This is a genomic window from Ruegeria sp. CDSB029, assembly GCF_059611125.1.
This window is the reverse complement of the sequence record NZ_JBXWOX010000001.1, coordinates 286,660-343,062: the sequence shown is the minus strand read 5'-3', so window position 1 is coordinate 343,062 and position 56,403 is coordinate 286,660. Positions and strand designations below refer to the sequence as shown.

The following is a 56,403-nucleotide window of genomic DNA, read 5'->3' as shown; positions in this document are numbered from 1 at the left end:
TTCCACAATCGGTTGGACGAAATGGACGTGACCGAGGCCCTGTGGCTGGTTCCCTATTTCGGAGGGATCGGCTTGATCTCGTTCCTGGGACAGTTCGGGGAAGGTGCGCTTAAGCAAATCCCCTTTGGTTGGGATATTTTGCTGTGTGTTCTGTTTTCAATCGTCATTTTTGGTCTGGCGGTCCGATCCTCCCTGTCCGCCAAAAAGTTTCAGACTTACGTCGCCGAGGAAGAGGTTCTGGACCCGAAGAAACCCGTTATCGGCTTCTGAAAAAGAAAAAGGCGGGGAAAACCCCGCCTTTTCTTTGTCTATCGCCTATCGCTTAGTGCGTCGTGGCAGACGGGCTTGCGCTTTCAGTGGCCTTTGCAGCGGCTGCGGCAGCCTCTTCGGCAGCCTCATCCCACTCAATCGCTTCCGGCTCACGCACCAGCGCCAGTTTGAGAACTTCGGACACGTGCTCTACCGGAATGATCTTCAGACCTTCTTTCACGTTGTCCGGGATCTCAGCCAAGTCCTTTTCGTTCTCTTCCGGGATCAGGACCGTTTTGATGCCACCACGCAGGGCCGCCAGCAGTTTCTCTTTCAAACCACCAATCGGCATCGCATTACCACGTAACGAAACCTCACCTGTCATCGCGATGTCCTTGCGAACCGGAATACCGGTCAGCACGGATACGATCGAGGTCACCATGGCCAGACCAGCCGAAGGCCCGTCTTTCGGAGTCGCACCATCTGGCACGTGCACGTGGATATCTATCTTGTCGAACTTGGGTGGCTTCACCCCAATCTGAGGCGAAATTGACCGCACATAGGACGACGCCGCATCGATGGATTCCTTCATCACATCGCCCAGCTTGCCGGTGGTCTTCATCCGACCCTTGCCCGGCAGTTTCAGCGCCTCGATATGCAACAGATCACCACCGACCGATGTCCACGCCAGACCGGTGACAACACCAACCTGATCGTCCTGTTCGGCCAGGCCATAGCGGAACTTGGGCACGCCCAGGAACTCATCCAGATTGTCTGGCGTCACCGTTACAGATTCAGCCTCTTTCTTGATGATCTTGGTCAGCGACTTCCGCGCCACCTTGGCGATTTCACGTTCTAAGTTCCGAACGCCAGCTTCCCGCGTGTAAGTGCGGATGATCGAATGCAGCGCGTCATCGGTCAGTTCGAACTCCTTGGCCTTCAGGCCGTGGTTCTTCACCTGCTTGCTGATCAGATGCTGTTTGGCGATCTCACTTTTTTCGTCCTCGGTGTAACCGGCCAGCGGAATGATCTCCATCCGGTCCAGCAAAGGCCCAGGCATATTGTAGCTGTTGGATGTGGTCAGGAACATCACGTTGGACAGGTCGTATTCGACCTCAAGGTAGTGGTCCATGAATGTGCTGTTCTGCTCCGGGTCCAACACCTCGAGCATCGCCGAAGCCGGGTCACCACGGAAGTCCTGCCCCATCTTGTCGATCTCGTCGAGCAGGATGAGCGGGTTTGTGGTCTTCGCCTTTTTCAGCGCCTGGATGATCTTACCAGGCATCGAACCGATATAGGTCCGACGGTGGCCACGGATCTCGGACTCGTCACGCACACCGCCCAGCGAGATGCGAATGAACTCACGCCCCGTCGCACGTGCAACCGACTTACCAAGCGAGGTTTTACCCACACCCGGAGGGCCAACAAGGCACATAATCGGGCCCTTCAGCTTTTTCGAACGCTGCTGAACAGCCAGATATTCGACGATCCGTTCCTTGACCTTCTCAAGGCCATAGTGGTCGGCATCCAGAATGTCCTGCGCGCGGCCCAGATCCTTTTTGACGCGGGATTTCGTGCCCCACGGCAAGGCCAGAATCCAGTCCAGATAGTTGCGTACGACGGTGGCCTCAGCCGACATCGGGCTCATGTTACGCAGCTTTTTCAGCTCGCCTTCGGCCTTTTCACGGGCCTCTTTGGACAGCTTGGTCTCTTCGATTTTAGCTTCCAGTTCGGCAACTTCATTGCTGCCGTCTTCGCCATCGCCAAGTTCCTTCTGAATGGCCTTCATCTGCTCATTCAGATAGTACTCGCGCTGCGTCTTCTCCATCTGGGTTTTGACGCGGGTCTTGATCTTTTTCTCGACCTGCAGAACCGACATTTCGCCCTGCATCAGGCCATAGACCTTCTCAAGTCGCTCGCTGACGCTTAGGGTTTCCAGCAGGTCTTGCTTTTGTTCGACTTCAATCCCCAAATGACCCGACACAAGGTCAGCCAGCTTTGCCGGTTCGGTGGATTCTCCAACTGCGGTCAACGCTTCTTCGGGGATGTTTTTGCGCACTTTCGCGTAACGCTCGAATTCATCCGTAACCGTTCGCAGCAACGCTTCGGTCGTGGTTACGTCCCCCGGAATCTCGGTCAGATACTCGGCGCGAGCCTCAAAGAACTCTTCGTTTTCAAGGAATTCCGTGATCATCACGCGGGCTTGGCCCTCGACCAACACCTTCACTGTACCGTCCGGCAATTTCAGCAATTGCAGTACATTGGCCAGCACACCAGACCGGTAGATGCCGTCTTCGGTTGGGTCATCGTCGCTCGGGTCGATCTGGCTGGACAACAGAATCTGCTTGTCGTCCTGCATCACTTCTTCCAGCGCCCGGACGGATTTTTCCCGACCAACGAACAGCGGCACGATCATATGCGGGAAAACCACGATATCGCGCAGCGGCAGCACTGGGTATGATGAGTTCAGGGGCTCTTGCATGCTCTATCCTTATCATTGGCAAGACGGCTCTAGTCCCTCATCGAGGCAACACCTGTCCGTCTCCTGTACTTTAGAGTGAAGAAATGGTGCACATGGGCACACAATTCAACCTTCCCTTTTGACCATCACAATGACGCGAACCAGAAAGATCGGCAAGCCGATAACAGGACCACAGAAGCTAATTTCTGGGGCCGAGCTGGATAGAAGAGAAAACCTTGTCCGGCAATCTCTGTGGGAACCCAACCAAATATTCCGGCAACAAGTCATAAAACTGCCATTTTTCCGCTCAAAACAGTTTCCAAAATGGAACCAATAAATCGAACGTGGAGATCTCTGCCATGACAACGTCAAACCCCACAAGCGCCGCGGATATTGACTATGAAAAGTATTTGTCTGCCCGAGACTCTGATCATACCGCGTTGCTAACACACGCGGCAAAATCGTCCGGCCGGTCCCCAGTTCAGATTCAGCGCGAGTTTAACAAGATAGCCAAGTCGCACAGCAGATTGAACATGGCCGAATATGTGCGTAACGGGCTGCATCATTCTGATCGGTTCTCGGACGCCCAAAGATCCGAGTACATTTCAAACGATCTTCACTGGCCAATCACACATATATGCAACCACACTGGCTGGCAAAGCGCAGCTGAAGACAAAGTAGTAGCGACAACTCTGCTCAATGCTGTGGATGTGCCGGTCCCGGACATTGTGGGCGTAATCGACCAAACCTCACGTGTATTTCCAGGCATAAAAAAGATTTGCACTGCGGATGATCTACGCGAAACGGCACTGGATAATCTACATACGGGCCTGTTTGGGAAAATTACTGAAGGGATGGTCAGCTTTGGCGCATTCCGAATCCAGAACGCTGATAATGATACTTTAACATGCGCGGGGATGAACCCTGTACCATACGAAGAATTCTTGTCAGAAACCGTTGGGCAGAACTCGTATGTCTTGCAACCTTTGCTTCACAATCATTCAGCCCTCAGGCCGTATGCTTCTGCTCTGGCCACGATTAGAATGGTGAACCTGCTTCGCGAGGACGACGTTTTTTGTCCGATCGCAGTGATCAAGCTGCCCCAAAACGACAATATCGCTGATGCCTTTTGGCGCCCCGGTAATCTAGCTTGTGCGATTGACCCCGAGACTGGAAAAATCACTACCGTCACTCGGCGTGATGGCATGGAGGTTACCTTTCTGGAAGATCACCCCGAAACAGCCGGTTTGATGGGAATGCAATTGCCCTACTGGCAAGAATTGCGCGAGATAAACAGCCGTGCTGCCCGAACCTTTGCGCCGATACGTTATCAATCCACCGACATCGCAATTACTGAGTTAGGCCCCGTTGTTGTTGAATTGAATTACGGCGGCGGTTTCGACTTACCTCAATACGCGACTGGTCGCGGAATGCTTACAAAAGAAGTCCGGGATTTTTTTGAGAGCTTTGGTTATGACTTCGGTCAAGCGCCGAACAAAAAACGGCGTTCACTGCTTGGTTTTAGGCGTTAACAGTCTGTTTTGGGAAGGTGAGGAACCTTCCCGAACCTCGCCATGCCTAGACTGGTTCAATATCCCCCTGCGCACGCTGTGCGTGGAACTCGACCTGCCACGCATCGAATGTTCCGGCGGCGATGGCGTCGCGCATGCCCTGCATGATCTCTTGGAAATAGTGCAGATTATGCCAGGTCAGCAGCATACCCGAGATCATCTCGTTCGAGCGGAACACGTGGTGCAGATAGGCGCGGGAGTAGTTTGAACAGGCAGGACACGTACAGAGTTCATCCAACGGGCGCGGATCGTCGGAATGCCGGGCATTCTTGATGTTCACCACGCCGTAGCGCGTGAATAGCTGCCCTGTGCGCCCCGAGCGGGACGGCAGCACACAATCCATCATGTCAATGCCACGCGCAACGGCGCCGACGATATCATCCGGTTTTCCAACGCCCATCAGATAACGTGGTTTGTCGACCGGCAGCATGTCCGGCGCAAATTCCAGCACGTCGAACATCGCCTCTTGGCCTTCACCCACGGCAAGTCCACCGACGGCGTAGCCCTCAAAACCGATCTCTTTCAGCGCTTCGGCCGATTCCTCGCGGAAATCCTGCTCTAGTCCGCCCTGCTGAATGCCGAACAAGGCGTGACCCGGGCGATCCCCGAAAGCATCACGCGACCGCTCAGCCCACCGCATCGACAGGCGCATCGACTCGGCAATGCGATCCCGGTCAGCGGGCAACGCTGGGCATTCGTCGAAACACATAACGATGTCGGACCCCAACAGGCGCTGAATCTCCATCGACCGTTCAGGCGTCAATTCGTGGCGCGAACCGTCGATATGAGATTTGAAGGTCACGCCTTTTTCGGTCAGCTTGCGCAACCCGGCCAGCGACATGACTTGGAACCCACCGGAATCCGTCAGGATCGGCCGTTCCCAATTCATGAACTTGTGCAACCCGCCCAGACGGTCGATCCGCTCGGCTGTCGGGCGAAGCATAAGGTGATATGTGTTGCCCAACAGGATGTCCGCCCCTGTGGCGCGTACGCTTTCCGGCATCATCGCTTTGACTGTTGCCGCCGTGCCAACCGGCATAAAGGCCGGCGTGCGAACTTCCCCGCGCGGAGTGTTGATTACTCCGGTACGGGCCTTGCCGTCCGTGGCCTTCAGGTCAAAAGAGAAACGGTCTGTCATGTGAATGCCTCAGGGTCGCTGAACCGGGCAGCAATTGCCCGATCTTCGCTGGTATTGCAAGCCGTCAGGGCAAGGACGCAACGCGGTCAGTGAACAGGCTGACAACCCCTGCCCCATCCACATCCCGGCATACGCGCACCATTGGTCTATTGGCATCCGGTCGTGTTGCCCCGATTTGCGGACCATCTACCTCAACCTGAAGCCCGGTTTCGACTATCTCGAACAAGGGTTCGTGGGTACAGGCAATCACAGCCGTCGAGTCGTGCAGGCCGCACCCTTCCAATCCGCCGATATCCTTGTAGAACTTCAGATAAAATTTCGAGATGTCGCGCAGGAAACCGCCCATGTCAGCGGAACGCGCCGCCAATGCATCAAAATCCGCAGTCTCGTACAGAGTTTTTAGCGTGACATCCAAGCCGACCAGAACGGTATCTGGCGGAGACGCGAACACTGCATCCGCGGCCTGCGCATCGTGATAGATGTTGGCCTCGGCATGCTCTGTGATGTTCCCGGGGCAAAACACGGCACCGCCCATGATCACCAGTCGCTTGATGTTGCCTGCAAACTCTGGGTCCAACCGCATGGCATCGGCGACATTGGTCAACGGACCAATGGCGCAGACGACCAGCTCACCCTTGTGTTCCTGCGCCTGCTCGACAAGGAATTCGGCCGCCGTCAGGGGGTGATTTTCCCCAATTTGCGGGATGTCAGTCAAATCACCGAATCCTTCGGGGCCGTGCACGTGCTCGGACGGGTCGTATGTGGTCGCACCAACTGGAAGCGGCGCCCCCTCGGCTACTGGCGCGTCCAGTCCCAGTTTATGGAGCAAGAACCGCGCGTTGCGGCTGGATTGGTGCACATGCGTGTTGCCGAAAACCGTGGTCAGGCCGATCAGGTCTATTTCTGGTGCAGCGGCGGCATAGGCAATGGCCATCGCATCGTCGATGCCCGGATCTGTATCAATTATCAGTTTCATCCCCGCCCGATAGCGCAATCACAACCGGATGCAAAGCAGCCACATTCAAAATATTCCACGCCACATTGTGGTTTTCAGAGATTTGCATCTATCCCCATTCCCGCCATACCAGAGTTGAAAATGGGCGAGTCAATCCCCAAGTGTATACCATAGTACACAATAATAAAGAGGACAGATATGACCGAAGAACAGATCATTGGGTTGCTAACATCGAACATCATTTACCTGCTTGCGGCAGTTCTGATTGTCGTCGTTATTTTCAAAGGCATCAAAATTGTGCCTCAGTCCGAAAAGTACGTGGTTGAACGATTTGGCCGCCTGCACTCGGTGCTTGGCCCTGGAATAAACTTTATCGTTCCTTTTCTTGATGTTGCACGTCACAAGATATCCATTCTTGAACGCCAGCTACCGAATGCGACGCAAGACGCAATCACCAAGGACAACGTTCTGGTTCAGATCGATACTTCGGTGTTCTACCGCATTCTTGAACCGGAAAAGACCGTGTACCGTATCCGTGACGTCGACGGAGCGATTGCAACAACCGTTGCAGGTATCGTCCGTGCCGAAATCGGTAAAATGGATCTGGATGAGGTGCAGTCCAATCGCGCGCAACTAATTGAACGCATTCAGGAAAGCGTCGAAACTGCCGTTGACGACTGGGGGATCGAAGTCACCCGCGCCGAGATTCTGGACGTAAATCTGGATCAGGCCACACGCGATGCTATGTTGCAGCAGTTGAACGCGGAACGTGCCCGCCGCGCGCAGGTGACCGAGGCTGAAGGTCAGAAACGTTCCGTCGAATTGAATGCGGACGCGGAACTTTATGCGGCCGAGCAGACCGCAAAAGCCCGCCGTATTCAGGCCGAGGCTGAAGCTTATGCAACCGGCGTCGTCGCCAAGGCCATTCAGGACAATGGTATCGAGGCCGCCCAGTATCAGGTCGCATTGAAGCAAGTCGAAGCTCTGAACGCGCTGGGTAACGGCACTGGTTCGCAGACCATCGTGGTTCCCGCCAATGCGCTTGAGGCCTTTGGCGATGCCTTCAAGATGTTGAAAGGAGGAAAGTAATGGCTGACCCCATCTGGCTGACATGGTGGCTCTGGCTGGCCGGAGCGCTGGCTCTGGGCATACTTGAGATCGTCTTGCCGGGGTTCATCTTTCTTGGCTTTGCAATTGGCGCGGCGGTCACAGGGCTTTTGCTTGTGATCCCCAGTTTTGCCCCAAGCTTGGCAGTTCTGCTGTTGATCTTTGCGGCCCTATCGCTTGTGGCCTGGCTGATCCTGCGGCGCATGTTCGCCCTTCCCCATGGCCAGGTGAAAACCTTCCGCCACGATATCAACGATTGATCCAAATCGACGCAGCGTCCCGGGGGCCACACGGCACCACTGGACGCTGCCCCAGCCTTTCCCTATATAATTTCTCAGGTAACAGCCCCGAGGCACGAATGACCCATCCAAGTGAACAGTTCGAAGGTACGCCGCTGATCGCGCCTTCGACCATCGATCATCCACTCTACGATTCCGTGGTCGAGGCTTGCAGATCTGTCTTCGATCCCGAGATTCCGGTGAATATCTACGATCTGGGTCTGATCTATACGATCGATATCACCAAGGAAAACGCGGTGAAGGTCATCATGACACTGACCGCGCCCGGATGCCCGGTCGCCGGTGAAATGCCAGGCTGGATTGTCGAAGCCATCGAACCGGTCGCTGGCGTCAAAGAGGTTGACGTCGAGCTGACATGGGAGCCCCCCTGGGGCATGGAGATGATGTCAGACGAAGCACGTCTTGAACTGGGATTCATGTAGAATTTCGCTCAGCTTTACCAAGTAAAGCATTGAAGTATAACAAAAAGAGCTGTCTATGAACCGGAGCAGCCCTTTTTACATCAAAGGGCCCGGGCGGCCTATTTCACGCCGCAGGTCGATTTTATCTCGGCCGCACGATGATCCAGCTCTTTGACGTAATCGCCATTCAACATACTGAGCCTTTTTTGCTCGGTTCCCGTGACCAGTCCCAGCAATGCACCGGCAGGAGTGATCGCAATGATACTTTCTGCCTGCTGGTCTTCTGCGTGCTTTTTTTCTGCGGCGATGGCCCGAAGATCCCCCTCGGCTGTTGCGCAATTCACCGGATGTCGTGCGCCATCCGTTGTTGCATGCGCCAAGCCCGCGGTCAGAATGACTGCGACTACAGCTTGCATCGTAATGATTTTTCTGCGGAAATGCCCGATCTTCACCATCTTCATTCGCCCTTCGCTCAATTGTCCGGTCACAATCGTCAAGCTAAGGCGAAGACCGGGAGTGACGCAAGTTTGCTGTGGCAATTGGTCGTTTGGCCGCGTCACTGCCGGTAAAACTTAGGTCAGCAGGTCTGCTATGTCTTGAGCCTGACGCCTCTCGGCCCTAGATTGGGGATAACGTAGCGCAACGGAGACCACCATGTTTGGCATTCCCGGCAAACAGGCCGTGACAATGACGACCAAAGCGGCCGAGCAGATCGCGCGCCTGATGGCGACCGGCGGTCATGCCGGGTTGCGCATTGGCGTCAAAAAAGGCGGCTGCGCCGGCATGGAATACACCATGGACTACGTGGATGAGGCTGACACCAACGACGAAGTGGTCGAACAGGACGGTGCTCGCATCATGATCGCGCCAATGGCGCAGATGTTCTTGTTCGGAACTGAAATCGACTATGAGGTCTCGCTTCTGGAAGCCGGGTTCAAGTTCCGCAACCCGAATGTTGTGGACGCTTGCGGTTGCGGCGAATCCATCAAATTTGACGAGACGCTTTCCACACAAAACTAAGTCGCCTGCAGGTGCAGATAGGTTTCGTTGTAGCGCCGTGTAAGATGGTCACCTGCGCTGATCGTTTTGCCTGAGCCTGGCGGAGCAACGTTGGTGTCGTAGGACGGGTTAAAGAACAGTGGGACCGAAATGCGTTCCTGCGTCCCGCCTATGACGCGGTGCTCGGTGGCTTTGACTTTTCCGGCGGTCCAGAATTCCAGCATCTCTCCAAAGTTGATGATGAATGTACCAGGCGCCGCAGAGACAGGTTGCCAGCTGCTATCCGGCATGCGGACCTCAAGCCCTGAGACCCCGTCCGTGGCCAGCAATGTCAGACACCCATAGTCAGTGTGCGCCCCGATGCCAAAATCCCGATCACCTGCCCATGCCGGACGTTCTGGATAGTAGTTCCCGCGCAACAGGGCCATTGGCGTGTCAAAGGCACGATCAAAACTGAGTTCATCCCGGCCCAAAGCGCCCGCAATGGCCCGAAGAACGCGCATCGCCACATTGCAGGCGTCGCTGTAGTAAGCTCTGATAATATTTTGGAAATCCACGGGATTATTCGGCCACAAGTTCGGTGCATAAACACTGAGCCCTTTTCCGGCATAAGAATTTCCCGCAGGCAATTCGAAACCACAGTCGAACACTTCCTTGAAATCCGGATTGGCCTTGGGGTCGACCTGTTCTGATCGCGGCGCGCCCCACCCTCGGTTTGAACCCGTCATCGCCATATCAACGGTTTTTTTCTGGACGTCCGGTAAATGGAAGAAGTCGCGATACACCTCGATCACGTTTCGGACTTGATCGGCGTTCAACCCGGTGTTCGACACCGTTAGAAACCCAACTTCACCAATGGCATGCAGCAGCTTTGCCATCACTGAAGCCTCGCGTTCATCCAGTTTTCTCAGATCAAGATCATCGATCATGCTGCCCTCCACAATAACGCGGAACCTGCCGTTGTGGTCGGACCTTTGCAACCGGAATTGTCAGGCTCGGCTGGTGGTGCTATCCGATGAGCAAACAACGACTTATTTGGGGGTACGCGTTATGCGGCGCAAGCTGGCAGCTGGAAACTGGAAAATGAACGGAACCGCGGCTGCATTGCCCGAGCTTCTGTCGCTGGCTACATCGTATCCTGATGCATCAGTAGACGTCCTGATTTGCCCACCGGCAACGCTATTGCATCGCGCGGCAGAGGCGGTGAAAGGTACCGGAATTACCGTCGGCGGTCAGGATTGCCATGCAGCCGAATCCGGCGCACATACCGGCGATGTCAGTGCTCAGATGCTGGTTGATGCAGGGGCAAGCGCCGTCATTCTTGGGCATTCAGAACGGCGCGAAGATCACGGCGAACAGAACGAGGATGTCCGCGCCAAAGCACGTTCCGCGATGGACGCGGGCCTGAAAGCCATCATTTGCGTCGGCGAAAGCCTGGAGCAGCGTGAGGCCGCGAACACGCTGGACATAATCGGCGGACAGTTGTCCGGCTCGATCCCAGATCAGTCGACCGGTGAGAACCTGGTTGTTGCCTATGAACCGATCTGGGCCATTGGCACCGGCAAAGTCCCCACACTGGACGAGATCGGAGAAGTGCACGACTTCATCCGCGCTCGGCTTGAACGTCGATTTGGCGAAGGTGTCGGCCGCTCGGTCCGGTTACTTTATGGCGGTTCGGTCAAACCGGGCAACGCAGCCGAAATCTTTGCAGTCTCCAACGTGGACGGGGCGCTGGTGGGCGGCGCAAGCCTGAAAGCCGAAGACTTTTCTGGCATTATCGACGCCCTGCAAAAGGCCTGAGGTCAAGCCAATTTCATCGTCACCAGCCCGGCCACAATTAGGGCCGCCGCGATCAGGCGGGGCGCGGTCAGCGCCTCGCCCAGAAACATCACGCCGACCATGAAGGCACCAACGGCGCCGATGCCTGTCCAGATCGTATAGGCCGTGCCTAAGGGCAAATCCCGCATCGCAAGGGCAAGCAACCCGAACGACCCGATCATTGACGCACCCATCAAAGCCGTAGGCCATAGGCGCGTGAAACCGGCGGATTGCTTCATGGCGACGGCCCAGACAATTTCCAGAAGGCCAGCGAATAACAAAAACATCCAGGGCATAGAGACACCTCACATCTCTTCGGGTCGTCCCGAATGATCAGCCAACAAGGCGAGGTCGTCCTCTTTCCCGTACATAAATTCTCTTGCCCTGTATTCAAGAGGGCGCGGCGTGCAGATCAAAACCTCCAACGCGGCGCGACCCGAAAAACCCAGTATCTGTTGCGCCCATCGGTGATTCCTGCCCTCAGATGACGGCATCCGTTACTGGAGGACACGCCGTCACCTTGCCTATCGCGGGATCGCTCTGGGTGCGGAATACTCAAAAATGGCGGCATATAAAAAAGGCCGGGTCTGGCATAGACCCGGCCTTTCTTGTCGCAGGTATACCCGCTAATTCGTCACGATTTCCGGACCCATAAAGGTATTAGGCAAGAAGGTCGAAATCCACGGTATGTACGTCACCATGATCAGGAAGACGAACAATACGGCCAGGAACGGCAGCGCCGCCTTCACAACGCTCATCATCGGCATACCAGCCACGCCCGAAGTCACGAACAGGTTCAGTCCGACCGGAGGCGTAATCATCCCAATCTCCATGTTGACCACCATGATGATGCCCAGATGGATCGGGTCGATGCCCAACTCGATGGCGATCGGGAACACCAGAGGTGCCACGATGACCAACAGTCCCGAAGGTTCCATGAACTGACCACCGATCAGCAGGATCACGTTGACCACAATCAGGAAGGTGACTGGCCCCAGGCCCGCCGAAAGCATTGCACTAGCGATGTGTTGAGGCACCTGTTCATCGGTCAGCACGTGCTTGAGGATCAGCGCGTTAGCGATGACGAACAGCAACGTCACCGTCAACTTACCGGCCTCAAACAGCGTGTGCTTGGTGTCAGGGTGAAAGAACGCCGTGACCAAAGCATAGGGCTTTTTCAACAGCGGAATGTTCTGCCCATCCCCATTGGTGCTGAGGGGCCCCATGTCCTTGTAGACAAAGCTGGCGATAAAGAAGGCATAGACGGCGGCGACGGCAGCGGCTTCGGTCGGTGTGAAGATACCGCCATAGATACCACCCAGAATGATGACGATCAGAAACAAGCCCCAACCAGCTTCGCGGGCCGAAGTAAATATCTCACCCCAACCCTTCCAGTCACCTTTGGGCAGGTTCTTGACTTTGGCCATAACGTAGATCGTGACCATCAGCATCAGACCCGCCATCAGGCCCGGAATGACGCCCGCAAGGAACATCCGCCCGACCGAGACCTCAACGGCGGCGGCATAGACCACCATTACAATGGACGGCGGGATCAGAATGCCCAGCGTACCCGCGTTACAGATCACACCCGCAGCGAATTCCTTAGAATAGCCAACCTGCCGCATACCGGCGATGACGATAGAACCGATGGCTACAACAGTCGCCGGAGACGACCCCGACAGCGCGGCAAACAGCATACAGGCAAAGACACCCGCAATCGCCAGACCGCCCGGCAAGTGCCCGACACAGGCGATGGAAAAGCGGATGATCCGACGCGCCACTCCACCGGTCGTCATAAAGGAAGACGCAAGAATGAAGAACGGGATCGCCAACAGTGTAAAGTGGCCTTCAAAGGCTTCGAACAGGGTTCCCGCGACCGAAGCCAACGAACTGTCAGAGTAGATCAACAGGAACAGGGTCGAGCTGAGGCCCAAAGCCACCGCAATCGGCACACCAATCAGCAGCAGGCCGATGACCATAGAGAAAAGAAGTACGACGTCCATCAGTCATGCTCTCCTTGCTGAGCGCGGACTTCTTCGATCTCGTCCTCGACTTCGTGGCTGGCAACAAGACGGTCGGTCTCACCACGCCAGATTTGTACTGCGACCTGCGCAAAGCGGATCACCAGAAGCAGCATCGACACCGGCAACACCAGATACGGCACCACCTTGGGCAATTTTTCATACCCCTCGCCGTAGTTGATCAGATCTTCGAGGAAGCGCAGTGGCGCGACCATCGGGATATCGTCAACTTCGTAGAAACTCTGGCTGCGTGCGTCGAAATTGAACCCGGTCGGGAACCAGCGGCCTGAGGTGGGCGGCAGATCCGCAAACACAGCCCAGTAGTCATACGACCCTTTCAGCAGCAAAAGCGAGAACACCAGACAACACGCCACCGATATCAGCGCCAAAATGCGGCGCGGCGCCGGGGCCAGCATGTTCAGGATTGCATCAACACCCAGATGAGCGTGTTTCTTGACCGCATAAGACGCGCCCAGCAACACCAGCCAGCCAAAGGTGAAAACCGTCAGCTCAAGCGCCCACAAGATGTTGGAATTGAATACAAAGCGCGCGATCACGTTGGCGAAGGTTACGACCGTCATCACGCCCAACAGGGCGGCAATCATGGTCTCTTCGATATGGTCGACCAGCCCGCCTTGGCCGGGTTTCGAACCAGACATTTTTCTGTCCCCACATTATTGGTGATGAGAGTTAGGTGTGGCGGGCCAAATTACGGCCCGCCCAGCCTGCGTGTCCGCCACTCCCCAGTCTTTGGACACGCGGCCTCAACCGGGATCAGAACCCGGCGTTGATGGCCTGAGCGGCGTCGATCTTATCCTGACCTACGTCGTCGGAAAACTGGTCCCAAACGGGCTTCATCGCATCGACCCAGGCCTGACGCTGTTCGGGGTTCAGCTCGCGGATGATGCCGCCGGCATCAGTGATCGAAGCCTTGGCTGCTTCGTTCACCGAGAAGGCTTCCTTGTTCCGTGTCTCGGTCACTTCACCCAGAATGGTCAGGAACTGATCGCGCACCTCGGGATCAAGGCTGTCCAACCAGTCAACCGATGTCACGACCAGATAGTCGATGATGCCATGGTTGGTCTCGGTGATACCGTCCTGCACTTCGAAGAACTTTTTGCCATAGATGTTCGACCAGGTGTTTTCTTGGCCATCCACAACGCCCTGTTGCAGCGCGCCGTAAACTTCCGAGAACGCCATCTTCTGCGGGCTGCCGCCAATGGCTTCCATTTGGGCAACCAGAACGTCCGAGGATTGAACACGGAATTTCAGGCCCTCGGCATCCGACGGAGCCTCAAGCGGTTTATTAGCCGACATCTGTTTCATGCCATTGTGCCAGAACGCCAGCCCTTGCAGGCCGCGGCGCTGCATGCTGTCTTTCATCGCCTGACCGTCAGCTGAAGCTTGGAATGCATCAACTGCGTCGATGTTCTTGAACATGAACGGCAGGTCGAACAGACGGAATTGCTTGGTAAACTTCTCGAACTTCGACAGCGACGGCGCGGCCAGCTGGACGTCGCCTTGAAGCATTGCTTCAAGCACCTTGTCGTCATTATAGAGCGTCGAGTTCGGATAGACCTCAACGCACATTACGCCATTCATCTCGTCATTGACGCGCTGCTCCAACAGCGATGCCGCGATGCCCTTGGGGTGTTTATCCGTGTTCGTCACGTGCGCGAACTTGACGACAATCTCGCCGTCATCACACGCGGCCATACCGGCGGTTGCTGTAACACTCAACGCCAGCGCGGTCGCGGCAGTTGTCAGGAATTTCATCTGTCTTTTCCTCCCAGACTTCCATGAAACCTTCAGTCAACGCCAGATCGGCGTCTCATGTGGCGCAGTGAAGCGAATCAAGGGGCACCGCTCAACTTTTTGTTCGAAATTCAGAGCTCTCAAATATTTTCGTTTTATTTCTGCTTGTTAGATGGACATTCCTCGTCATCAAAAGTCAGTGGCGCTGCCTGTTGTGCGAAAATCCGCACATTAATTTCCACAGCTGTGCGGATTTCCGCACGCACTTCGAATCAGATCGAGCGAATCACCCCCTGATTCTCTGGTGACCACACGCAGCCTGTTAATGCAGGCTGCCCGGCCCAACGCCTTTAAATGCATGATAATGCAGTCAAAGGCGGCGAGAGCCTCCGTTAGCGCCGATAGTCTTCTGGGCGAATCTGATAGCGGGCCAGTTTGTCGTAAAAAGTCTTGCGCGGCAGTTTCAACGCTTTTGCCGCATCCGAGGCTTTGCCATTGTGCCGACCAAGCGCCGCGATCAGCAGCGACCGCTCTACGCGCGCCATTTGCTCATTCAGCCCCAGATCAGCGGCACGTGCCACCTCTTCCGGCATCCCCAACACGAACCGCATCGCCGCCGACATCAGCGATCTGGCATTGCCCGGCCAATCGCTGGCCATCAATGACGCAAGGTGCTCCGAGGTGATCTCGGGCTCGGCAATGCCCGCCTGTTCTGCCGCTTGCGCGACATAATGGCGAAAGATCACTGGTATATCTTCGGGTCGTTCCGCCAGCGAAGGGATGCGCACACGCATGACGTCTAGGCGATAAAAAAGATCCGCATTGAATTGGCCCTGCTCTGACAGCGCCGCCAGATCTGCGGTCGTTCCCGCGACGATCCGTGAACCGGTGCCCTGCTCTATCATTTCAAGCGCGGCGTACTGCGTGGCATCCGGCATGGCCGAAACCTCATCCAGGAACAACGACCCACCGGCCGCATCTTCGCAAACGCGCACCAACCCTTCGGGCGTCAACCCTGAGGCCGGGCGCTTGACGAACGGCCCCTGCCCAACCGGCGACATCAGATGAACGACTTCGGCCACTTTCGATATCCCGCTCCCCGGTGGCCCGGTTACCAGAACTTCTGCCCCGGTAGGGGCGACGGATCGGACCCGTTCACGCAAGGCCTCGGCCTGCGCGGACAGGCCGAACAAAAGCCGCGCTGCCGGATCGCCGCGCTCAAGCTCTGATTTGAGGGCACGCTGTTCGATCACCTGCGCGCGCGCGTCAAAGGCGCGCTCCAGCACGGACAGCAGGTCCGCCGCCGCGCATGGCTTTTCCAGAAAATCAAAGGCCCCCTGTCCCATGGCCTGCACCGCCATTGGGATATCACCCTCTCCGGTCAACAGGACAACGGGCAAGTCTGGATCAACCTCACGCGCGTAGTTCAGCAGATGAAAACCATCCCGGCCCGGCATACGGATGTCCGAAACGATCACACCCGGAAAGTCGGCGCGAATATGGTCTTTTGCCGCCACAAAGGATCCCGCAGTAACCGGATCATAATCTGCCAGTTCAAGCGTTTGCGCCAAAGCTTCGCGGACAGCGGCATCATCATCGACCAGTAGAATTTTCCGCGTCATGCGACCTCGTGCTCCGTGAAAGGCTCAAGCTCGACCGTGAATAACGCCCCGGTGTCCAGATTTGCACCCCGGATATTACCCCCAAAGCTTTGCACCAGACCATAAGAGATCGAAAGCCCAAGCCCCATCCCCTCAGAGGATCCGACGGCTTTGGTCGTGTAAAATGGCTCGAACAGTTTTTCCGAGTTTTCGATACCCGGGCCGATATCGCGGACAGTCACAGCCAGCTTGTCGCCACGGTCGATCGCAATGCGAATGAGGCGGTCGTCTTGCCCACTCATGGCGTCGGCGGCATTGTTGATCAGGTTGACGAATACCTGGACCAACCGCACCTCGCCACCCCATGCGTAAACCGGGCTGTTGGGCGGGGCCCAATCCATACGGACATCTTCGGTTCGCAACCGCGCCTCGGTCAACTCTACCGCTGTGTCGATCACCTGAACCAGATTAACCTTGCCCATCGGCTCGCTTTCATTGCGGGCAAAGGCTCGCAGGTTCTTAATGATACGCGCCATGCGCGCCGCCATAGCAGAGATACGCGTCAGGTTCTCCGAGGCTTTCTCATCCCGGCCGCGGGAAAGAAAAGCCGCGCCGTTATCTGCGAATTGCTGGATCGCCATTAGCGGTTGGTTCAGTTCGTGACTGATACCCGCCGACATCTGACCCAACGCGCTGAGTTTGCCCGCTTGGATCAGCTCTTCCTGAGCGTGTTTCAGAGCCGCTTCTGCGTCTTCACGTTCACGCACCTCGCGGCGCAAAGCGGTGTTCGCAGCAGTCAAAGCATGTGTCCGTTGTGCGACCCGGCTTTCCAATACAGCGTTGGCTTCGGCCAATGTGCGCCTGCGTTCGGTCGCCAGATACAACAGCGCGCCGAAGGCCAGACAGATTGCAGCAACGGTTGCCGCCTGCAACCTCGCCAAACGCTGCGCAGGGGCCACATCGACCAGAACCTCAGCCGTCATGTCGATCACCGGCAAATCCAGCATCAGGTGTAATGCGCGACTGGGCAGATACCGTCCCCAGTTCAACTGCCAGACCTCGTGCGGACCGACCAGAACCGATGCGAAATCAACTGCCCCACCGTCTGGCGGTGTCAGGCCCAACTGTCCTTTGTCCCGATGCCAAAACAGCAGATCCGATCGGTTTGAGATAAAGACGACACCGTCCCCGTCGGTGAAGAACACCGCCTCGGTACTGCCGCGCCAAGTCTGTTCCACATCTTGGACATCGGCCACGACGATCAATACACCCTCGACCTGACCAGCATCACCAAAGGCCGGGGCGGCGTAGGAATAGGTGCGATCTCCGCTGCTTTCCACAACCCCGTGCGCGCTGCCCATGGCGCCCTGCAATGCGCGCCGAAACGCGGGGTGGTCCGCCATGTTTGGCCACACAACCGGCTGCGCCGAGGCCAGCACCTGCCCGCTTCGGTCAAGATACATCATGTTGACGGCCGAGGTTTTGTCGGCGACGTCCAGCAATATCGCGCGCGCTGCCCGTTGTTGCACCGGTGTCTCTAGGGCGCGCAGGGCCGGATGCGTGGCCATCAGCACGGCCAGTTCTTGATAGACCTGCATCTGAGTGCTGAGCCGGTCGGCAGCCAGTTCAAGGTCAGCCTCGGCTTTTTCACTGAGCTGCGACAGCGCTTGACGGTAGCCATAGGACCAGACCCCTGCGGTCAACAGGCCGACAGCAAACAAAAATCCCAGAATGACCCAAACGCGTTGCATGATATAGGGTCTTGCATTCGGCGCGCCGCATGGCAAGTCTGCGCCGCATGAAGACGGTATTTCAATCTCCAATCGATCCGGAATTTGTGCAGAACCCCTACCCGTTCTATGATCAGGCCCGCGCGTGCGGTAATCTGGTCTATTGGGAGGACTATGGGAAAGTTGCGGCTGTATCACACCGGGCGGTCTCAGCGCTTTTGAAAGACCGCCGCTTCGGTCGGGAAGTACCCGTAGAAATGCAAACCCCAGGTCCGGCGCATCTTGCCCCTTGGCTGGCGGTCGAGGCGCATTCGTTGCTGGAAGCCGAACCGCCAAGACACACACGCCTGCGTGCATTGGTGATGCGGGCATTCACGTCCCGTGCTATTGCGGCACTGGAACCTTCGATCCACGACCTAACCCATTCTTTGATTGACGCATTTCCCGACCAGCCGTTCGATTTGCTCTCTACCTTTTGCACCCAAGTTCCGGTCATCACGATCTGCCGCCTCTTGGGCGTGCCCGAGGATATGTCACCCAGCCTATTACGCTGGTCACATGATATGGTGGCAATGTATCAAGCCAGCCGTACGCCCGAGACTGAGACCGCTGCCGCAGCCTCATCCCAGGAATTCTCCGACTTTCTGATCGACTACATCGAGCAGCGCCGCAGCGATCCGCAGGACGATCTGATCACACGGTTGATCGCGGCCGAAGAGGATGGCGAAAAGCTGTCACGCGAAGAGCTGGTCGCCACCTGCATTCTGCTTTTGAATGCCGGGCACGAAGCGACGGTGCATTCACTTGGAAACGGCGTAAAGACCGTTTTGCAAAATGGCATCGGACCGCAATACTTTGCGCCGGACAGCATCGACCGCACGGTAGAAGAGATTTTACGCTATGACCCGCCGCTGCACATGTTCACTCGCTATGCCTATGAAGACATCGACGCATTTGGGTACAGTTTCAAACGTGGTGATGAGGTCGCGCTACTACTGGGCGCTGCGAACCGGGATTCTGCGGTCTGGAGCGACCCGGACAGGTTCGATCCCACCCGCGCCATCGTCACGAACACCAGTTTCGGTGGCGGCCTGCACTTTTGCGTTGGCGCCCCTCTGGCACGGATGGAAATGCGCATCGCACTGTCCACGCTGTTCGACAGATATCCGAACCTGCGCCTGAGCGCCGAGCCCGAGTACTCGAATACCTACCATTTTCACGGGCTGACCAAACTGATGGTGCAGACCTAGCTTTCGATCAGCGCTTTCAAAGGCAACATGGTGGTGGACTTGATTTCTTCCATCGACAGCAAGGCAGTCACGTTGTGAACGCGCACTTCTGAAATCAGCGCCTGATAGAAGTCGTCATAGGCACGCGCGTTCTTGACCCGCACCTTTAGGATATAGTCGATGTCGCCGGCCAGCCGATGCGCCTCTTGCACTTCGGGCCTGTCCCGCAGAGCTTTCAGGAATTTATGCTGCCAGTCAGCCTCATGTTCCGACGTTCGGATCAGAACAAAAAACGTAGCTTCAAATCCCAGCGCTTCGGCGTCCAGCAAAACGGTCTGTTGACCGATCACTCCGGCCCCTTTCAGTTTGCGTATCCGATTCCAGACCGGGGTCTTGGAACTGCCAACACGAGCGGCTATTTCGTCCAGCGATTGACTGGCGTCCCGCTGCAGCTCGACCAGAATTTTCCGATCCGTATCATCAATCCGCACCGACATTCCAAATTTCCCTTCGTTTCGAAACCAATGTCCCGCTTTGCCGTTGGCGCGGAACATTTGTCCTTATTTGTTCGCCTATATGGCGTATTGGCGGGAATATTTCCTATATTGCAAGACAAGTCAAACCACACTCGGGACACGAAATGCAGCTTACGCAATCATATGATGGCACAGGACATGTCGACTTTGTCGGCGCGGGTCCGGGCGATCCGGAATTGCTGACGCTCAAGGCGCTGAAAGCCTTCGAGCGCGCGGACGTTGTGCTTCATGACCGTCTGATCAGCGCTGAGGTTCTGGCGCTGGCCGGCAAGACCGCCCAACTGGTCGATGTCGGCAAGGCCGGTTTCGGCCCGTCTTGGAAACAGGAAGACATTGACGCCCTGCTGGTTGAGTACGCCTTGAAAGGTCAGCGCGTCGTGCGCCTGAAGTCCGGCGACCCGACCGTGTTTGGACGTCTGGATGAAGAGATCGAGGCGGTTGAGGCTGCTGGTATCTCGTGGCGGATCGTTCCGGGCATCACTGCTGCGTCGGCAGCGGTTGCCGGAATCGGTCAAAGCTTGACACGTCGTGGGCGCAATTCTTCGGTCCGTTTTCTGACCGGCCACGACATGAAGGGATTTGCGGATCACGACTGGAACGCGTTGGCGCGCACCGGTTCGGTGGCTGCGATTTACATGGGCAAAAAGTCCGCTCGTTTTATTCAGGGCCGCCTGATCATGCACGGTGCTGATCGCCAAACGCCGGTGACGTTGATTGAAAACGCTACGCGCCCCGATCAGCGCATTCTGGAAACGACTCTGGACCAGTTGCCCACCGATTTGAACGCCGCCGAAATGGACGGCCCTACCCTGACATTTTATGGCCTCGCCCCGCGCCAAGCGGCCGTGGCCCTGACCGATTTCAAGAAGGAGCACGCCTGATGGCCCGCGCTTTTACCCCCAAAGTGGTGACCGCCAACGACCTGTTGGAAGGTGACGTCATCTATTTGACCGAAGACGATCGCTGGTCGCGCGAATTGTCCGAGGCCGAACTGATAACCGACGAAGCCCACGCGCAGGTCCGCCTGCTGGATGCAACACGTCAGGCCAGCAAGATCGTTGGTGCTTATCTTGCCGATGCCGTCGCCGGCGACAACGGCCCCGAGCCCACCCATTTCCGGGAAGACTTCCGCCGCACTGGTCCGTCCAACTATGCCCACGGCAAACAGGAAACTTCCCCGCAGCCCCGGGCCTGACCTCTGGCCCGTCTCTCTCCCCTACTCAAGGCCCCAAGGTTCGGGGCTGCAACTAAGGACAGCTAATCATGTATCGCTACTCCGAGTTCGACACAGCATTTTTGGCAGAACGTAACGCGCAGTTCCGCGCGCAGGTCGAGCGCCGCATTGACGGCTCGCTCACCGAGGATGAATTCAAACCCCTGCGCCTGATGAACGGCCTGTATCTGCAACTGCACGCCTATATGCTGCGCGTCGCGATTCCATACGGCACGCTCTCCAGCGCGCAGATGCGTCAACTGGCCCTGCTGGCCGAGAAGTGGGACAAGGGCTACGGCCATTTCACCACCCGTCAGAACATCCAGTACAACTGGCCCAAGCTGAACGACGTGCCAGACATGCTGGACGCGCTGGCTGAGGTTGGCATGCACGCCATTCAGACATCGGGCAACACCATCCGCAACGTGACCGCCGACCATTTCGCCGGTGCCGCCGCGGATGAGATCGCCGACCCGCGCCCCTATGCCGAACTGTTGCGCCAGTGGTCGACCGACCACCCGGAATTCCAGTTCATGCCGCGTAAGTTCAAGATCGCCATCACCGGGTCCGAGAATGACCGTGCCGTGATCAAGGCGCATGACATCGGCCTGCAACTGGTTGAGCGTGACGGCGTTCTGGGCGCCCGCGTTATTGTGGGTGGTGGCCTGGGCCGTACGCCGATGATCGGTAAAGAACTGTCCGAATTCGTCGCCTTTGACGACCTGCTGGCTTATCTGGAAGCCACTGTTTCCGTGTGGAACCAGATCGGCCGCCGCGACAACAAGTACAAAGCGCGCATCAAGATCACGGTGCATGAGCACGGCATCGACGCCATTCGCGCCAAGGTCAACGAGCGCTTCCTGCAGGTTCGCCCGCAGTTCAAAGGCGCTGACATGAACCTGTTGGAAGAGATCAAGGGCCACTTTGCCCCGCCAACCTTCCGTGAAGCCTCGGTTGCGTCGTTTGAAAGCGCCTATACCAATGATCCCGTCTTCCGGTCGTGGGTCGACACCAACATCGCACCGCACAAGAACGCGGACCACGCGATCGTCACGATCTCGGTCAAGAAGCACGGTCAGACGCCGGGTGACGCGACCGCCGAGCAGATGCGCGTGATGGCCGATCTGGCCGAAGAGTTCGCCTATGACGAGCTGCGCATCAGCCATGAGCAGAACGTGATCCTGCCCCATGTCCACAAGTCGGACCTGCCTGCGATCCATGCGAAGCTGAAAGAGTACGAACTGGCCACCGCCAATATCGGCCTGATCAGCGACATCATCGCCTGCCCCGGCATGGATTACTGCGCACTGGCGACAGCCCGTTCGATCCCGGTTGCACAGGAAATTGCGACCCGTTTCGATGATCTGAAGCTTGAGCATGATATCGGTCACCTGAAGATCAAGATCTCGGGTTGCATCAACGCATGTGGTCACCACCACGTGGGTCACATCGGCATCCTGGGTCTGGATCGCGCAGGCGTCGAGAACTACCAGATCACTCTGGGTGGTGACGCGACCGAAACTGCAGCCGTTGGCGACCGCACCGGCCCGGGCTTTGCCTATGATGAGATCGTGCCTGCCGTCGAACGCATCGTCGAAACCTATCTGGAACAGCGTGACAGCGCCGAAGAGACATTCCTTGAAACCTATCGCCGCGTAGGCATGGCGCCGTTCAAGGCAGCCCTCTACCCCGAGGCGCGAGCGAATGCCGCTTGACCTGATCCAGACGGAACTGGGGGCTGACCGCGCAGAGCTGACCGAAAAGGTCGAAGCGCTGAACACCCAGTTGCGCCACCACAGTGCCCATGACGTCATGCATGGCGCGTTGGAGGCAATCGAAGAGCTTGCTTTGGTCTCCAGCTTTGGGGCGGAATCGGTGGTGTTGTTGCACATGGCAGCCGTGGTCGACAAAGCCACGCCGGTCCTGTTTGTGGACACGCAGATGTTGTTCACCGAAACGCTGGAATATCAGCAGGACGTATCAGATCGGCTTGGCCTGAAGAACGTCCACATCATCCGCGCAGATGATGAGGATGTTCAGCGCGAAGACCCATACCGCGCCTTGCGCCTGAGCGACACGGATGCCTGCTGCAACCTGCGCAAAACCTTCCCGCTGCAGCGTGCTTTGGCGGGCTATGACGGCTGGATCTCGGGTCGGAAGCGGTTCCAGTCTGGCACACGCGCCGCGCTTGACTTCTTTGAGGTCGAAGACGGCACCGGTCGGATCAAGGTAAACCCGCTGACCCATTGGGCGCCGGAAGACGTGCGCGCCTATATGGATGAAAACAACCTGCCCCGGCATCCGCTGGTGGCCAAAGGTTACCCTTCGATCGGTTGTGCGCCCTGCACCTCGCCGGTCAAAGAAGGCGAAGACCCCCGCGCCGGACGCTGGCGCGATCAGAACAAAGAAGAATGCGGCATCCATTTTGTCGACGGCAAGATGGTGCGCGCTGGAGAGAAAACATGAACGTAATCGTAACGGATGAGGGGTTCGCCCCCGACGACTGGACAGATGGCTTTGTCACGCTGGAAGACGCGGCCAATGATGTCGTTGCGCTGGACGTGGCCTCGGACGCTGATCCTGATGAACTGGTTGACCGCCTGGGCAGCGCCCGCATGGTCCGCGTGGACTTCCCCTCTTCGGCGGATGGCCGCGGCTTTACCATCGCGCGCGTGCTGCGCCTGAAGGGTTTCACAGGTCGCCTGCGGGCCAGGGGCCACGTTCTGGCCGACCAATACGCCATGGCGCGCCGCAGCGGGTTCGATGAGGTCGAAATCGACGACGCACTGGCCAATCGCCAGCCCGAAGATCAATGGCTAGCCCGCGCCAATTGGAAAGATCATAGCTATCAGGCCCGCCTGCGCGGCTAACCCCGCCAATCGCCAGCTTGTGACTTCAAAGGGGCATTTAGCCCCTTTTCCTGACTTGAATCAAAGATTAAACGGAGATGTCGGTTTACCCAGCCGATAGTGAAACGATGACAGAGATGAAACCCGTGACCGAAGCAACCGCCGTCAAGGCACCCGTCCTTCCGGACGCCCAGACCGTAACAGATGTCAAACATTGGACCGACAGCCTGTTTTCTTTCAAGGTCTCGCGTCCCGCCTCGCTGCGCTTCCGCTCGGGCGAGTTCGTGATGATCGGCCTGCTGGGCGACAACGGCAAGCCTTTGCTGCGCGCGTATTCCATCGCCTCGCCTTCGTGGGATGAAGAGCTGGAGTTCTACTCGATCAAGGTGCAGGACGGTCCGCTGACATCGAAACTGCAGCACATCAAACCGGGTGATCAGATCATCCTGCGGCCCAAGCCCGTTGGCACGCTGGTCCACGACGCCCTGCTGCCTGGAAAACGCCTGTGGTTCTTTGCCACCGGAACAGGTTTTGCGCCCTTCGCCTCGTTGCTGCGCGAGCCGCAGACCTATGAGGATTACGACGAAGTCATCATCACCCATACCTGCCGCGAAGTGGGTGAATTGGAATATGGCCGTCAGTTGATCGAAAGCATTCGTCAGGACGAAATGCTGGCAGAACTGATGGGCGAAGGCTTTGCCGACAAGATTCGCTACTACCCGACCACGACACGGGAAGAGAGCCCCAAGATGGGTCGCATCACCGAGTTGCTGAAAGACGGCACAGTTTTTGCTGATCTGGGCATCGAAGGCGGCATCAAGCCGGAAACCGACCGGGCTATGGTCTGTGGGTCGTTGGCCTTCAACCTGGACATCAAAAAGATTCTGGAAGAGTTCGACCTGCGCGAAGGTGCCAATTCCGAACCCAAGGAGTTTGTCATCGAAAAAGCCTTTGTTGATTAACTCGATGCACCGGTTCCGGGGCATTTGGCCCCGGACTGGCGAAAAACCTATGACAAAACCCGGTTTTTTCGGCCTCGCCTGCACTTATGCCGCTTGAATCGGCGTGCAGGCCAGTCTAAATTCCGGCCTTGAAATTCTGCAATCATCAAAGGAATGAACCCATAGCCCGCAGACCTCACAACGCGCCGCCGCAAAGAGACACCGGCCCCCGCGTCAATGATAAGATCCGTGCCCCCGAAATTCGTCTGATTGGCGCTGAAGGTGAAAATGTCGGGGTGGTTCATCCCGCCAAAGCCATGCAGATGGCAGTTGATGCCGGTCTTGATCTGGTCGAAATTTCGCCCAACGCAAACCCGCCGGTCTGCAAGATCATGGACTTTGGTAAGTTCAAATACGAGACGCAGAAACGCGAAGCCGAAGCCCGCAAAAAACAGAAGATCATAGAGATCAAAGAGGTCAAATTCCGACCCAACACTGACACTCATGATTACGACGTGAAAATGCGGAACGTGTTCAAGTTTCTTGAAAACGGGGACAAGGTCAAAGTGACCCTGCGTTTCCGCGGCCGTGAAATGGCGCACCAAAATCTGGGTCGTGAACTTTTGGAACGTGTTGCGGCCGACACAAAAGACATCGGCAAGGTCGAAAACATGCCGAAGATGGAAGGCCGCCAGATGATCATGCTGATTGGACCGCTGCCACAGAAATAAGCCCCTGTGCATATCGAATTCGAAACCCTGTCAGATCCGCTCTGACAGGGTTTTTTTGTTGGTTATTAGGAACAGGCCACGCGGCGCTTCAGCCGGGGATCGAAGTCGAGATCGCCCGACCAAGTTTGCCCACAAGCTCGTCTATCCGCGCGTCTTCAATGATGAATGGCGGGGCCAGCAGGACATGATCCCCAACTCGCCCATCCCGTGTACCGGACATGGGATAGCAGATCAGCCCCTCGGCCAAGGCGGCTTTCTTGATTTTGCCTGCAACGCCATGAGCCGGATCAAACGGTGTTTTTGTTTCGCGATCAGCCACCAGCTCCAGCCCTCGAAACAGCCCCCTGCCGCGGATATCGCCGACATTTGGATGCTGTCCGAATTCGGCCTGCAACGCCGCTTGCAGCTTTTCGCCCATGACGCCGGCGCGCGCGGGCAAAGCGCGCGTAGTAAGTTCGGTGACTACAGCCAGGGCCGCTGCCGTCGCAACCGGGTGACCGATATAGGTGTGACCATGCTGAAAGAACCCGGACCCGTCGCAGATTGCATCATAGATTTTCCCGGTACACATCATCGCACCAATCGGTTGGTAACCAGCGCCCAACCCTTTGGCGATGCACAGAATGTCCGGTGCAATTCCATCACGATCGCAGGCAAACAAATGTCCGGTCCGCCCCATGCCACACATCACCTCATCAAGGATCAACAGAACGCCATATTGGTCACAGATCTGGCGAATACGCTGGAAATACCCCTCAACGGCAGGAACCGCGCCCAGCGTTGCGCCCACAACGGGTTCCGCCATGAACGCCATAACCGTTTCAGGACCCAAGCGTAGGATCTCGGCCTCCAACTCATTCGCGACGCGCTGGCCGTAGTCAAAGCTGCTCTCGGCATCCGGCTTTTCAGCGTATTCGAAACAGGGCGCGATATGTGTCATCTCGATCAGCATCGGAGCAAACTGCGCGCGTCGCCATTCGTTACCTCCAGCCGACAACGCGCCCAAAGTGTTCCCGTGATAGCTCTGCCGCCGCGCGATCACCCGGCGACGCTCGGGCTGACCAATTTCAAGAAAGTACTGCCGCGCGAGTTTCATCGCCGCCTCGGTCGCCTCGGACCCGCCTGAGACGAAATACACACGGTCCAGACCATCAGGCGCGTGTTCCACCAACAGATCAGCCAACGCCTCGGCAGGTTCGGATGTCATGAAACCGGTATGTGCAAAAGCGATCTGTTCGACCTGCCGCTGCACGGCTTCGATAACCGCCGGGTTCGAATGCCCAAGGCATGACACCGCAGCGTCACCACAATCCAGATAGCGTTGCCCCTGATCGTCGATCAGGTAACACCCGTCGCCCCCAACGGCGACCGGCAGGTTCGATTTGGTATGACGAGGAAAAACGTGGCTCATTGCTGAGGTCCTTTCAAAACCGCGACCAGCGCCGAAACCGACGCTGCGTTGTTCGCCCAGGCACTTCCGTCCTGGTCGGTCAAACTGTTTTCAAATCCAACCCGCACATCCCCTCCACGGTCCGCAGCCGTTTTTAGGCAAGCATGTTCCTGCTTTCCGAATGCACAGACCATCCAACTGGAGTGGGTTTGCGGAAAGTGATCAAGGTCTTCTGGTGCGGATTCCTGCCCCGAGGTGTAACGCCCCAGAACCAACAGCCGATCAGTTTGCCCGTCGCGGACGATCCCGCGGGCCTGCCAGTCTGCCAGAAGCACAGCATCTGCATCGTCATAGAGAATATGTTGAACGCGCGTTCCCTGCTCGGCACAGAGACCGTAAACACTATCTGCGAGGTCTGGCGTGCGCGCGATTTCCCGGACCGAGATCGAAGCCCATTTCGGCTTTACATTTTGCAAACAGTGCAATTGGGCCGGGACATCAAAGATACCCGCTGCCTCGGTTGTGATCTGGACATCCATCTCTGGCACGACACGACGCAACTCTGCCATCGTCTCAAGATAACGCCCGGCATCCAGAGAATGCTGCCCCTGATCATCGCGCACATGCAGGTGAATTCCATCTGCACCGGCTCGAAAAGAGCTTTGTGCAGTCGATACGATCTCCTGCACCGACACCGGAAGCTGAACGTGATCCGCATGCCGCCTGCGGGCACCGTTCGGCGCCACCAGAACATAGGGCGTATGCGATTGCGGCAGTGTTTTGGACATAAGAGTACCCTTTTAGACTTTTAACCCAGTTAAGGACCTTAGGCGCGTTTTCAATTTACATATTTCATAACATTTGTTTTCTTTCACGGATGACCAAGTCTTTGAGCCAGCTTACCGAAGCTCTGCGACAGCAGATTGACCAGTTGCCTCCCGGATTGCAGATGGCGGCAAAATACATCCTCGACCATCCCGGAGATTTCGGGCTGGACTCAATTCGGGAAACCGCAGCAAAGATCGGCGTCAGCTCGAACGTTCTGGTCCGGCTGGCGGACCGGATGGGATATGACCGCTTCGACAGCCTGCGCGCTCCGTTCCGCGATGCGTTGGTCACAGATGGTGAGGATCATCTGAGTCAAAGTTGGCTTGCCGACATGCAAGACGGTGATTCATTCAGCGCTGCCCAGGCAAAATTCGCCCAGAATGCACAGAACGTCGTTATGCGATCCCTGAGGTTAATGAACCCTGAACGCGTCAAGCGCGCCGTAGAAATTATGACGTCTGCTGACAGGTGCTTTGTCACCGCCACCCGGGCCAGCTACGCCTTGTCTTACTATTTTTCATATGCGGGACGCATGGCACACCCCGGTCTGCAACTTATTCCGCGCCACATGGGGTCCGCGGCAGATGATCTGTTGGACGCAAGCCCCAACGATTGCCTGATTGCAATCACCGTTCACCCTTATTCCGCCGACACCATTCAATCAATGCGATTGGCGCGACGCATGAATGTGCCGCTCATCCTGATTGCCGACAGCGAAGTGATCGCACCCGGGATCGAGCCGGACGTGGTTTTCCCCGTCAGCACGCGATCTCTGCACCACTTCTCGAACTATGCTGGGGCCATGGCGGTTCTGGAATGCCTACTGGGTCACCTATTTCAAGCAGGCGGAGACGTCGCGCGCAATCGCGTGGACAATTACCAAAAGTCCCGAGAAGACACAGGCGCATACTGGCAACCATCCCAGCCGCCCAGAATAAGACGGAAATAAAAAAGCCCCGGCCATAAGGTCCGGGGCTTTTTTGACAGTTTTGAGCTTACATGCAGGCTTCAATGGCTCTCTTGGTCATCACGCTGACCAGATGCGCGCGATACGCCTTACTGCCGTGCAAATCGGCAATCATATTCGCGGGATTGATGCTCAGCCCGGTCAAGGCATCCTGCCGAAACTCTTTATTCAGGGCTTCCTCGGCCTCGGACCAGCGGAACACACCATCCTCACTGGCACCTGTTACCGCAACGCGAACACCGTCCGCGAAACGCGCCAGATACACTCCGACTAGTGCAAATCGCGATGCGGGTTGCAGGAATTTCTGGTAGTTGGCCGCTTGTGGCACCGGAAAATTGACTGTGGTGATGATCTCACCTTCCTCCAGGGCTGTACTGAACATGCCCTCGAAGAAATCATCCGCCGCGATTTGGCGCGTATTGGTGATGATCGTCGCACCTGATCCTAAAGCGCCCGCCGGATAGCAAGCGGCCGGATCATTGTTGGCCAGCGAGCCACCGATTGTACCTCGATTGCGCACCGCTGGATCGCCGATCTGTCCAGCCAGCGCGGCCAGTGCCGGATAGCTGCCGGCGGCCTCTGACGCCACAGTTGCGTGGGTTGTTGCGCCACCAATGGCCACAGACCCGTCATCCTCGATGCAAACGCCCTGTATGTCGGGAATCCCACCCAGCGACACCAGCGTAGACGGCGCTGCCAATCGCTGTTTCAGCGTTGGGATCAGCGTCTGGCCGCCCCCCAACGCCTGTGCATCCTCGCCTCCCAACGCCGAAACGGCATCAGCAACGGTCGAGGGCTTTTCAAACTCGAAATTGTACATTTCGCTTTCCTTTCCGAAAGGCGCGGATCCGCCCTTCATCTGGCTAAAATATCCCGAGGGTCTGGGGGCAAAGCCCCCAGACCACCCGACCAATCAGCTGTTCATCGCCGCCCACACGCGGGACGGGCTCACCGGCATATCGATGTGATCGACCGCCTTGCCGCCCGAGTTCAGCGCATCCAGCACCGCGTTTACTACTGCAGGCGGTGAACCGATTGCTCCGGCTTCACCGCAGCCCTTCACACCCAACGGGTTATGCGTACAGGGCGTCTGGCTGGAATGGTCGACACCATAGAACGGCACGTCGTCCGCGCGCGGCATCGCATAATCCATGAAAGACGCGCTCAGCAATTGACCGTTTTCGTCATAGGCACAGTTTTCCAACAGTGCCTGACCTATACCCTGACCGATACCGCCATGAACCTGACCGTCGACGATCATCGGGTTGACGATGTTGCCAAAGTCGTCAGCGGCAGTGAAGGCCTCGATGGTCACCTGACCGGTCTCGGGGTCAACCTCGACCTCGCACGCATATGCACCGGCGGGGTAAGTAAAGTTGGCCGGGTCGTAAAACGAGGTCTCCTCCAACCCGGGCTCAACTTCCAGCGGATAGTTGTGCGGAACATAAGCCGTCAGGGTCACATCACCCCAGGCCACCGATTTGTCCGTGCCCGCGACGCTGAACTGGCCGTCCTTAAGCTCGATATCGGCCTCGGACGCTTCCAAAAGGTGGGCCGCGATCTTCTTCGCTTTCTCGATCACCTTTTCCGTCGCCTTGACCATGGCCGAACCACAAACGGCCAGCGAACGCGAACCGTATGTGCCCATACCAAACGGGATCTTGGAGGTGTCACCATGAACGATCTCGACCATCGACTCGTCGATACCGATCATGTCGGCTACGACTTGCGGAAAGGCGGTCTCATGCCCCTGCCCGTGGCTGTGTGCGCCCACCATGACGCTGATCGAACCGGTGGCGTTCACCCGCACTGTCGCCGCATCATAAAGACCCGCTCGGGCCCCTAGCATGCCGACGATATTCGACGGCGCGATGCCGCAGGCTTCGATATAGCAGTTGATGCCAAGGCCACGCAGCTTGCCGTTGGCCTCACTGGCAGAACGACGCGCCGCAAAGCCAGCTAGATCGGCAGCAGCCTCAAGCTTGTCCATCGTGCCGTTGTAGTCCCCGGTGTCATAAGTCAGCGCGACCGGCGTGTCATAAGGGAACTGGGTGACAAAGTTCTGACGGCGCAGGGCAATCGGATCGACGCCCAACTCGCGAGCAGCTTTGTCAACGACACGTTCCAGCTGATAAGTCGCCTCGGGGCGGCCAGCGCCACGATAGGCGTCCACCGGAACCGTGTTGGTGAACATCGCCTTCACGTTCACCTGAATGACCGGTGTCTTGTAGTTACCTGCCATCAGTGTCCCATGCAGCCAGGTCGGAACCGAGCTGGAGAAGGTCGACAGATACGCACCAAGGTTCGCATAGGTGTTGGTGCGCAGGCCAATGAAGTTGTTGTCTGCATCCAGCGCCAGTTCGATCTTGCTGACATGGTCGCGGCCATGGGCATCGGACATGAACGCCTCAGACCGGCTGGACGTCCACTTGACCGGACGGTTGCAGGCCTTGGCGGCGAAGGTGCAGAACGCCTCTTCCGCATAGTGGAAGATCTTGGTTCCAAAACCGCCGCCCACGTCCGGGGCCACCACGCGCACTTTATGTTCGGGCAGGCCCAGAACAAAAGCGCACATCAGCAAGCGGATCACATGCGGGTTTTGCGAGGTGGTGAAGAGCGTGTATTCGTCCGTACCACGTTTGTACTCACCCACCGCCACACGCGGTTCCATCGGGTTTGCGACGAGGCGGTTGTTCACCAGATCCAGCGTCGTCACGTGGGCTGCGTTGGCAAAGACCTCATCGACCTTGGCGTCGTCCGTCTCACCCAGTTGCCAGTCATAACAGATGTTGTTCTTCAGATCGTCATGAACCAGCGTCGACCCATCCTGAGCGGCAGCTTTCATGTTCATGACAGCCGGCAGTTCTTCGATATCCAGATCGATCGCCTCGGCCGCATCACGGGCCTGTTCGAGACTGTCGGCCACAACGGCCGCAATCGGGTCGCCCACATGGCGCACCTTGCCTTGTGCCAAAATAGGGTGCGGCGGTTCCTGCATCGGTGCGCCGTGCTTGTCGGTCACTTCCCAACCGCAGGGCATCCCGCCCACACCTTCAAAATCCTTGCCGGTGAAAACCTTGACCACGCCCGGCATAGCTTCGGCGGCTGAGGTGTCGATGTTTTTGATCCGGCCATGCGCGATGTCGGACCGTAGGAAATGTACATAGGCCTGGCCATGTACGTTGATGTCGTCGGTATAATTGCCCGCTCCGGTCAGAAAGCGTACGTCTTCGCGCCGCTTGGAACTGGCTCCGATGCCACTGTCTTTGGGCATTGCTTGTTCTCCTCCCATAAACGGATGCTGTGCATCCTATGTCTTCCCACGGGCGCTTCATCGGACGCCCGTAGCGGCATCATTCGGCAGCGATGCTGCTGACGTCCTGACCAGATGCGGCCATGATCGCCTTGACAATGTTGTGGTAGCCGGTGCAACGGCACAGGTTGCCTTCCAGATACTTGCGCACCTCGGCTTCGGTCGGGCGCGGGTTTTCCTTCAGCAGTGCTGCAGCACTCATGACCATTCCCGGTGTGCAGAAACCGCATTGCAAGCCGTGATGGTCCTGAAATGCCTGCTGAATCACGTTCAGCGAGCCATCCTGGTTAGCCTGGCCTTCGATCGTGCCCACATCAGCCCCGTCTGCCTCAAGTGCCAGCATATTGCAGGACTTCACCGCCTCGCCGTTCACATGGACAACACACGCGCCACATTGCGCTGTATCGCAACCCACATGAGTGCCAGTGAGATTGAGATTCTCGCGTAAAAAACCGGACAACAGCGTCCGACCTTCCACCTCACCGCTCACGGTCTTACCGTTCACGGTCATTGAGACCTTGGTCATAAGATCCTCCCCTATTGGCTTTTATCGCTATCGCCGAGTTAAACACGGGAAAATTTGTTTGAGAACAAAAATATTTAGCGCCAATATCCGACGTTCGTAGGGGTCGTCTTTTCCATCTCAGCCGCCTAAGAAGAAAAGCTAAATTGCTACATCACCTTTTGCGCGACGCACGTGGTTGCGGCCGCGTCGGGATTTCTTTCAACAACCCGCCAACCCCCATCCCAGCAATGTCCGCGCCGGTTGTTTCTATCCCGCAGGCAACCCGCGACAGGACCCAATCCGCACCGTTCAATGCAGGCGTACGGGCGCACCCGGGCAATCCGATTACTGGCCTTGGGCCGAGTGTTCCAAGAAACAGCAGATTGCCGGGGTCGACTGGCATGCCGAACCTGTCCACCTGACCGCCAGCCGCCCGCACGGCCTGAGGTGCAACATCAAAAACATCAGATGTGGCAGAGCCGGTCAGGATCATCACAATGTCACCGGCAGCCTCTGAAATAGCCTGCGAAAGCGGTTCGGCTTTGTGTGGAACGATCCGTACATCGCTGAGGTCCATGCCAAGGGTTTCCACCCGGCCACGAATGGCTGCAATACCCTTTTCGTTGGGGGGACCTCCGGGAATATCCGTGACGATCAGCCCTGCCGTTTTATGGACCGGTGCCATCAGACGAATCGAAGCCCTGGCCAGACCAGCGGCCTGCACGACGTCATCCTTTGGAACGGCATAGGATATCACCTTGATCGTGGCGACCATCCCGCCCGGGCCCATCTGTTGATATTGCGGCACCGTCGCTACGGTGATCATCGGGTTGACGCAGTTGAACTCCTGCAGGGCCGCGACGTCCAATTCGACAACACCTGGCCCGTCGGCCAGCAAGTTCACGCGCCCGGTAAACGGCTGCGTTACCCGTAAACCGGCAGCGTCTGGATCAGGCGCAAGCGCTGCGGCCAACATTTCAGCAGCCTCGTCTTCGTGGCAATCGCCGGGCTCAAGCTGCGCAACCGTGACCTCATCATATCCAGCTGCACCCAGCTGAGCGCCATGTTCGGACGTCAGCAGCAATCCTTTGCGCAACTTGGCATCCTGCACCTGGACGGAGTGTGCAAGGATCGCGCCGGTGGCCTCAGCGACAGGAACGGGACCGAATTTCACGCCTTGCCCCGCAGCACGGCCGTCATCTGGGCGAGGATGGCCACCGCGATCTCGGACGGATCCGCCGCGCCGATATCCAATCCAATAGGTCCGTGGATCTGGGCAATCTGTTCGTCCGAAAAACCCGCCTCTTTCATGCGAGCAACTCGTTTGGCATGCGTACGCGTGGACCCCAGAGCCCCGATAAAAAACACGCCCGCCTTCAAGGCGGATTCCAAAGCCGGGTCGTCCAATTTGGGGTCATGCGTCAGCAAGACAACAGCGGTTCGCGTGTCCATACCCAGCTTGGCCACCGCCTCGTCCGGCCAATCAGTCAGGATGGTTTCGCCCGGGAAACGGGCACCAGAGGCAAAGGCATCGCGCGGGTCGATGATGGCCGGATCATATCCTGCGATCCGGGCCATCGGAACCAGCGCCTGCGCAATGTGCACTGCTCCCACAATTATCAATCGCAGCGGAGGGTTGTGGACCGCAACAAATGTCTGTCCGTCCTCCTCAAAACCTGATCGGTCCTTGCGCATTCGGTCTGAATAGGCTTTCCGCCGCAAAGCCCGATGACCGGTTTCGGTATTAACTTCATAGGCCACCGGTTCCCGCTGAGCGCGGGCTTTGACCAGATCTCGCAACATGGATTCTGGCAGGACCGAACCGATAGGTTCCACTAAAACACGGATCGTTCCGCCACAGGCCAGACCCACAGCAAAGGCATCTTCGTCGCTGACGCCAAATTCCAACAGACGTGCCTCACCCTCGTCCATCGCTTCAAGCGCTTCGACGATGACCGCCCCTTCGACACAGCCACCGGACACCGAGCCTTCGATGCGACCATCTGCAGCAATCACCAACTGAGCCCCGACACGGCGCGGCGCGCTGCCCCAGGTTTCAACCACCGTGGCCAGCGCGGTTGGATGACCTTCGTCATGCCATTTAAGAGCCGTCTCTGGGCTGTTGTCGAATCTGTCCATTGCACCCTCCCGGCCTGTTCTGATCCAACATAGGCAGGTTTGGCGCAATGAAAAGTGAGCCTTAAGACCAATATCGAATGTTCCCCACTCACTTACGCAACGACCTGAATCGGCGTATACAAGCCCAGATCAGCACGCCAACGACTAATCATTGATTGCACCTGAACCAGATTCTAGCCTACATGCATAGCTGCTGCATTCCAGTATGCGCATATTAATTTTTCACAACGGAGACAGAGAGTTGAAACGCATTATTACACTCGGAATGGCATTTGGCCTGTTCACCGCAAGCGTTGCATCCGCGGACACTTTCCTGCGTTACGGCGAAGTTGAAGGTTGGAAAGTCTTTATCGACGAAGACAAGAAATCCTGCCTGATCGAAGCTGTAGACGACGCCGAAAATGTCGTTCAGATGGGTCTGACCGAAGACCGTAGCGTCGGATATGTCGGCGTCTTCACCAAGGCCAAGACCGACATCAAGCGCGGTGAAAAAGAAGCTGTCGCGGTCCTGCTGGGCGACAATATCTATGTTGGTGAAGCAACCGGTATGAAGGGCAACATCACCAAGGGTTACTCTGGTGGGTACGTCCTGTCTGACGATCCCCAATTCGCCGATGACCTCGCCAAGCAAAAGGTTATGGTTGTGTTCCCGGAAAAGGAATTTGCCTTCACCGTTGATCTGACCGGTACTTACAAAGCCATGGAAATGGCCCGCAAGTGTAACGAAGAACAGCTGAGCTGATACTCAGTCGGAAAGCGCGGACAACAACCGCGCTTTCTCACCCACGTCATCGGGTTTTGAGATGACATTGGCCAGATCTTCCAACGACGCGATCGAGTGACCAGCACGGAAGCTGTCCACATGCGGCAGCATTGCTGCGACGCCTTGCGCTTTGGGCGCGAACCCATCCCACCGCAGCAATGGATTCAACCAGATCAGACGGCGCGCGGACAGGTGCAGACGCTCCACCTCTTTACCCAACGCCTCGGGGTCTCCGCGATCCAGCCCGTCCGAGATCAATAGGACCACAGCACCCTGCCCCATGACCCGCCGCGACCAATCGCGGTTGAACGCATGCAGACACTCGCCAATCCGCGTCCCCCCTTCCCAATCCTGCGCCTCGGCCCCGGCGGCGGCCAGCGCGGCATCTACGTCGCGCTGCTGAAGATGGCGAGTGATGTTGGTCAGGCGCGTCCCGAACGTAAACGCATGAACCTTGGCCCAGCCCGCCCCTTTGGCATTCGAAACGGCATGAAGGAAATGCAGAACGACCCGACTGTATTGGCTCATTGACCCCGAAATATCGCAGAGTACAACAAGGTTGGGCCATCGCGGCTTGGGCTTGAGCTTGGCAATGTCGCGCAACTCTCCCCCCTGCCGCATCGCCGCGCGCAGCGTTCGCGCCCGATCGATACGATGGCCCAAATGGCTGGACTGACCACGTCTGGATTCTATCGGCTTTACCGGCAGAGCAAGCCGCGACAGCATGCGCTTGGCTTGCGCGATCTCGGCGGTGCTCATCTGCTCAAAGTCCAGACTGCGCAGGCGTTCCTCGGAGGACGCCGTTTGCGAGGCGTCGATCTCTAACTCAGTCTCCTCTTCCTGCTCAGCCACCTCGGGCAGATCACGTTCGACCCCGTCCAACAACGCCTCGGCCGCGCGCTTTTCGGCCGCGTCAGCCTTGCGTTCTTCCTGTACGCCACGGATGGCCGGCAGCATCATCGACATCATGTGTTCAAGATATCGGGGGTCACGCCAATAGAGGCGAAAGACCTGCGCAAATACAGTGCGGTGTTCCGGGCGGTTCACAAAACAGGCGTGCAGTGTCCAATAGAAATCCTGTTTTTCCGTGAACCCCGCCGCTTGTACCGCGCGAATGGCGTCAACAACGCGCCCAGTTCCGATCGGCAACCCGGCTTTACGCAACGCCCGCGCAAAATGAGTGATGTTCTGCGCCAGCTTGGGGTTGTCAGGAATGTCGATCGGAAGCTGTTCAGCCATCAGGCTGGTTCCAGCGACGCTTTGGCTTGATCCAGTATTCGTTTGGCCTCGGACCCCTGCAATTTCTGGATGTCGTCCTGATATTTCAAGATCGCACCCAAGGTATCACCGATGACTTCGGGGCTAAGGTTGATGACGTCCAGCGCAAGCAGGCATTTGGCCCAATCAATCGTCTCCGCCACACCCGGTTTCTTGAACAAGTCTTCGGTGCGTAGATGCTGAACAAAGGCCACGACCTCACGACTAAGCGCTTCGGCAGCTTCCGGCGCGCGCGCGTGCAGGATTTCGATCTCTCGGTCGAAATCGGGGTAGTCGACCCAATGATAGAGGCAGCGTCGTTTTAGTGCATCATGCACTTCGCGTGTGCGGTTCGAGGTGACGATCACGATGGGCGGCTCCGGTGCTTTGACCGTGCCCAGTTCAGGAATCGTGACCTGAAAATCGCTGAGCGCCTCAAGCAAGAAGGCCTCGAACGGTTCGTCCGTGCGATCAAGTTCGTCGATCAGCAGGACCGGCGCACCATGTTCGTCCGGGCGCATTGCCTGCAGCAGCGGGCGTTCAATCAGGTACTCGTCCGAGAATAGCTCGGTCTGCAATGTGCCCCGATCCGCCCCGCCCGAGGCTTCGGCCGTGCGGATCGCCACCATCTGCGCCGGAAAATTCCATTCGTAAACAGCGGAAGAGGCATCCAGACCTTCGTAGCATTGCAACCTGATCAGGCGACGATTCAGTCCGGCGGCAAGGGCCTTGGCGATCTCAGTCTTGCCCACCCCGGCCTCACCTTCCAGAAACAGTGGTCGGCCCAGTTTCAGGGACAGAAACACCACCGTCGCCAGCGCGCGCCCGCAGACATAACCTTGCGCGCCCAGCGTGGATTGAACGGCGTCGATGGAATCTGGCTGTGTCATGTTTCGATCTCTCCCTTGGCACAACAGGTCATGGGCGCTCGCGCGCGTCAAGGCTGTGTTCTTTCCGGGACTTACGACGATCGCACAAGTTGACAAGGTCTGGGACCGAATTGAAGGTCTTTCACCGCCGGGTCCGCTGTGCTAGCGGAAGGCCATGACCGATACCCTCACGATCCGCCGCCCCGACGACTGGCATCTGCACCTGCGCGATGGCGCGATGTTGCAGGCCGTCCTGCCCGAAACCGCGCGTCATTTTGCCCGCGCGATCATTATGCCGAACCTTGTACCGCCCGTCGTACGCGGCGATCAGGCCGCCGCCTATCGCGACCGCATATTGGCTGCGCTACCCGAAGGCATGACGTTCGACCCGTTGATGACGCTGTACCTGACCGAGGATACGGACCCCGATGATATGGCAGCAGCCCATGCCAGCGGTTTGGTCAAAGCGGTCAAACTGTACCCGGCGGGCGCAACAACCAACTCTGCCTCGGGCGTGCAGGACTTCGACAAAGTGCGTCCGGTGCTGGAAAAGATGGCCGAGATCGGCCTGCCCTTGTGCGTACATGGTGAGGTCACCGACGCCGAGATCGACATCTTCGACCGCGAAGCTGTGTTCATCGTCCGTGTTCTGGATCCGATCCGCAAGGCCACACCCGGCCTGCGCGTGGTGATGGAGCACATCACGACCGCGAACGGCGTTGACTACGTCAAATCCAATGACATGGATCTGGGTGCAACGATCACAGCGCACCACCTGATCATCAACCGCAACCATATCCTCGTGGGTGGAATCAAGCCGCATTACTATTGCTTGCCCGTTGCCAAGCGCGAAGAACATCGATTGGCTCTGCTGGCAGCTGCAACCTCTGGCGATGCGCGTTATTTCCTGGGTACTGACAGCGCACCCCACACCGACGCCAACAAGGAAATGGCCTGCGGGTGTGCGGGATGTTTCACGGCGACCAATACAATGTCACTGGTGGCCGAGATGTTTGACCGCGAGGGCGCTTTGGACAAGCTGGAAGGCTTTGTGTCTTTGAACGGCCCGGCCTTCTATCGCCTTCCGGTGAATGAGGAAACCATCACCCTGACCAAAGGCGAACCGGTCGAATACCCGGACAAGATCGACTGCGAAGATGGTCCGGTCACAGTGTTTGAACCGGGTTTCCCGCTACACTGGCGCGTGACTTAACCCTCCAGCAACGCAGACAAATCGCGGGCGCGGCCTCCGGTGCGCAGCATCGACCAGATCGCGTCCGCGTCATCTGTTCCGATCAGCTTGTTGGCTTTGCCTCGCACCCGGTCCTCACGGTCCGACAGCGTCATCGGGGCCAACAGGTCATGCGTGGCCTCGCGCCTTGCCCCATCCCGGCGCAACAAGGTCAGCTGCGCCTGCGTTTCCGACAAACTTTCATCCGCTTCGACAGAGACTCGGTCCCGCAAGGATACTAGCCGCGGGTCGGCGCATATCTTGTCCGAATAGCTGCCCGGCAGGGCCGTATCATAGCCAAGCGCCTGCATCGCAATCACCGTCCGATAAGAGAACTTGGCACCGAGGCCAGTTGTCGGGGATGTCTGGTTGCAGACGCTCATCCACCTTGGATGCGTCTTGATCTTGATCTCGGCGACTTCCGGTTCGGCGATATCCAGGTCGCGCGCGGCCTCAAGTGCTGCGTGCAAACCGTGACAACACGCATGAAACTTGTGACTGACGCCTTCAAAAAGCCATTCCGCGCCCAGCCCATCCAATGAGGCTGCAATGTGAGACTGTCCTTTATGTGTCGCGCCAAATCCATAGGACCCTTCCAACGCGTCTGAATTGGGATCGAATCCCGATGCCACCAACAAAGCTGCCTCAACCCCGGCAGAGGCAGCAAGACCCGCGTTATAAGGTTTTCCCATCGTTCCGAATTGCGCCTTTAGACCGGCAGCCCGAGTCGCTGTCAGGCCCAGAACTTTGCGCATCTGTTCGACGTCGAACCCCAGTATGCGCCCTGCAGCGACAGCCGCACCAAATGCGCCAGACGTTGCTGTCTGGTGAAAGCCCGCCTGATAGTGTTCGCGCCCCAGCCAGACGCCGATCCGAATGGACGTCTCCATCCCAACCAAGGCTGCCTCAAGGAAATCGACCAGAATACGGTCGTCCCACTCGCTTATGGCCAGCGCCGCCGGAAGGACGGCAACGGATGGATGCCCGATATGGGCAAAATGCGTGTCGTCATAATCCATGGCATGCGACACGGTTCCGTTTACCAATGCAGCACCGCGCAGGGGTGCCCCACCTCCACCAAAAAGGCGCGCTTGTTCCGCACCCCCTTCGCCAAGCACAAGGTCGCGCACTGTCCGCGAAACAGGTTCATCAACTCCGGCACGCCCGACAGCAATCCAGTCCAAAACAGAAAGAGACGTAACGACCCGCGTCTGCAAAGTCGTCGTGATTGGCCCCGCCGCGAAGGCTGCCAGTGATGTGGTAAAATCGGTCATGGGCGCAGTCTAGCGACCGCCAACCCGGGGTAAAGACCTAGCTGTACAAGTCCTTCGCGCGGGTCTCAAAGGCCTGAACGATCCGATGCATAGCCTCGTTGAAGACCACGCCGATGATCCCCTGAAGGATCGCGTTCTTGAATTCGAAATCCACGTGGAACGTGATGTTGCATCCGCCATCGTCGGCGTCAGCGAATTGCCAGTCGGATTTCATGTATTTGAAAGGACCGTCCAGATATTCAGTGTCGATTCTTTTCTGATCGGCAAACAGTGTTACCCGGCTGCCGAACCGTTCGCGGAACACTTTGAACGAGATCACCAGATCTGCTTCCATGACTTGCGCCTCACCCGCCGCATAGGTCCGACGAATGCGGGCAGCTGCGCACCACGGCAGAAACTCGGGGTACTTGGCCACATCGGCGACCAGCTCGTACATCTGCTGCGCAGTGTAAAGAAGGTGGCGTGTTTCCGAATGAGTAGGCATGGCGTCCGGTTTTTCAGGTGACAATGGCGCGTCATGTCGTATGTTGCGCGCCAAAGATCAAGGGGGCAGCGATGAGCGACCGCGCATATGTGATAGATACGATGATCTCGGCCAAGGCGATTGCAGCCCGAATCGAGGAATTATGCCGCGAAATCACGGCAGAATTCGGAGATACCGACAAGCTGATCGTGGTCGGCCTGCTGCGCGGCAGTTTCGTCTTCATCGCGGATCTGGTGCGCGAGCTGGACCTGCCGATCGAAGTCGATTTCCTCGAAGTATCCTCGTATGGAGACGCGATGGAAAGCAGCCGGGAAGTACGTATTCTCAAAGACTTACGCGGCGCGATTGAAGGGCGCGATGTTTTGGCTGTTGAGGATATTGTCGACACCGGCCACACGCTGAACCACGTCACAAAACTGTTGCGCAGCCGCAAGCCAAGCCGACTTAAGTCCATTGCCTTGCTGGACAAACCCAGCCGGCGCGAGGTCGATTTCCGTTCCGATTGGATCGGCTTTGAAATTCCGGACGAATTCGTTGTGGGTTACGGGATCGACTACGCGCAGCGCAATCGCAACCTGCCGTTTATTGGTAAGGTTCGATTTGTCGAAGACTGAGAGGGGCAAAAACAAACCCAGATTCCAATAGTCAAAGTAGCTGCGCACCCTTTCATTCACTTAATTGAATACCATTGGACAACGCCCTCAACAACAGATTACCCTCCGACCATCTTGGGAGGATTCTGCTTATGAAAGTAATGTCTATTGGGCTTCTGGCGACTTGCGCCGTCGCCGCAACGGTTGGTCTTGCGGACGCAAAAGACAACAAGGGCAAAGGGAAAGGCCCAGACAAGTCGAAAATCGAAAAGTCGATAAAGACCAATAATGGCGTTGGTGTACCGCCCGGACAGATCAAGCGTTATACGCGAGGTCAGAAACTCCCTAACGATCTGAATTTTGATTATCTTGATGACCTGGACGGCTGGAAGTTGAAGCCCCTACCCGCCGGTCAGCGATATATTCGCGTGGATGACGAAATCCTGTCGATATCAGATGACACTAAGACAGTCATTGATGCCGTTGGAATAGTGAGCGATCTCGTAAACTGAAGTTTCAGCCATTAAGTGATCGAATTGCGGCAACAAATACGTCTACTCCTACCGGGATAAGTGCGTCTGGGAAATCATAGTCAGGGTTATGCAATTGCGGATGATCCTGCCCCGACCCCAGCCAGAACATGGCCGTTTTCGCGGCTTTGCCGAATTGCCCGAAGTCTTCTGAGAACTTTTGCGGCGTCTTTGTTGAATGGCACGGCACTCCACGCTCGGCGCAGGCTGTTGCGATGATGCTCACCGCGTCACTGTGATTGACGCAGGCCTCGAAGACATCGTCATAGGTGATCTCAAAACCCAGACTGTCGGTGGATGCAGCGCGGCGCGCCAGCGCCTCGGCCTCGGTGATCAGCGTTTGCATCCGGGCGTCTGAAACAGTGCGCAAGGTTACCCAGATCTCGGCCTGCCCCGGAGCGACGCCGAAAGTCGGCTCTCCCAAACGGGCATGCGTCACCGTTGTCAGCGCAAAATCAGCGTCCAACGCGCCGCCTGCGCCCAAACCTGCCAGTTGCAACATCAATTCAGACATTGCCCGAGCCGGGGAATTCCCATCCTGAGGCGCAGCCGCATGGGATGTCTTGCCGGTCAGGATTATCTTCATCCCGCGCGAGGCGCAGTTAGCCGAACCCTGACATAACTCAACGGCGCCAAGTTCCAATCCCGGCAGATTGTGCAGAGAGAACACGTAGTCCGGCGCGATCTGCGCGAATTGGGGGTCCGTGCGAAAGGCGATGGCGCCCTGCCCGGTTTCCTCAGCCGGTTGAAAGATCAGAACCACCCGACCCTTATTAGGTCGCTGTCGCCCCAGGTCTTCGGCAACGCCAAGCACCATCGTCATGTGCCCATCATGGCCGCACAAATGCCCTTTGCCCGGAACCTTCGACACATAGGGGTGCGTGCCAAGTTCTTGAATCGGCAGTCCGTCCAACTCGCACCGGATACCCACGGTCGGCCCAGCTTGCCCACTGTCAAAAACCGCGGCAACACCGTGCCCCCCCAGTCCGGTAAGCACATGGTCCGCACCGAATCCCTGCAACAGCTCTGTCATGCGGGCAGCGGTATCGTGCTCCTGCCCGGAAAGTTCGGGATATTGGTGCAGGTTGTGGCGCAGGCGTGTCAGCCGCGCGTGCGCTTCGGGTGTCACCCCTGTCCCAGCTTTTTCTGGCGAGCCTCACGCAACCGGGCAAAGTCATCCCCCGCGTGATAGGACGACCGGGTCAGAGGTGTCGCGGACACCATCAGGAACCCTTTGCCATAAGCAGCCTTTTCGTAGGATGCGAATTCTTCCGGCGTCACGAACCGATCCACACCATGGTGTTTGGGCGTGGGCTGCAGATACTGACCGATGGTTAGAAAGTCGATATCGGCGGCTCGCATGTCATCCATGACCTGCCGAACTTCTTGCTCATTCTCACCCAAGCCGACCATGATTCCCGATTTGGTGAAAATAGACGGGTCCAGCTCTTTGACGCGCTGCAACAGCCGCAGCGAGTGGAAATAACGCGCACCGGGACGCACTTCGAGGTACAGACCGGGTACGGTTTCCAGATTGTGGTTGAACACGTCCGGCTTGGCCTCGACGACAGTTTCAAGAACGGAAGAGTCACATTTCAGGAAATCAGGTGTCAGGATTTCAATGGTCGTCTTCGGCGACCGGTGCCGCACCGCGCGTATCGTCTGCGCGAAATGATCGGCACCGCCGTCCTTCAGATCATCGCGGTCAACAGATGTGATCACGACGTGGTTCAAACCCAGCTTTTCAACCGCATGCGCCACGCGCCCTGGTTCAAACGCATCCAACGAGTCCGGACGTCCCGTCGCAATGTTACAGAAGGTACAGCCGCGCGTGCAGATCTCGCCCATGATCATCATGGTGGCGTGGCCCTGGCTCCAGCATTCGCCAACATTTGGGCATCCGGCCTCTTCACAGACAGTGACCAGATTATTCTCACGCATGATCTTGTGCGTCTCGGCATAACCCTTACCGCCGGGTGCTTTGACGCGTATCCACTTGGGCTTTTTGGGCTGCGCATTGTCTGGACGATGCGCTTTTTCGGGATGACGTTGTTCTGGGATCTTCAGATCACGCACGGCTGGCTTTCCTGACTTTGGGTCAATTTGCTTTGCACTAACATAATACGCACGCGCAGACTATGCCACCCGGGTATACCCGCCATGCACGGTAGGTTTGCACTCGCAGAAAATAGCCCGGCACTTCAAACACTCTAGGCAGATTAACTTTCGTTTACAGACATCTAAAGCTATATCGCAATTGCAGCATTTCTGGCGTTGAAGGCGGTTTAGAACTGTTTTAAATCACCACTAATTCTAATGTGAATCACAGGAGTCCGTAGATGAAAACCGGCGCAAAACTGCCTTCCGTTACCTTCCATACCCGCGTTCGGGATGAAGCAATCGAAGGACCCAACCCGTTCCGTTGGGAAGACAAAACAACCGCTGATTACTTCGCAGGCAAGCGCGTCATCCTGTTTTCCCTGCCCGGTGCGTTTACGCCCACATGCTCGACCTACCAACTGCCCGGTTTCGAAAACGGCTATGCCGATTTCACTGCCAAGGGCATCGATGAAATCTACTGCATGTCTGTGAATGACAGCTTTGTCATGAACAAATGGGCGCAGGATCAGGGCCTTAAAAACGTCAAAGTTATCCCTGACGGTTCAGGCGAATTTACCCGCAAAATGGGCATGCTGGTCGACAAGGAAAACCTGGGATTTGGCATGCGTTCGTGGCGCTACGCTGCCATCGTAACCGATGGTGTGGTAGAAGCCTGGTTCGAAGAGCCCGGCCTGATGGACAACTGCCCAGAAGATCCCTATGGCGTTTCGTCCCCGGAAACCCTGATGAAGCACCTGGAAGAAGCCAAAGAACCGGCACTGGCATAACAATTGTCAGGCTGACGTATCAAGGGCTCGCCTCTGGCGGGCCTTTTTTAATGGCGGGTCGCGGTTACGATATCTTCGCCAACACGCCGGATAACTTCCGCCAGACTGTCGAACCAGTCTTCATGTCCCGTCGATAGGCGCCGGACCAACCCCACCGTCCGCGCAGGCTGCGGTGCCCCGAACCGCATGAGCTTGAGCCCCGGAACAGCTTCGGTCTCCGAGCGGGCCGCGAGTTCAGGCATGAGTGTCAGACCGAACCCTTCGGCAACCAGTCGCGACAGGGTCGCCAGTGAGGACGCCCCCATATTGATCAAACCGCTGCTTCTGTCCTGACCACAGACCTCAAGCGCCTGATCCGTCAGGCAATGCCCGTCATCCAGCAACATCAACTGCGCGGTCTGCAAATCGACCGGGCGCAAGGCATCAGGGTCGGTGCGCACCGTCCCAAGACGCCCCACGCTGCCGGCAAGTAGAAAACGATCTTCGAAAAGCGGCAATTCGAACAATTCGCTGCCTCCGGCTGGCAAGGCCATCACACCGGCATCGATTTCGCCGGCCCGCAACATGGCCAGCAAGCGCTCGGTCCGGGCCTCGCGGATCTGCACCCGCAAGGAGACATCTGCCGTGCGCAACCCGGCAAGCACACCAGGCAAAAGATAAGGCGCAATTGTCGGAATGATCCCAATCGCCAAGGACCGATGCCCAACGGAATGATCCTTGGCGAACTGGTCCAGCCTGTCTGCCGCGCCAAGCACCTGACGGGCGTAGTCCAGCACATCGCGTCCCAATGGCGTCAGCAGGATGTCACGCGCCTGACGTTCGAACAGCGGGCCGCCCAACGTTTCTTCCAACGCTTTGATTTGAACCGACAGCGCTGGCTGCGAAACATGGCAGACCTGCGCCGCACGGCCAAAATTGCGCTGATCCGCCACCGCATTGAAATACTGAAGCTGTCTGAGGGTAAAATTCATAGGCAATTCCTATCACTACCCCCTGAAACCTCAACTGCGAATTATGGGATTTCTATCCAATCAGGCGAGTTTTCTCTGCCTGATCTTCGTAATGGCGCTTGAGGCGTTGCAGGGCGATGCGCAATACGATCTTCCCGGAACGCGCCGACCACCCCATGCGTTTTTCGGCTAATTCGAGCCCCTCAAGGTAACAGCAGCACCGCAGTGCCACGTCGCTTAACCCCGGTCCCAGATCCGACAGGGCACGTTCAACCCGAGCGCGCGCATCTGACGATCCCTGGCCTGCATACGTTCCATTTGCGAAACTTCCCCGCCCCCCGGCCGTTAGAAAGTGATCCCAGTTTTGGGCAACCTGCGGACCGATCTGCGACAGTTCAAAGTCTTCGCGCAGCCGTTCGCCAGCGCCGACCAGAGTTTCGTCGAGAAAGGGCTTTCCGTCCTTGTCCCGCCTGCGCGCCAACGCGATCAGCGGACTTTCGGCAGCACTGTACCGAATACGTCTGGCGCCGTGCGACGACCTGCCCTGTCTTTGTTCGCCATGCGCCTGAAACGGCGATTGCGCCTCGGCCATGCCGAACTCGTTTCTGGCGCGGGCTTTGTTCTCGGCCTCGGCGATCAGTTGGCTTAAGGCCGACCGCCCAGAGGAAGAGATGCGATACCGGGAAATACGTCCGGGATTGTCGCAGGATATCCAATCATTCAGAGCCAGCGCTTGCGCAATCGTGCAATCGACGATTGCGGTTCTTGCGGTCCCGCTGTCGCCGGTATCCCGAACGACCACAGCCTTGTCCATCTCTTCCGCCACAGCCAGAACCGCGCCGGTTTCGCAAAGGCGACGCAGTATTCGAAGAGCTTCGCGGTTAAACTCATCGTCCTTGCTTGCTGCATCGTTGACCTGAACGCCCAAAGGCTCGTTCAGGGATCCTGCACGCCCCTGTTGATCCGTGAAATGGACCTCTGCCAGTGCTTGCAGCGCAGCATCCACCAACGGATCGTCCCGGCGCATTTCAATACGTCGGATCTGTCTGAGTATGGTTGACGCATGGCACCCCACGGATCGCGCGATGTCGCGGATCGATTGACCGGTTTCGGTATGCGCCAGGTATCTCTGCGCCCCTTCAGGCACCCACGCCGGAATGGTGAAAGCCATGTTTTCTTGCATAGTCACTTGCCCTCGTCGACAAAACAATCGGTTCTCAATCGCCCCCGGTGAATGTGTTAACCAATCCTAACTAGAGCCGCTTTCGTTACTCGTTCGTTAACCGGGAGAAACAACGACCAGATTTGATTCAAAATCATAAACACTCATGAAGTCAGAGTTCGGAGAGAACCCGCACAAGGCAACACTCGCTTAGGTTGTGTGACAAATGGCTATCTTCTGTTCAACCAAGGGATCAACGAAATGCAGGACCTGATGACCATGATTACAACGCTCCGCCGCCCACGCCTGTTGGCTCGGGCCGCAAAAATTGGGGCGAAGGAGTATGATCGGGACCGGCATCTTCAGCGTGTTCTGGGATACGGATCACTGCCCGGCACAGGATCTGCACTGGTTCGTCTGTTGGAATTGGAACGAGAGGTTAACGCCCAAAGGCTGGCCGAAGACGCCGCCTATTCGCTGGTCCGCCATCTGGACCTGCTGATCGCGCTGTTGGGCGAGGCGCAACTGTTCAAAGCCAGTCGCGCCGCGCAATATCAATGATCAGGTGAAGGCATCCGGCATGGATGCTTTCTTTTCCGCCACGTATGCGTTCAATGCTTCGTTGACGGCGGGGTCGAGTTGCGGTTGCTGGTAATTGGCCAGCAGATGCTCGACCCGCGACGTGGCCAATTGGCGTGTGTCGCGCCCGCCTTCGTCTTCCCAGGTCTCAAAGGGTTTGTAATCCAGGACCTCGGACTTCCAGAACGCTTCTTTGAAATTCTCCTGCGTATGGGCGCAGCCCAGGTAGTGACCGCCAGGGCCAACTTCGCGGATCGCATCCATCGCCTGCGCGTTTTCATCATAGGCCACGCCCTTGGCCAGACCGTGCAAAACGCCCAACTGGTCGGCATCCATGACGAACTTTTCGAAGTCTGCAACAAGACCGCCTTCAAGCCAGCCGCAGGAATGCAGCATAAAGTTCACGCCAGCCATCAGCCCCATGTTCAGTGAGTTTGCGGTCTCATAAGCCGCCTGTGCATCAGGCAATTTCGAGCCGCAGAACGACCCGGCCGAGCGGAACGGCAGGTTCAGACGTCGCGCCAGCTGGCCCGCACCATAGGTAACCATCGAAGCCTCGGGCGTACCAAATGTCGGCGCGCCAGAGTTCATATCGATCGATGACACAAAGGCACCGAAAATCGCAGGCGCACCCGGACGGATGATCTGGCTATAAGCGACACCAGCCAGAACTTCGGCCAGAACCTGCGTTAATGTCCCTGCAATCGAAACCGGCGCCATCGCACCACCCACGATAAAGGGCGAGATGATGCAGGCCTGATTGTTCTTCGCATAAACTTCCAGCGCCCCCATCATCACGTCGTCGAAGGTCATCGGCGAGTTGATGTTGGTCAGCGAGGTCATCACTGTGTTTTCCTGAACGAACTCTTTGCCGAAGAGAATCTCACACATCTCAACCGAATCCTGCGCCCGGCTGGGATCGGTGACCGAGCCCATGAACGGCTTGTCCGACAAGGTCATGTGCGCCATCAGCATATCAAGGTGACGCTTGTTCACCGGAATATCTGTCGGCTCGCACACGGTCCCGCCCGAATGGTGCAACCACTTGGACATATACGCCAGTTTCACGAACTTGTTGAAATCTTCCATGTTCGCATAGCGACGGCCACCTTGTGCGTCCCGCACAAAGGGTGGGCCGTACACCGGGGCCAGAACCAGATTGCGGCCACCGATGACAACCGATTTCTCGGGGTTACGGGCATGCTGCGTGAATTCGCTGGGCGCTGTTTTGATCAGCTGACGCGCCAAACCGCGCGGAATGCGGACGCGTTCACCATCGACATCGGCGCCAACATCTTTCCAGCGCTGCAACGCGGCTGGGTTGTCGACGAAGTTCACGCCGACTTCGGCCAGAATGGTTTCCGCATTGGTTTCGATGATTTCCAACGCTTCTTCGTTGAGAACCTCGAAGTTCGGAATATTCCGTTCGATGTATTTCGCCGTTTCGATGCGAACCGCGGTACGTTCGGCCCGGCGGGCGGCGCCACCGCCACCTCTTGCCCGACGCCGGGTGTTTGCCTCTGCCATGAGAAGATCCCGTCTAATGATTGAGTTGATCAGTTTGTTACAGCAAGCATTTGGGGCAAAGCATCTAATTTACGGCGCTATAGGGGGAAAAGCGACATCCGCAGGAACCAAAACCGTCAGGCACTTGCTCTGATCACGTAAGTTCCTTCTCCATCAGGATGGTCTTTCCGCTCACCTCTTTCTTGTGCCACCCTAAGTAGAGATACATGGAGACTGTCGCTTGCATTAATTTATGCGTTCGCAACCTGAGCTTAGCGGTGCCCGTTCCCTTGGCTTTTTGTTCAGCTATTTCGATCAACCGCCTCGCCAACCCTGCCCCTTGTGCCTTTGGCGATACGGCGAGGTTAAAGATCATCACCGCAGAATCGACCTGGTCAAAAACAATAAACCCGACGATGTCTTCATCCTGCGTGGCAACCCAAGCCTGATGCGCAGCGATGTCCTCGCCAACGCCGTCCGTGACATCCGGCAGATCAGGAATATCACGCAATGCATCCGCATAGGCTGCCGCAATGCAGGTTGTGGCGGCTTCGGTATCTGCAGCACATGCGCGGCGTAGTTTGATTTCGGGCATCTCGCGCTCTTTCTGTATTATCCTGAGGCACAATTGCACAAATGACGTCATAGCGCTTGCACATGCAAGGCTTGCGACCTAATAGCCAACCATGACCCAAGACACCCATGACCGCCTTCTGATCATCGACTTCGGCAGCCAGGTTACGCAGCTTATTGCGCGCCGCCTGCGCGAGCTGAACGTCTATTGCGAAATCCACCCCTATCAAAAAGTCACGATGGACTTTGTGCGGGAAATGGCCCCCAAGGCCGTGATATTCTCGGGCGGTCCTGACAGCGTGACACGTGAGGGTTCGCCCCGTGTACCGCAAGAGATTTTTGATTACGGCGTTCCAATCCTTGGTATCTGCTACGGCCAACAGGTGATGATGCACCAACTGGGCGGCAAAGTTGAAAGCGGACACGGCACGGCCGAGTTCGGGCGTGCGTTTGTTACCCCGCAGGCTAAGCTTGATATTTTGGAAGGCTGGTTTTCGGACGGCGACGAGCAGGTCTGGATGAGCCACGGCGACCACGTCAGCGAAATCGCGCCCGGCTTCACCGTTTACGGCACCTCACCCAACGCACCTTTCGCGATCACCGCGGACAGCGACCGTCATTTCTATGCGGTTCAGTTCCACCCCGAAGTGCACCACACACCCAAAGGTGCAAAACTGTATGAGAATTTCGTCAAGCTGGCCGGGTTCAAGGGCGATTGGACCATGGGTGCCTACCGTGAACAGATGATCGAAAAGATCCGCGAGCAGGTCGGCGACAAACAAGTCATCTGCGGTCTGTCCGGTGGTGTCGACAGCTCGGTCGCGGCGATCCTGATCCACGAGGCAATCGGTGATCAGTTGACCTGCGTTTTCGTGGACCATGGCTTGCTTCGCAAGAACGAGGCCGAAGAAGTCGTCGGCATGTTCCGCGATAATTACAACATCCAGCTGATCCACGCGAACGAAACCGATCTTTTCCTTGGTGAACTCGAAGGTCAAAGCGACCCCGAGACCAAGCGCAAGATCATCGGCAAGCTGTTCATCGACGTGTTCCAGAAACACGCCGACACAATCGACGGCGCCGAATTCCTGGCGCAAGGCACGCTGTATCCGGACGTCATTGAATCGGTGTCCTTCTCGGGCGGCCCCTCGGTCACGATCAAATCGCACCACAATGTAGGCGGCCTGCCCGAAAAGATGGGCCTGAAACTGGTCGAGCCGCTGCGCGAGCTGTTCAAGGACGAAGTCCGCGCGCTGGGTCGTGAGTTGGGCCTGCCCCAGAGCTTTATTGGCCGCCACCCCTTCCCCGGTCCCGGTCTGGCGATTCGCTGCCCCGGCGAGATCACCCGTGAAAAGCTGGATATCCTGCGCGAAGCGGATGCGGTCTATATCGACCAGATTCGCAAGCACGGCCTTTACGATGACATCTGGCAAGCCTTTGTTGCCATCCTGCCCGTGCGTACTGTTGGCGTTATGGGCGACGGTCGTACCTACGACTACGCTTGTGCCCTGCGCGCGGTGACATCGGTGGATGGCATGACCGCAGACTATTATCCTTTCAGCCATGAGTTTTTGGGCGAAACGGCCACACGGATCATCAACGAGGTCAAAGGCATCAACAGATGCACCTATGACATCACATCAAAGCCACCCGGAACCATCGAGTGGGAATAATGCGAAAGCCGGGCTCTGTCCCGGCTTTTTTGTTTTTCACGCCGTGAAGAAATCGATAGCAATCAAATTGGTATAACCAAAAGCTACAGGCGCGCGGATGGAAACGGCCAGACCACAGATCGGCAAGGCAGCGCTCTGGATGACCGGGGCGATTGCCTCATTCTCGTCCATGGCAATCGCGGGCCGTGAGCTGAGCGTGACCCACGACACGTTCGAAATCATGTTCTACCGCAGCCTCGTCGGTATCTGCGTGGTCGCCTTGATCCTGACCCTGACGCGAAAGTGGCACCAGGTATCGACCGAACGGATCGGCTTGCACGGCATCCGGAACGTATTGCATTTCACCGGGCAAAACCTTTGGTTTTATGCGGTCAGCGTCATTCCGTTGGCGCAGGTATTTGCGCTGGAATTCACACAGCCGATATGGGTCATCCTGTTGTCTCCACTTCTATTGAAAGAGCGCCTGACGACCGTGCGCGTGTTATCGGCGCTGATCGGATTTGCGGGAATTCTACTGGTCGCCCGGCCGGGCACCGTGCCTCTCAGTGCAGGTGTGATGACCGCTGCTATGTCCGCTGTTTTCTTTGCCTTAACAACGATATCGACAAAGTCCCTCACTCGTTTTGCCAGCATCGGATGCATCATGTTCTGGCTGACAGTAATGCAAGCCGTGCTGGGGCTGATCGCATCGGGTATCGACGGACAAATCACCCTGCCCTCGGCAAGCACAGCTCCGTTTTTGTTGCTGGTGGGGCTGGCCGGGTTGCTGGCGCATTACTGCATCACAAATGCGCTGGCGATTGCCCCGGCAACCGTTGTGGTGCCGTTTGACTTTGCACGCCTGCCCACAATCGCGGTCATAGGTATGGTCCTGTATCACGAACCGCTGGATCACTGGACCCTATTAGGCGCTGCGGTAATTTTCGTAGGTATTTTCCTGAACGTTCACGCCGAGAATCGTAACAGTTTGGCAACACCTCTACGCGACACTCAACACAAGTAACGCACGGTCACCAGTTGACGATAAGGTAAAGCTCAAGAAAATAACGAGCACCACAATGCAGGTCAGTCCGCACCACATATCAACAGGCGCTGACCTCCAGGAGACCTAGAGGGAGGAACTAATGAAAAAAGCGCTTCTACAGGCGTGTGCGGTATGCGTTGGCGCAACCGGTGCTTACGCAGGCGGTCTTGATCGCAGCGGCCAGGGCGTCAACATTCTGTTTGAGGAAGGTTCTGTTGTTCAGTTCCGTTTGGGTTACGCAAACCCCGACGTGAGCGGTGAGCAGAACGGTGTTGATTCCGGAAACATCGCCAAAAGCTTCTGGACACCACACCTAGCATACAAGCATTCTTTTACCGATCAGTTGGACTTTGCTCTCATCTATGATGAACCGTACGGTGCCGATGTCGAGTACCCGTCGAACTATCCTTTGTCGCAGAACCCCTTGGCCGCTTTTGGTGGTCGCACGGACGTTTTGCGCGCTAAAGCGGATGTTGATGCGATTACTGCCCTGGTGCGTTACAAGTTCGATGGCGGCTTCAGCGCAATCGGCGGTATTCGCGCGCAGCGAGCCAAGGCAACCGTTGCTGTCCCGGTTGTTGCCGGTTACGAATTTGAATCCGGTTCTGAGGTTGACTTCGGTTACGTCGTAGGCGTCGCATGGGAACGTCCCGAGATCGCGGCACGTGTCGCACTTACCTACAACTCGAAAATCACACACGATTTCGACTCGACGGAGTCCATCAACCGGAGACCACCGCCCGTCCCTGCACCGCTTGTGACCGCACAGACCGAAACCGAAGTTGTAACGCCTCAATCGGTAAATCTGGACTTCCAGACTGGTGTGGCACCAAAAACGCTGCTGTTCGGCTCGATCCGCTGGGTTGACTGGCCGCAGACAGTTCTGGCACCGCCGGTTTATACTGCCGCTGCACAACAGAACCTGGTTGATTACGCGGACGACACCTTCACCTATACACTGGGTCTTGGCTACAAGTTCACCGAAGAGTTTTCCGGCGCGATCTCTGCGGGCTATGAAACGTCCTCAGGTTCCACTGTTTCGAACCTTGGCCCCACCGACGGTTTCTGGAGCCTTGGCGTAGGTGGTACATATACTTTCGAGCAGGCGCAGATTTCTGGCGGTATCCGCTATACCGATATCGGCGATGCGACCACCACAACAGGTGGCGAATTCTCGGGCAACTCGGCATGGAGCGTCGGCCTTCAGCTCACTTACACGCTGAACTGATCCCGCCTACCGAACCAACTACAAAAACCCCGCCACTTTTGGCGGGGTTTTTCTTTGCGCAAGTTTCGGGTCGAACATCGCCTTGGGGAATGCGAGAACGGGCTATGGAACCTCAAAAACACCTGTCTCCAAGGGCTTGGGCCGAACTGTTGCTTCTGGGCGTGATCTGGGGCGCATCCTTTATCTCGATCCGCGTCGCATTGGACACGATCCCCGTCATGACCTCGGTTCTGCACCGCGTTTTCTGGGCGATGCTGGCGCTGTGGATCGTTGTCTGGGTTAAAAAGCTGAGCGTTCCCACCAGTCCGCGTATCTGGGGCGCATTCCTGATGATGGGGTTGTTGAACAATGCCATCCCCTTCTCGCTTATGGCTTGGGGGCAGCTATATATCGAAACTGGCCTGACCTCGATCCTGAATGCCGCAACCGCTGTTTTCGGCGTTCTGATCGCTGCAATGTTTTTCAAGGACGAGCGATTGACCCTCGCGCGCGGAGTGGGCGTCGGTCTGGGATTTCTGGGTGTAGCAATTGCAATTGGCCTTAAGAATTTCGCAACTTTCAACCTTCAAAGCGTAGCCCAACTATCAATCATCGCCGGAACAGTTTCTTACGCGTTGGCCAGCGCCTGGGCCAGAATCAAGTTGTCAGGTTTGTCTCCCATAGTTGCCGCTGCCGGTATGCTGACCGGCTCAACCATTCTGATTTTGCCTGTTTCCCTCGTGGTCGACGGGCTTCCCGTTTTGAACCTGCCGGCGATCACGTGGGCGGCCATTGCCTATTACGCTCTGATCGCAACCGCAGGAGCGTATTTGCTGTACTACCGCGTTCTTGCCATGGCCGGGGCCGGAAACCTGATGTTAGTAACGCTTGTCATACCGCCAGTCGCCATCGTTTTAGGCACACTGGTGCGCGACGAAACCTTACCGCCGCAGGCCTTTTTGGGCTTTGCCGTGCTGGCGATCGGGTTGTTGATTCTGAACTGGTCCCGCTCACGTGATTGACGCCGCCCCCTGCCCGTTTTAGCTAGGTCAGAAAAAGGGACAGCGGACAATGATCTACAGCTCGGCAAAGGACTGGCGCGAAGCGGCCCGGAAAAAAGTGCTGTTCTTCGGCATGTCTGGGCTGGGTAAGACCTATGTGTCGAACGTGCTGCGCGATTCCGGGGACTGGTTCCACTACTCGATCGACTACCGCATCGGCACCCGGTACATGGGCGAATACATCATCGACAACGCCAAGGCCGAGGCGATGAAAATTCCATTCCTGCGCGACCTGTTGCTGTCGGATTCGATCTATATCGGCTCAAATATCTCGTTCGAAAACCTGACACCGGTTGCGACCTATCTGGGCAAACCGGGCAACCCGGCGCACGGCGGGCTTGAGCTTACTGAATATCGTCGTAGGCAGGAACAGTTCCGCCTTGCTGAGATCCACGCCCTGTTGGACACCGAGTATTTCATCGACCGCGCCAAGCGTTTGTATCAATACCCGAACTTCATCTGTGATACCGGCGGGTCAATTTGCGAATGGGTCGATCCTGAGGACCCGGCTGATCATGTCTTGTCCGAGCTGTCCCGCCAAACCCTGATGATCTGGATTAAGGGCGATGAGGACCACACCGCTGAACTGATCCGCCGTTTCGATAAGGCCCCCAAGCCGATGTCCTATCAGGCAGAGTTTCTGACCCGGGTCTGGGACGAATACCTCACCGAACATGGTTACGCACCCGAGGACGTCGACCCGGACGCCTTTATCCGCTGGACCTATGCCCGTGCCTTGGCGCACCGCCAACCGCGCTATCAGGCCATGGCGGACAATTGGGGTGTCACAGTCACCGCTGATGACATGAACAAGGTTCGCGATGCGGGTGATTTCGATGAGTTGATCGAACGCACCCTTGAGACCCGGGCAAAGCGGGCTTAATTACCGCCTCTACACAGTAACTCCAAAGGCTTGCACCTAATGCCGATCAAGATCCCTTCCGACCTGCCCGCTTACGACGTTCTCACCAAAGAGGGCGTCATGGTCATGGCTGCGGATCAGGCGATGCGTCAGGACATCCGCCCCTTGCGGATTGGTCTGCTGAATCTGATGCCCAAAAAGATTCAGACCGAAAACCAGTTCGCGCGCCTGATTGGTGCCACGCCTCTGCAGATTGACCTGTCGTTGATCCGCATGACCGAACATCGCACCAGAAACACCGCCGCTGATCACATGGCCGAATTCTATCAACCGTTCCAAGAGGTTAAGGATCAGAAATTCGACGGCCTGATCATCACGGGCGCGCCAATCGAGCATCTGGAGTTCGATGACGTCACATATTGGGACGAAATGACCGAAGTATTCGAATGGACGCAGACGAACGTCCATTCCACCTTTGGCGTCTGCTGGGGTGGGATGGCGATGATCAACCATTTCCACGGCATCGACAAACAGGCGCTCGATGCCAAGGCGTTTGGTTGCTATCGGCACCAGAATCTGGCCCCTTCTTCCCCGTTTTTGCGTGGGTTTTCCGATGATTGCGTGATCCCGGTCAGCCGCTGGACCACAATGAACCAATCTGAGATCAACAGCGCGCCCGGCCTGACGACATTGTTGGGAAGCGATGAGGTCGGCCCCTGTCTGGTCGAGGACCCTTCGCATCGTGCGATCTATATCTTCAACCATTTCGAATATGACAGTGATACGTTGAAGCAGGAATATGATCGCGATGTCTCGAACGGGACACCCATCAACGTGCCGATGAACTACTATCCAGACGACGATCCATCACAACCGCCGCAAAACAGATGGCGCAGCCATGCGCATCTACTTTATGGCAATTGGATCAACGAGATTTACCAGTCCACACCGTTCAACATGGAAGACGTTGGTCATTAAAGTTCTGATATTCCTTGGCCTCGTCCTATCGGGTCTGATTCTGCTCACAGTCTGGCGCGCAGCACAGAACGAAGCTGCGGCTGAGGCTCGGTTTCCCCCCGAGGGTGAAATGGTGATGGTCGACGGTATCGCCGTCCATGCGGTGGTCATGGGCGACGGCCCCGATGTGGTTCTGATCCACGGATCCAGCGGT

At 57.0% G+C, this 56,403-nt stretch carries 58 protein-coding genes (2 of these 58 cut by a window edge); 29 read left to right on the top strand and 29 right to left on the bottom strand.

From position 1 onward, the window contains the following. On the top strand, positions 1–270 hold the 3' portion of the coding sequence (locus AC2FI8_RS01665) for an APC family permease (RefSeq protein WP_496776709.1). 1,317 nt of this gene lie to the left of the window's left edge; 270 of the gene's 1,587 nt are visible here — the last part of the coding sequence; its start codon lies beyond the left edge, outside the window; it ends in the stop codon at positions 268–270. Positions 271–322: 52 nt separating this feature from the next. Here AC2FI8_RS01665 and lon read toward each other — a convergent pair whose 3' ends face one another. Next, on the bottom strand, positions 323–2,731 hold the full coding sequence (gene lon, locus AC2FI8_RS01660) for an endopeptidase La (RefSeq protein ID WP_496776706.1): 2,409 nt from the start codon (positions 2,729–2,731) through the stop codon (positions 323–325). A gap of 338 nt (positions 2,732–3,069) precedes the next feature. On the opposite strand from lon, the gene AC2FI8_RS01655 reads away from it, so the two are divergent. After that, positions 3,070–4,242: a sugar-transfer associated ATP-grasp domain-containing protein gene (locus tag AC2FI8_RS01655; RefSeq protein ID WP_496765170.1), complete on the top strand. Its 1,173-nt coding sequence runs from the start codon at positions 3,070–3,072 to the stop codon at positions 4,240–4,242. A 46-nt stretch (positions 4,243–4,288) separates the two neighbouring features. Here the strand turns inward: AC2FI8_RS01655 and tgt are convergent, their stop codons facing one another. Both tgt and AC2FI8_RS01645 read right to left on the bottom strand, forming a co-directional pair. Further along, entirely contained in the window at positions 4,289–5,419 is a 1,131-nt protein-coding gene (gene tgt, locus AC2FI8_RS01650) for a tRNA guanosine(34) transglycosylase Tgt (RefSeq protein ID WP_496776704.1), read from the bottom strand. A gap of 64 nt (positions 5,420–5,483) precedes the next feature. Beyond that, complete coding sequence (locus AC2FI8_RS01645; RefSeq protein WP_496776701.1) at positions 5,484–6,395, bottom strand: nucleoside hydrolase; 912 nt, start codon at positions 6,393–6,395, stop codon at positions 5,484–5,486. Positions 6,396–6,572: 177 nt separating this feature from the next. On the opposite strand from AC2FI8_RS01645, the gene AC2FI8_RS01640 reads away from it, so the two are divergent. From AC2FI8_RS01640 to AC2FI8_RS01630, 3 genes are all read left to right on the top strand, one after another. After that, positions 6,573–7,463: an SPFH domain-containing protein gene (locus tag AC2FI8_RS01640; RefSeq protein ID WP_282151106.1), complete on the top strand. Its 891-nt coding sequence runs from the start codon at positions 6,573–6,575 to the stop codon at positions 7,461–7,463. Further along, entirely contained in the window at positions 7,463–7,741 is a 279-nt protein-coding gene (locus AC2FI8_RS01635; protein WP_113788870.1) for an NfeD family protein, read from the top strand. Before AC2FI8_RS01640 ends, AC2FI8_RS01635 begins: the two co-directional genes overlap by 1 nt. Positions 7,742–7,839: 98 nt before the next feature. Beyond that, entirely contained in the window at positions 7,840–8,202 is a 363-nt protein-coding gene (locus AC2FI8_RS01630; RefSeq protein WP_058271500.1) for an SUF system Fe-S cluster assembly protein, read from the top strand. A gap of 98 nt (positions 8,203–8,300) precedes the next feature. Here the strand turns inward: AC2FI8_RS01630 and AC2FI8_RS01625 are convergent, their stop codons facing one another. Further along, the gene (locus tag AC2FI8_RS01625) at positions 8,301–8,642 is read right to left on the bottom strand and encodes a hypothetical protein (RefSeq protein ID WP_496776699.1); all 342 of its coding nucleotides are present in this window, start codon (positions 8,640–8,642) and stop codon (positions 8,301–8,303) included. 193 nt (positions 8,643–8,835) lie between these two features. Here AC2FI8_RS01625 and AC2FI8_RS01620 point away from each other — a divergent pair, with 193 nt between their 5' ends. Then, positions 8,836–9,201: a HesB/IscA family protein gene (locus AC2FI8_RS01620; RefSeq protein ID WP_058271498.1), complete on the top strand. Its 366-nt coding sequence runs from the start codon at positions 8,836–8,838 to the stop codon at positions 9,199–9,201. Here the strand turns inward: AC2FI8_RS01620 and AC2FI8_RS01615 are convergent. Continuing rightward, on the bottom strand, positions 9,198–10,109 hold the full coding sequence (locus AC2FI8_RS01615) for an isopenicillin N synthase family dioxygenase (RefSeq protein ID WP_496776697.1): 912 nt from the start codon (positions 10,107–10,109) through the stop codon (positions 9,198–9,200). The genes AC2FI8_RS01620 and AC2FI8_RS01615 overlap by 4 nt on opposite strands. Before the next feature lie 121 nt (positions 10,110–10,230). On the opposite strand from AC2FI8_RS01615, the gene tpiA reads away from it, so the two are divergent. Next, positions 10,231–10,980 carry a triose-phosphate isomerase gene (gene tpiA, locus AC2FI8_RS01610; protein WP_496776694.1) on the top strand — a complete coding sequence of 250 codons (750 nt, stop codon included), beginning with the start codon at positions 10,231–10,233 and terminating at the stop codon, positions 10,978–10,980. Positions 10,981–10,982: 2 nt separating this feature from the next. On the opposite strand, the gene AC2FI8_RS01605 is transcribed toward tpiA, so the two are convergent. The 6 genes from AC2FI8_RS01605 to AC2FI8_RS01580 all read right to left on the bottom strand — a co-directional run bounded on the left by AC2FI8_RS01605 (position 10,983) and on the right by AC2FI8_RS01580 (position 18,126). Then, entirely contained in the window at positions 10,983–11,294 is a 312-nt protein-coding gene (locus AC2FI8_RS01605; RefSeq protein ID WP_496776692.1) for a DMT family transporter, read from the bottom strand. Positions 11,295–11,624: 330 nt separating this feature from the next. Next, complete coding sequence (locus AC2FI8_RS01600; protein ID WP_496765184.1) at positions 11,625–13,001, bottom strand: TRAP transporter large permease; 1,377 nt, start codon at positions 12,999–13,001, stop codon at positions 11,625–11,627. Further along, entirely contained in the window at positions 13,001–13,678 is a 678-nt protein-coding gene (locus tag AC2FI8_RS01595) for a TRAP transporter small permease (RefSeq protein ID WP_058271493.1), read from the bottom strand. Before AC2FI8_RS01595 ends, AC2FI8_RS01600 begins: the two co-directional genes overlap by 1 nt. Positions 13,679–13,793: 115 nt before the next feature. Further along, the gene (locus tag AC2FI8_RS01590; protein WP_109311602.1) at positions 13,794–14,795 is read right to left on the bottom strand and encodes a DctP family TRAP transporter solute-binding subunit; all 1,002 of its coding nucleotides are present in this window, start codon (positions 14,793–14,795) and stop codon (positions 13,794–13,796) included. 371 nt (positions 14,796–15,166) lie between these two features. Further along, positions 15,167–16,396: a sigma-54-dependent transcriptional regulator gene (locus tag AC2FI8_RS01585; RefSeq protein WP_496776690.1), complete on the bottom strand. Its 1,230-nt coding sequence runs from the start codon at positions 16,394–16,396 to the stop codon at positions 15,167–15,169. Beyond that, positions 16,393–18,126, bottom strand: a complete 1,734-nt coding sequence (locus tag AC2FI8_RS01580; RefSeq protein WP_496776687.1) for a sensor histidine kinase — start codon at positions 18,124–18,126, stop codon at positions 16,393–16,395. Before AC2FI8_RS01580 ends, AC2FI8_RS01585 begins: the two co-directional genes overlap by 4 nt. 47 nt (positions 18,127–18,173) lie before the next feature. Between AC2FI8_RS01580 and AC2FI8_RS01575 the strand changes: the two genes are divergently transcribed. Further along, positions 18,174–19,355, top strand: coding sequence for a cytochrome P450 (locus AC2FI8_RS01575; protein WP_496776904.1), 1,182 nt, complete (start codon positions 18,174–18,176; stop codon positions 19,353–19,355). On the opposite strand, the gene AC2FI8_RS01570 is transcribed toward AC2FI8_RS01575, so the two are convergent. After that, the gene (locus tag AC2FI8_RS01570; protein ID WP_496776685.1) at positions 19,352–19,831 is read right to left on the bottom strand and encodes an Lrp/AsnC family transcriptional regulator; all 480 of its coding nucleotides are present in this window, start codon (positions 19,829–19,831) and stop codon (positions 19,352–19,354) included. The genes AC2FI8_RS01575 and AC2FI8_RS01570 overlap by 4 nt on opposite strands. A 143-nt stretch (positions 19,832–19,974) precedes the next feature. On the opposite strand from AC2FI8_RS01570, the gene cobA reads away from it, so the two are divergent. The 7 genes from cobA (at position 19,975) to infC (ending at position 25,604) form a co-directional block, all read left to right on the top strand. Next, positions 19,975–20,751: a uroporphyrinogen-III C-methyltransferase gene (cobA, locus tag AC2FI8_RS01565; protein WP_496776683.1), complete on the top strand. Its 777-nt coding sequence runs from the start codon at positions 19,975–19,977 to the stop codon at positions 20,749–20,751. Beyond that, positions 20,751–21,065 carry a DUF2849 domain-containing protein gene (locus AC2FI8_RS01560; protein ID WP_170557547.1) on the top strand — a complete coding sequence of 105 codons (315 nt, stop codon included), beginning with the start codon at positions 20,751–20,753 and terminating at the stop codon, positions 21,063–21,065. The genes cobA and AC2FI8_RS01560 overlap by 1 nt, the downstream gene beginning before the upstream one ends. 68 nt (positions 21,066–21,133) lie before the next feature. Continuing rightward, entirely contained in the window at positions 21,134–22,798 is a 1,665-nt protein-coding gene (locus AC2FI8_RS01555; RefSeq protein WP_496776681.1) for a nitrite/sulfite reductase, read from the top strand. Beyond that, entirely contained in the window at positions 22,788–23,549 is a 762-nt protein-coding gene (locus tag AC2FI8_RS01550; RefSeq protein ID WP_496776678.1) for a phosphoadenylyl-sulfate reductase, read from the top strand. The genes AC2FI8_RS01555 and AC2FI8_RS01550 overlap by 11 nt, the downstream gene beginning before the upstream one ends. Continuing rightward, a complete protein-coding gene (locus tag AC2FI8_RS01545) occupies positions 23,546–23,953 on the top strand; it encodes a DUF934 domain-containing protein (protein ID WP_496739885.1) in 408 nt (135 codons plus the stop codon). Before AC2FI8_RS01550 ends, AC2FI8_RS01545 begins: the two co-directional genes overlap by 4 nt. 107 nt (positions 23,954–24,060) lie before the next feature. Next, positions 24,061–24,894: a ferredoxin--NADP reductase gene (locus AC2FI8_RS01540; RefSeq protein WP_496776900.1), complete on the top strand. Its 834-nt coding sequence runs from the start codon at positions 24,061–24,063 to the stop codon at positions 24,892–24,894. A 128-nt stretch (positions 24,895–25,022) separates the two neighbouring features. After that, positions 25,023–25,604, top strand: a complete 582-nt coding sequence (gene infC, locus AC2FI8_RS01535) for a translation initiation factor IF-3 (protein ID WP_186437359.1) — start codon at positions 25,023–25,025, stop codon at positions 25,602–25,604. Between the two features lie 88 nt (positions 25,605–25,692). Here the strand turns inward: infC and AC2FI8_RS01530 are convergent, their stop codons facing one another. Together AC2FI8_RS01530 and AC2FI8_RS01525 are read right to left on the bottom strand one after the other, a co-directional pair. Then, entirely contained in the window at positions 25,693–27,015 is a 1,323-nt protein-coding gene (locus AC2FI8_RS01530) for an aspartate aminotransferase family protein (protein ID WP_496776676.1), read from the bottom strand. Continuing rightward, entirely contained in the window at positions 27,012–27,782 is a 771-nt protein-coding gene (locus tag AC2FI8_RS01525; RefSeq protein WP_496776674.1) for a beta-keto acid cleavage family enzyme, read from the bottom strand. Before AC2FI8_RS01525 ends, AC2FI8_RS01530 begins: the two co-directional genes overlap by 4 nt. 101 nt (positions 27,783–27,883) lie before the next feature. On the opposite strand from AC2FI8_RS01525, the gene AC2FI8_RS01520 reads away from it, so the two are divergent. After that, a complete protein-coding gene (locus AC2FI8_RS01520) occupies positions 27,884–28,771 on the top strand; it encodes a MurR/RpiR family transcriptional regulator (RefSeq protein ID WP_496739882.1) in 888 nt (295 codons plus the stop codon). 46 nt (positions 28,772–28,817) lie between these two features. Here AC2FI8_RS01520 and AC2FI8_RS01515 read toward each other — a convergent pair whose 3' ends face one another. From AC2FI8_RS01515 to AC2FI8_RS01495, 5 genes are all read right to left on the bottom strand, one after another. Next, a complete protein-coding gene (locus AC2FI8_RS01515) occupies positions 28,818–29,609 on the bottom strand; it encodes an FAD binding domain-containing protein (RefSeq protein ID WP_496776672.1) in 792 nt (263 codons plus the stop codon). Between the two features lie 93 nt (positions 29,610–29,702). Continuing rightward, positions 29,703–32,063, bottom strand: a complete 2,361-nt coding sequence (locus tag AC2FI8_RS01510) for a xanthine dehydrogenase family protein molybdopterin-binding subunit (RefSeq protein WP_496776670.1) — start codon at positions 32,061–32,063, stop codon at positions 29,703–29,705. 79 nt (positions 32,064–32,142) lie between these two features. Further along, positions 32,143–32,628, bottom strand: a complete 486-nt coding sequence (locus tag AC2FI8_RS01505) for a (2Fe-2S)-binding protein (protein WP_109311614.1) — start codon at positions 32,626–32,628, stop codon at positions 32,143–32,145. 151 nt (positions 32,629–32,779) lie between these two features. Then, the gene (locus AC2FI8_RS01500; protein ID WP_496776667.1) at positions 32,780–33,781 is read right to left on the bottom strand and encodes a molybdopterin-binding protein; all 1,002 of its coding nucleotides are present in this window, start codon (positions 33,779–33,781) and stop codon (positions 32,780–32,782) included. Further along, positions 33,778–34,746, bottom strand: a complete 969-nt coding sequence (locus AC2FI8_RS01495; RefSeq protein WP_496765211.1) for an XdhC family protein — start codon at positions 34,744–34,746, stop codon at positions 33,778–33,780. Before AC2FI8_RS01495 ends, AC2FI8_RS01500 begins: the two co-directional genes overlap by 4 nt. 241 nt (positions 34,747–34,987) lie before the next feature. On the opposite strand from AC2FI8_RS01495, the gene AC2FI8_RS01490 reads away from it, so the two are divergent. Beyond that, positions 34,988–35,488 (top strand): hypothetical protein, encoded by a 501-nt coding sequence (locus AC2FI8_RS01490; protein WP_254452874.1) that lies wholly within the window; start codon positions 34,988–34,990, stop codon positions 35,486–35,488. A 3-nt stretch (positions 35,489–35,491) separates the two neighbouring features. On the opposite strand, the gene AC2FI8_RS01485 is transcribed toward AC2FI8_RS01490, so the two are convergent. Both AC2FI8_RS01485 and AC2FI8_RS01480 read right to left on the bottom strand, forming a co-directional pair. Next, positions 35,492–36,748 (bottom strand): vWA domain-containing protein, encoded by a 1,257-nt coding sequence (locus tag AC2FI8_RS01485; RefSeq protein ID WP_496704294.1) that lies wholly within the window; start codon positions 36,746–36,748, stop codon positions 35,492–35,494. Continuing rightward, complete coding sequence (locus AC2FI8_RS01480; protein ID WP_496722580.1) at positions 36,748–37,656, bottom strand: AAA family ATPase; 909 nt, start codon at positions 37,654–37,656, stop codon at positions 36,748–36,750. The genes AC2FI8_RS01485 and AC2FI8_RS01480 overlap by 1 nt, the downstream gene beginning before the upstream one ends. Positions 37,657–37,810: 154 nt before the next feature. On the opposite strand from AC2FI8_RS01480, the gene pyrC reads away from it, so the two are divergent. Further along, positions 37,811–38,848: a dihydroorotase gene (gene pyrC, locus AC2FI8_RS01475; protein WP_496776663.1), complete on the top strand. Its 1,038-nt coding sequence runs from the start codon at positions 37,811–37,813 to the stop codon at positions 38,846–38,848. Here pyrC and AC2FI8_RS01470 read toward each other — a convergent pair. Together AC2FI8_RS01470 and AC2FI8_RS01465 are read right to left on the bottom strand one after the other, a co-directional pair. Continuing rightward, positions 38,845–40,140, bottom strand: a complete 1,296-nt coding sequence (locus AC2FI8_RS01470; RefSeq protein WP_496776659.1) for an MmgE/PrpD family protein — start codon at positions 40,138–40,140, stop codon at positions 38,845–38,847. The two genes, pyrC and AC2FI8_RS01470, sit on opposite strands and share 4 nt — an antisense overlap. Before the next feature lie 37 nt (positions 40,141–40,177). Then, a complete protein-coding gene (locus AC2FI8_RS01465; RefSeq protein WP_496765222.1) occupies positions 40,178–40,624 on the bottom strand; it encodes a type II toxin-antitoxin system RatA family toxin in 447 nt (148 codons plus the stop codon). A 71-nt stretch (positions 40,625–40,695) separates the two neighbouring features. Between AC2FI8_RS01465 and hpt the strand changes: the two genes are divergently transcribed. Together hpt and AC2FI8_RS01455 are read left to right on the top strand one after the other, a co-directional pair. Continuing rightward, positions 40,696–41,238, top strand: coding sequence for a hypoxanthine phosphoribosyltransferase (gene hpt, locus AC2FI8_RS01460; RefSeq protein WP_058271886.1), 543 nt, complete (start codon positions 40,696–40,698; stop codon positions 41,236–41,238). Between the two features lie 131 nt (positions 41,239–41,369). Beyond that, positions 41,370–41,729, top strand: coding sequence for a hypothetical protein (locus tag AC2FI8_RS01455; protein ID WP_282118568.1), 360 nt, complete (start codon positions 41,370–41,372; stop codon positions 41,727–41,729). A 4-nt stretch (positions 41,730–41,733) separates the two neighbouring features. Here the strand turns inward: AC2FI8_RS01455 and AC2FI8_RS01450 are convergent, their stop codons facing one another. Both AC2FI8_RS01450 and lipA read right to left on the bottom strand, forming a co-directional pair. After that, the gene (locus AC2FI8_RS01450) at positions 41,734–42,876 is read right to left on the bottom strand and encodes an amidohydrolase (RefSeq protein ID WP_496765230.1); all 1,143 of its coding nucleotides are present in this window, start codon (positions 42,874–42,876) and stop codon (positions 41,734–41,736) included. Continuing rightward, complete coding sequence (gene lipA, locus AC2FI8_RS01445; protein WP_496776657.1) at positions 42,873–43,823, bottom strand: lipoyl synthase; 951 nt, start codon at positions 43,821–43,823, stop codon at positions 42,873–42,875. The genes AC2FI8_RS01450 and lipA overlap by 4 nt, the downstream gene beginning before the upstream one ends. 263 nt (positions 43,824–44,086) lie before the next feature. On the opposite strand from lipA, the gene AC2FI8_RS01440 reads away from it, so the two are divergent. Next, positions 44,087–44,635, top strand: a complete 549-nt coding sequence (locus AC2FI8_RS01440) for a peroxiredoxin (protein WP_496776655.1) — start codon at positions 44,087–44,089, stop codon at positions 44,633–44,635. A gap of 47 nt (positions 44,636–44,682) precedes the next feature. Here the strand turns inward: AC2FI8_RS01440 and AC2FI8_RS01435 are convergent, their stop codons facing one another. Together AC2FI8_RS01435 and AC2FI8_RS01430 are read right to left on the bottom strand one after the other, a co-directional pair. After that, a complete protein-coding gene (locus AC2FI8_RS01435; RefSeq protein WP_496776653.1) occupies positions 44,683–45,606 on the bottom strand; it encodes a hydrogen peroxide-inducible genes activator in 924 nt (307 codons plus the stop codon). A 52-nt stretch (positions 45,607–45,658) separates the two neighbouring features. Beyond that, positions 45,659–46,768 carry a DUF6456 domain-containing protein gene (locus tag AC2FI8_RS01430; protein ID WP_496776897.1) on the bottom strand — a complete coding sequence of 370 codons (1,110 nt, stop codon included), beginning with the start codon at positions 46,766–46,768 and terminating at the stop codon, positions 45,659–45,661. A 240-nt stretch (positions 46,769–47,008) separates the two neighbouring features. On the opposite strand from AC2FI8_RS01430, the gene AC2FI8_RS01425 reads away from it, so the two are divergent. Continuing rightward, on the top strand, positions 47,009–47,308 hold the full coding sequence (locus AC2FI8_RS01425; RefSeq protein ID WP_496776651.1) for a DUF6477 family protein: 300 nt from the start codon (positions 47,009–47,011) through the stop codon (positions 47,306–47,308). On the opposite strand, the gene AC2FI8_RS01420 is transcribed toward AC2FI8_RS01425, so the two are convergent. Beyond that, entirely contained in the window at positions 47,309–48,853 is a 1,545-nt protein-coding gene (locus AC2FI8_RS01420; RefSeq protein ID WP_496776648.1) for a trimethylamine methyltransferase family protein, read from the bottom strand. It lies immediately after the preceding gene. A 133-nt stretch (positions 48,854–48,986) separates the two neighbouring features. Then, entirely contained in the window at positions 48,987–49,427 is a 441-nt protein-coding gene (locus AC2FI8_RS01415; protein ID WP_496776646.1) for a GNAT family N-acetyltransferase, read from the bottom strand. 91 nt (positions 49,428–49,518) lie between these two features. Here AC2FI8_RS01415 and guaA point away from each other — a divergent pair, with 91 nt between their 5' ends. The 7 genes from guaA to AC2FI8_RS01380 form a co-directional block, all read left to right on the top strand. Further along, on the top strand, positions 49,519–51,078 hold the full coding sequence (gene guaA / locus AC2FI8_RS01410; RefSeq protein WP_496776644.1) for a glutamine-hydrolyzing GMP synthase: 1,560 nt from the start codon (positions 49,519–49,521) through the stop codon (positions 51,076–51,078). Positions 51,079–51,175: 97 nt separating this feature from the next. Then, positions 51,176–52,081 (top strand): DMT family transporter, encoded by a 906-nt coding sequence (locus AC2FI8_RS01405; protein WP_496738613.1) that lies wholly within the window; start codon positions 51,176–51,178, stop codon positions 52,079–52,081. A 121-nt stretch (positions 52,082–52,202) separates the two neighbouring features. Continuing rightward, positions 52,203–53,330, top strand: a complete 1,128-nt coding sequence (locus AC2FI8_RS01400; protein ID WP_282151079.1) for an OmpP1/FadL family transporter — start codon at positions 52,203–52,205, stop codon at positions 53,328–53,330. Positions 53,331–53,434: 104 nt separating this feature from the next. After that, positions 53,435–54,331, top strand: coding sequence for a DMT family transporter (locus tag AC2FI8_RS01395; protein WP_496776642.1), 897 nt, complete (start codon positions 53,435–53,437; stop codon positions 54,329–54,331). 49 nt (positions 54,332–54,380) lie between these two features. Beyond that, complete coding sequence (locus tag AC2FI8_RS01390; protein ID WP_496776640.1) at positions 54,381–55,253, top strand: ATPase; 873 nt, start codon at positions 54,381–54,383, stop codon at positions 55,251–55,253. 39 nt (positions 55,254–55,292) lie between these two features. After that, positions 55,293–56,210, top strand: a complete 918-nt coding sequence (gene metA, locus AC2FI8_RS01385; protein ID WP_058271457.1) for a homoserine O-acetyltransferase MetA — start codon at positions 55,293–55,295, stop codon at positions 56,208–56,210. After that, on the top strand, positions 56,200–56,403 hold the 5' end (the start) of the coding sequence (locus AC2FI8_RS01380; RefSeq protein WP_496776637.1) for an alpha/beta fold hydrolase. It continues 750 nt past the right edge of the window; only the first 204 of its 954 coding nucleotides appear in the window; it begins with the start codon at positions 56,200–56,202; the stop codon falls past the right edge of the window. The genes metA and AC2FI8_RS01380 overlap by 11 nt, the downstream gene beginning before the upstream one ends.

Coding starts and splice junctions, on each gene's coding strand:
- lon (WP_496776706.1), bottom strand. CDS start 2,731: ATGCAAGAGCCCCTGAACTCATCATACCCAGTGCTGCCGCTGCGCGAT.
- AC2FI8_RS01655 (WP_496765170.1), top strand. CDS start 3,070: ATGACAACGTCAAACCCCACAAGCGCCGCGGATATTGACTATGAAAAG.
- tgt (WP_496776704.1), bottom strand. CDS start 5,419: ATGACAGACCGTTTCTCTTTTGACCTGAAGGCCACGGACGGCAAGGCC.
- AC2FI8_RS01645 (WP_496776701.1), bottom strand. CDS start 6,395: ATGAAACTGATAATTGATACAGATCCGGGCATCGACGATGCGATGGCC.
- AC2FI8_RS01640 (WP_282151106.1), top strand. CDS start 6,573: ATGACCGAAGAACAGATCATTGGGTTGCTAACATCGAACATCATTTAC.
- AC2FI8_RS01635 (WP_113788870.1), top strand. CDS start 7,463: ATGGCTGACCCCATCTGGCTGACATGGTGGCTCTGGCTGGCCGGAGCG.
- AC2FI8_RS01630 (WP_058271500.1), top strand. CDS start 7,840: ATGACCCATCCAAGTGAACAGTTCGAAGGTACGCCGCTGATCGCGCCT.
- AC2FI8_RS01625 (WP_496776699.1), bottom strand. CDS start 8,642: ATGAAGATGGTGAAGATCGGGCATTTCCGCAGAAAAATCATTACGATG.
- AC2FI8_RS01620 (WP_058271498.1), top strand. CDS start 8,836: ATGTTTGGCATTCCCGGCAAACAGGCCGTGACAATGACGACCAAAGCG.
- AC2FI8_RS01615 (WP_496776697.1), bottom strand. CDS start 10,109: ATGATCGATGATCTTGATCTGAGAAAACTGGATGAACGCGAGGCTTCA.
- tpiA (WP_496776694.1), top strand. CDS start 10,231: ATGCGGCGCAAGCTGGCAGCTGGAAACTGGAAAATGAACGGAACCGCG.
- AC2FI8_RS01605 (WP_496776692.1), bottom strand. CDS start 11,294: ATGCCCTGGATGTTTTTGTTATTCGCTGGCCTTCTGGAAATTGTCTGG.
- AC2FI8_RS01600 (WP_496765184.1), bottom strand. CDS start 13,001: ATGGACGTCGTACTTCTTTTCTCTATGGTCATCGGCCTGCTGCTGATT.
- AC2FI8_RS01595 (WP_058271493.1), bottom strand. CDS start 13,678: ATGTCTGGTTCGAAACCCGGCCAAGGCGGGCTGGTCGACCATATCGAA.
- AC2FI8_RS01590 (WP_109311602.1), bottom strand. CDS start 14,795: ATGAAATTCCTGACAACTGCCGCGACCGCGCTGGCGTTGAGTGTTACA.
- AC2FI8_RS01585 (WP_496776690.1), bottom strand. CDS start 16,396: ATGACGCGGAAAATTCTACTGGTCGATGATGATGCCGCTGTCCGCGAA.
- AC2FI8_RS01580 (WP_496776687.1), bottom strand. CDS start 18,126: ATGCAACGCGTTTGGGTCATTCTGGGATTTTTGTTTGCTGTCGGCCTG.
- AC2FI8_RS01575 (WP_496776904.1), top strand. CDS start 18,174: ATGAAGACGGTATTTCAATCTCCAATCGATCCGGAATTTGTGCAGAAC.
- AC2FI8_RS01570 (WP_496776685.1), bottom strand. CDS start 19,831: ATGTCGGTGCGGATTGATGATACGGATCGGAAAATTCTGGTCGAGCTG.
- cobA (WP_496776683.1), top strand. CDS start 19,975: ATGCAGCTTACGCAATCATATGATGGCACAGGACATGTCGACTTTGTC.
- AC2FI8_RS01560 (WP_170557547.1), top strand. CDS start 20,751: ATGGCCCGCGCTTTTACCCCCAAAGTGGTGACCGCCAACGACCTGTTG.
- AC2FI8_RS01555 (WP_496776681.1), top strand. CDS start 21,134: ATGTATCGCTACTCCGAGTTCGACACAGCATTTTTGGCAGAACGTAAC.
- AC2FI8_RS01550 (WP_496776678.1), top strand. CDS start 22,788: ATGCCGCTTGACCTGATCCAGACGGAACTGGGGGCTGACCGCGCAGAG.
- AC2FI8_RS01545 (WP_496739885.1), top strand. CDS start 23,546: ATGAACGTAATCGTAACGGATGAGGGGTTCGCCCCCGACGACTGGACA.
- AC2FI8_RS01540 (WP_496776900.1), top strand. CDS start 24,061: ATGACAGAGATGAAACCCGTGACCGAAGCAACCGCCGTCAAGGCACCC.
- AC2FI8_RS01530 (WP_496776676.1), bottom strand. CDS start 27,015: ATGAGCCACGTTTTTCCTCGTCATACCAAATCGAACCTGCCGGTCGCC.
- AC2FI8_RS01525 (WP_496776674.1), bottom strand. CDS start 27,782: ATGTCCAAAACACTGCCGCAATCGCATACGCCCTATGTTCTGGTGGCG.
- AC2FI8_RS01515 (WP_496776672.1), bottom strand. CDS start 29,609: ATGTACAATTTCGAGTTTGAAAAGCCCTCGACCGTTGCTGATGCCGTT.
- AC2FI8_RS01510 (WP_496776670.1), bottom strand. CDS start 32,063: ATGCCCAAAGACAGTGGCATCGGAGCCAGTTCCAAGCGGCGCGAAGAC.
- AC2FI8_RS01505 (WP_109311614.1), bottom strand. CDS start 32,628: ATGACCAAGGTCTCAATGACCGTGAACGGTAAGACCGTGAGCGGTGAG.
- AC2FI8_RS01495 (WP_496765211.1), bottom strand. CDS start 34,746: ATGGACAGATTCGACAACAGCCCAGAGACGGCTCTTAAATGGCATGAC.
- AC2FI8_RS01485 (WP_496704294.1), bottom strand. CDS start 36,748: ATGGCTGAACAGCTTCCGATCGACATTCCTGACAACCCCAAGCTGGCG.
- AC2FI8_RS01480 (WP_496722580.1), bottom strand. CDS start 37,656: ATGACACAGCCAGATTCCATCGACGCCGTTCAATCCACGCTGGGCGCG.
- pyrC (WP_496776663.1), top strand. CDS start 37,811: ATGACCGATACCCTCACGATCCGCCGCCCCGACGACTGGCATCTGCAC.
- AC2FI8_RS01470 (WP_496776659.1), bottom strand. CDS start 40,140: ATGACCGATTTTACCACATCACTGGCAGCCTTCGCGGCGGGGCCAATC.
- AC2FI8_RS01465 (WP_496765222.1), bottom strand. CDS start 40,624: ATGCCTACTCATTCGGAAACACGCCACCTTCTTTACACTGCGCAGCAG.
- hpt (WP_058271886.1), top strand. CDS start 40,696: ATGAGCGACCGCGCATATGTGATAGATACGATGATCTCGGCCAAGGCG.
- AC2FI8_RS01455 (WP_282118568.1), top strand. CDS start 41,370: ATGAAAGTAATGTCTATTGGGCTTCTGGCGACTTGCGCCGTCGCCGCA.
- AC2FI8_RS01440 (WP_496776655.1), top strand. CDS start 44,087: ATGAAAACCGGCGCAAAACTGCCTTCCGTTACCTTCCATACCCGCGTT.
- AC2FI8_RS01435 (WP_496776653.1), bottom strand. CDS start 45,606: ATGAATTTTACCCTCAGACAGCTTCAGTATTTCAATGCGGTGGCGGAT.
- AC2FI8_RS01430 (WP_496776897.1), bottom strand. CDS start 46,768: ATGCAAGAAAACATGGCTTTCACCATTCCGGCGTGGGTGCCTGAAGGG.
- AC2FI8_RS01425 (WP_496776651.1), top strand. CDS start 47,009: ATGCAGGACCTGATGACCATGATTACAACGCTCCGCCGCCCACGCCTG.
- AC2FI8_RS01420 (WP_496776648.1), bottom strand. CDS start 48,853: ATGGCAGAGGCAAACACCCGGCGTCGGGCAAGAGGTGGCGGTGGCGCC.
- AC2FI8_RS01415 (WP_496776646.1), bottom strand. CDS start 49,427: ATGCCCGAAATCAAACTACGCCGCGCATGTGCTGCAGATACCGAAGCC.
- guaA (WP_496776644.1), top strand. CDS start 49,519: ATGACCCAAGACACCCATGACCGCCTTCTGATCATCGACTTCGGCAGC.
- AC2FI8_RS01405 (WP_496738613.1), top strand. CDS start 51,176: ATGGAAACGGCCAGACCACAGATCGGCAAGGCAGCGCTCTGGATGACC.
- AC2FI8_RS01400 (WP_282151079.1), top strand. CDS start 52,203: ATGAAAAAAGCGCTTCTACAGGCGTGTGCGGTATGCGTTGGCGCAACC.
- AC2FI8_RS01395 (WP_496776642.1), top strand. CDS start 53,435: ATGGAACCTCAAAAACACCTGTCTCCAAGGGCTTGGGCCGAACTGTTG.
- AC2FI8_RS01390 (WP_496776640.1), top strand. CDS start 54,381: ATGATCTACAGCTCGGCAAAGGACTGGCGCGAAGCGGCCCGGAAAAAA.
- metA (WP_058271457.1), top strand. CDS start 55,293: ATGCCGATCAAGATCCCTTCCGACCTGCCCGCTTACGACGTTCTCACC.